At 69.2% G+C, this 57671-nt stretch carries 50 protein-coding genes and 1 tRNA gene (2 of these 51 running past the window's edge); 29 read left to right on the top strand and 22 right to left on the bottom strand.

The window, feature by feature from the left end:
• Positions 1-1149: the 5' portion of an acetate--CoA ligase gene (acs, locus tag AC1C2S_RS02350; protein WP_495350933.1), read on the bottom strand. 804 nt of this gene lie to the left of the window's left edge; only the first 1149 of its 1953 coding nucleotides appear in the window; it begins with the start codon at positions 1147-1149; its stop codon lies beyond the left edge, outside the window.
• Positions 1150-1616: 467 nt separating this feature from the next.
• Between acs and AC1C2S_RS02345 the strand changes: the two genes are divergently transcribed.
• Genes AC1C2S_RS02345 through AC1C2S_RS02325 form a run of 5 tightly spaced genes read left to right on the top strand, consistent with a single transcriptional unit; the run spans position 1617 to position 4847 of the window.
• Complete coding sequence (locus AC1C2S_RS02345) at positions 1617-2759, top strand: TadA family conjugal transfer-associated ATPase (protein ID WP_495350932.1); 1143 nt, start codon at positions 1617-1619, stop codon at positions 2757-2759.
• 8 nt (positions 2760-2767) lie between these two features.
• Positions 2768-3769: a type II secretion system F family protein gene (locus AC1C2S_RS02340; RefSeq protein WP_495350931.1), complete on the top strand. Its 1002-nt coding sequence runs from the start codon at positions 2768-2770 to the stop codon at positions 3767-3769.
• Positions 3770-3827: 58 nt separating this feature from the next.
• A complete protein-coding gene (locus AC1C2S_RS02335) occupies positions 3828-4067 on the top strand; it encodes a DUF4244 domain-containing protein (RefSeq protein WP_495350930.1) in 240 nt (79 codons plus the stop codon).
• A 16-nt stretch (positions 4068-4083) separates the two neighbouring features.
• Entirely contained in the window at positions 4084-4392 is a 309-nt protein-coding gene (locus AC1C2S_RS02330) for a TadE family type IV pilus minor pilin (protein ID WP_495350929.1), read from the top strand.
• A gap of 20 nt (positions 4393-4412) precedes the next feature.
• Positions 4413-4847 carry an Rv3654c family TadE-like protein gene (locus tag AC1C2S_RS02325; protein ID WP_495350928.1) on the top strand — a complete coding sequence of 145 codons (435 nt, stop codon included), beginning with the start codon at positions 4413-4415 and terminating at the stop codon, positions 4845-4847.
• 25 nt (positions 4848-4872) lie between these two features.
• On the opposite strand, the gene AC1C2S_RS02320 is transcribed toward AC1C2S_RS02325, so the two are convergent.
• Positions 4873-5109: a hypothetical protein gene (locus AC1C2S_RS02320; RefSeq protein ID WP_495350927.1), complete on the bottom strand. Its 237-nt coding sequence runs from the start codon at positions 5107-5109 to the stop codon at positions 4873-4875.
• A 208-nt stretch (positions 5110-5317) separates the two neighbouring features.
• Here AC1C2S_RS02320 and topA point away from each other — a divergent pair, with 208 nt between their 5' ends.
• From topA to AC1C2S_RS02270, 10 genes are all read left to right on the top strand, one after another.
• Positions 5318-8122, top strand: a complete 2805-nt coding sequence (topA, locus tag AC1C2S_RS02315) for a type I DNA topoisomerase (protein WP_495350926.1) — start codon at positions 5318-5320, stop codon at positions 8120-8122.
• Positions 8119-8739, top strand: a complete 621-nt coding sequence (gene tmk / locus AC1C2S_RS02310; RefSeq protein WP_495350925.1) for a dTMP kinase — start codon at positions 8119-8121, stop codon at positions 8737-8739. The genes topA and tmk overlap by 4 nt, the downstream gene beginning before the upstream one ends.
• Before the next feature lie 43 nt (positions 8740-8782).
• Positions 8783-10003 carry a DNA polymerase III subunit delta' gene (locus AC1C2S_RS02305; protein ID WP_495350924.1) on the top strand — a complete coding sequence of 407 codons (1221 nt, stop codon included), beginning with the start codon at positions 8783-8785 and terminating at the stop codon, positions 10001-10003.
• Positions 10000-11586 (top strand): alpha/beta hydrolase, encoded by a 1587-nt coding sequence (locus AC1C2S_RS02300; RefSeq protein WP_495350923.1) that lies wholly within the window; start codon positions 10000-10002, stop codon positions 11584-11586. Before AC1C2S_RS02305 ends, AC1C2S_RS02300 begins: the two co-directional genes overlap by 4 nt.
• Before the next feature lie 79 nt (positions 11587-11665).
• A tRNA-Thr gene (locus AC1C2S_RS02295) sits at positions 11666-11738 on the top strand.
• A 256-nt stretch (positions 11739-11994) separates the two neighbouring features.
• Positions 11995-15372, top strand: a complete 3378-nt coding sequence (locus AC1C2S_RS02290) for a DUF5979 domain-containing protein (protein ID WP_495350922.1) — start codon at positions 11995-11997, stop codon at positions 15370-15372.
• A 116-nt stretch (positions 15373-15488) separates the two neighbouring features.
• Positions 15489-16472: a Gfo/Idh/MocA family protein gene (locus AC1C2S_RS02285; RefSeq protein ID WP_495350921.1), complete on the top strand. Its 984-nt coding sequence runs from the start codon at positions 15489-15491 to the stop codon at positions 16470-16472.
• A gap of 67 nt (positions 16473-16539) precedes the next feature.
• Entirely contained in the window at positions 16540-18345 is a 1806-nt protein-coding gene (locus AC1C2S_RS02280) for a D-alanyl-D-alanine carboxypeptidase/D-alanyl-D-alanine-endopeptidase (protein WP_495350920.1), read from the top strand.
• 105 nt (positions 18346-18450) lie between these two features.
• Positions 18451-19053 carry an isochorismatase family protein gene (locus tag AC1C2S_RS02275; RefSeq protein ID WP_495350919.1) on the top strand — a complete coding sequence of 201 codons (603 nt, stop codon included), beginning with the start codon at positions 18451-18453 and terminating at the stop codon, positions 19051-19053.
• A gap of 2 nt (positions 19054-19055) precedes the next feature.
• A complete protein-coding gene (locus AC1C2S_RS02270) occupies positions 19056-19823 on the top strand; it encodes an alpha/beta fold hydrolase (protein WP_495353177.1) in 768 nt (255 codons plus the stop codon).
• Between the two features lie 91 nt (positions 19824-19914).
• On the opposite strand, the gene AC1C2S_RS02265 is transcribed toward AC1C2S_RS02270, so the two are convergent.
• Positions 19915-21120, bottom strand: a complete 1206-nt coding sequence (locus tag AC1C2S_RS02265) for a metallophosphoesterase family protein (protein ID WP_495350918.1) — start codon at positions 21118-21120, stop codon at positions 19915-19917.
• Between the two features lie 305 nt (positions 21121-21425).
• Here AC1C2S_RS02265 and AC1C2S_RS02260 point away from each other — a divergent pair, with 305 nt between their 5' ends.
• Positions 21426-22358 carry an endonuclease domain-containing protein gene (locus tag AC1C2S_RS02260; protein ID WP_495350917.1) on the top strand — a complete coding sequence of 311 codons (933 nt, stop codon included), beginning with the start codon at positions 21426-21428 and terminating at the stop codon, positions 22356-22358.
• Positions 22359-22429: 71 nt separating this feature from the next.
• Here AC1C2S_RS02260 and hpaD read toward each other — a convergent pair whose 3' ends face one another.
• From hpaD to AC1C2S_RS02220, 8 genes are all read right to left on the bottom strand, one after another.
• The gene (hpaD, locus tag AC1C2S_RS02255) at positions 22430-23551 is read right to left on the bottom strand and encodes a 3,4-dihydroxyphenylacetate 2,3-dioxygenase (RefSeq protein ID WP_495350916.1); all 1122 of its coding nucleotides are present in this window, start codon (positions 23549-23551) and stop codon (positions 22430-22432) included.
• Between the two features lie 41 nt (positions 23552-23592).
• Positions 23593-25086: a 5-carboxymethyl-2-hydroxymuconate semialdehyde dehydrogenase gene (hpaE, locus tag AC1C2S_RS02250; RefSeq protein WP_495350915.1), complete on the bottom strand. Its 1494-nt coding sequence runs from the start codon at positions 25084-25086 to the stop codon at positions 23593-23595.
• Between the two features lie 23 nt (positions 25087-25109).
• Entirely contained in the window at positions 25110-25847 is a 738-nt protein-coding gene (locus AC1C2S_RS02245; RefSeq protein ID WP_495350914.1) for a GntR family transcriptional regulator, read from the bottom strand.
• Between the two features lie 13 nt (positions 25848-25860).
• A complete protein-coding gene (locus AC1C2S_RS02240; protein WP_495350913.1) occupies positions 25861-27429 on the bottom strand; it encodes a fumarylacetoacetate hydrolase family protein in 1569 nt (522 codons plus the stop codon).
• A gap of 134 nt (positions 27430-27563) precedes the next feature.
• Entirely contained in the window at positions 27564-28400 is an 837-nt protein-coding gene (locus tag AC1C2S_RS02235) for an HpcH/HpaI aldolase family protein (protein WP_495350912.1), read from the bottom strand.
• Positions 28385-29170, bottom strand: coding sequence for a 2-oxo-hept-4-ene-1,7-dioate hydratase (gene hpaH, locus AC1C2S_RS02230; RefSeq protein ID WP_495350911.1), 786 nt, complete (start codon positions 29168-29170; stop codon positions 28385-28387). Before hpaH ends, AC1C2S_RS02235 begins: the two co-directional genes overlap by 16 nt.
• A gap of 69 nt (positions 29171-29239) precedes the next feature.
• The gene (locus AC1C2S_RS02225; RefSeq protein WP_495350910.1) at positions 29240-30895 is read right to left on the bottom strand and encodes a thiamine pyrophosphate-binding protein; all 1656 of its coding nucleotides are present in this window, start codon (positions 30893-30895) and stop codon (positions 29240-29242) included.
• A 118-nt stretch (positions 30896-31013) separates the two neighbouring features.
• Positions 31014-31367, bottom strand: coding sequence for a biotin transporter BioY (locus AC1C2S_RS02220; RefSeq protein ID WP_495350909.1), 354 nt, complete (start codon positions 31365-31367; stop codon positions 31014-31016).
• Positions 31368-31386: 19 nt separating this feature from the next.
• On the opposite strand from AC1C2S_RS02220, the gene AC1C2S_RS02215 reads away from it, so the two are divergent.
• The gene (locus tag AC1C2S_RS02215; protein ID WP_495350908.1) at positions 31387-31695 is read left to right on the top strand and encodes a hypothetical protein; all 309 of its coding nucleotides are present in this window, start codon (positions 31387-31389) and stop codon (positions 31693-31695) included.
• A 41-nt stretch (positions 31696-31736) separates the two neighbouring features.
• Here AC1C2S_RS02215 and AC1C2S_RS02210 read toward each other — a convergent pair whose 3' ends face one another.
• Positions 31737-33020: an alkaline phosphatase family protein gene (locus tag AC1C2S_RS02210; protein WP_495350907.1), complete on the bottom strand. Its 1284-nt coding sequence runs from the start codon at positions 33018-33020 to the stop codon at positions 31737-31739.
• A gap of 299 nt (positions 33021-33319) precedes the next feature.
• Here AC1C2S_RS02210 and AC1C2S_RS02205 point away from each other — a divergent pair, with 299 nt between their 5' ends.
• On the top strand, positions 33320-35536 hold the full coding sequence (locus AC1C2S_RS02205) for an outer membrane protein assembly factor BamB family protein (RefSeq protein ID WP_495350906.1): 2217 nt from the start codon (positions 33320-33322) through the stop codon (positions 35534-35536).
• Here AC1C2S_RS02205 and AC1C2S_RS02200 read toward each other — a convergent pair.
• The gene (locus AC1C2S_RS02200) at positions 35526-36521 is read right to left on the bottom strand and encodes an Lrp/AsnC family transcriptional regulator (RefSeq protein WP_495350905.1); all 996 of its coding nucleotides are present in this window, start codon (positions 36519-36521) and stop codon (positions 35526-35528) included. The genes AC1C2S_RS02205 and AC1C2S_RS02200 overlap by 11 nt on opposite strands.
• Before the next feature lie 176 nt (positions 36522-36697).
• On the opposite strand from AC1C2S_RS02200, the gene AC1C2S_RS02195 reads away from it, so the two are divergent.
• The 7 genes from AC1C2S_RS02195 (at position 36698) to AC1C2S_RS02165 (ending at position 45664) form a co-directional block, all read left to right on the top strand.
• Positions 36698-38071 carry an ABC transporter substrate-binding protein gene (locus tag AC1C2S_RS02195; protein WP_495350904.1) on the top strand — a complete coding sequence of 458 codons (1374 nt, stop codon included), beginning with the start codon at positions 36698-36700 and terminating at the stop codon, positions 38069-38071.
• Positions 38068-39030: a carbohydrate ABC transporter permease gene (locus AC1C2S_RS02190; protein ID WP_495350903.1), complete on the top strand. Its 963-nt coding sequence runs from the start codon at positions 38068-38070 to the stop codon at positions 39028-39030. The genes AC1C2S_RS02195 and AC1C2S_RS02190 overlap by 4 nt, the downstream gene beginning before the upstream one ends.
• Complete coding sequence (locus AC1C2S_RS02185; protein ID WP_495350902.1) at positions 39027-39896, top strand: carbohydrate ABC transporter permease; 870 nt, start codon at positions 39027-39029, stop codon at positions 39894-39896. Before AC1C2S_RS02190 ends, AC1C2S_RS02185 begins: the two co-directional genes overlap by 4 nt.
• Entirely contained in the window at positions 39893-41269 is a 1377-nt protein-coding gene (locus AC1C2S_RS02180) for a Gfo/Idh/MocA family protein (protein WP_495350901.1), read from the top strand. Before AC1C2S_RS02185 ends, AC1C2S_RS02180 begins: the two co-directional genes overlap by 4 nt.
• Positions 41270-41279: 10 nt before the next feature.
• The gene (locus tag AC1C2S_RS02175; RefSeq protein ID WP_495350900.1) at positions 41280-43499 is read left to right on the top strand and encodes an alpha-N-acetylglucosaminidase; all 2220 of its coding nucleotides are present in this window, start codon (positions 41280-41282) and stop codon (positions 43497-43499) included.
• A gap of 41 nt (positions 43500-43540) precedes the next feature.
• The gene (locus AC1C2S_RS02170) at positions 43541-44716 is read left to right on the top strand and encodes a thiolase family protein (RefSeq protein WP_495350899.1); all 1176 of its coding nucleotides are present in this window, start codon (positions 43541-43543) and stop codon (positions 44714-44716) included.
• Positions 44717-44875: 159 nt separating this feature from the next.
• A complete protein-coding gene (locus AC1C2S_RS02165; protein WP_495350898.1) occupies positions 44876-45664 on the top strand; it encodes an SDR family NAD(P)-dependent oxidoreductase in 789 nt (262 codons plus the stop codon).
• Between the two features lie 210 nt (positions 45665-45874).
• On the opposite strand, the gene AC1C2S_RS02160 is transcribed toward AC1C2S_RS02165, so the two are convergent.
• From AC1C2S_RS02160 to AC1C2S_RS02150, 3 genes are all read right to left on the bottom strand, one after another.
• Positions 45875-46855, bottom strand: coding sequence for a permease prefix domain 1-containing protein (locus tag AC1C2S_RS02160; RefSeq protein ID WP_495350897.1), 981 nt, complete (start codon positions 46853-46855; stop codon positions 45875-45877).
• Complete coding sequence (locus AC1C2S_RS02155; RefSeq protein ID WP_495350896.1) at positions 46852-47193, bottom strand: PadR family transcriptional regulator; 342 nt, start codon at positions 47191-47193, stop codon at positions 46852-46854. The genes AC1C2S_RS02160 and AC1C2S_RS02155 overlap by 4 nt, the downstream gene beginning before the upstream one ends.
• A gap of 280 nt (positions 47194-47473) precedes the next feature.
• Positions 47474-48916: a helix-turn-helix domain-containing protein gene (locus AC1C2S_RS02150; RefSeq protein WP_495350895.1), complete on the bottom strand. Its 1443-nt coding sequence runs from the start codon at positions 48914-48916 to the stop codon at positions 47474-47476.
• 131 nt (positions 48917-49047) lie between these two features.
• Here AC1C2S_RS02150 and AC1C2S_RS02145 point away from each other — a divergent pair, with 131 nt between their 5' ends.
• Both AC1C2S_RS02145 and AC1C2S_RS02140 read left to right on the top strand, forming a co-directional pair.
• Positions 49048-50964: a phosphoenolpyruvate carboxykinase (GTP) gene (locus tag AC1C2S_RS02145; protein WP_495350894.1), complete on the top strand. Its 1917-nt coding sequence runs from the start codon at positions 49048-49050 to the stop codon at positions 50962-50964.
• A gap of 246 nt (positions 50965-51210) precedes the next feature.
• Positions 51211-51594 carry a DUF1622 domain-containing protein gene (locus AC1C2S_RS02140; protein WP_495350893.1) on the top strand — a complete coding sequence of 128 codons (384 nt, stop codon included), beginning with the start codon at positions 51211-51213 and terminating at the stop codon, positions 51592-51594.
• Between the two features lie 59 nt (positions 51595-51653).
• On the opposite strand, the gene AC1C2S_RS02135 is transcribed toward AC1C2S_RS02140, so the two are convergent.
• The 4 genes from AC1C2S_RS02135 to AC1C2S_RS02120 all read right to left on the bottom strand — a co-directional run bounded on the left by AC1C2S_RS02135 (position 51654) and on the right by AC1C2S_RS02120 (position 55223).
• Positions 51654-52523, bottom strand: a complete 870-nt coding sequence (locus AC1C2S_RS02135; protein WP_495350892.1) for a hypothetical protein — start codon at positions 52521-52523, stop codon at positions 51654-51656.
• A 147-nt stretch (positions 52524-52670) separates the two neighbouring features.
• Positions 52671-54548 carry an ABC transporter ATP-binding protein gene (locus AC1C2S_RS02130; protein WP_495350891.1) on the bottom strand — a complete coding sequence of 626 codons (1878 nt, stop codon included), beginning with the start codon at positions 54546-54548 and terminating at the stop codon, positions 52671-52673.
• Positions 54549-54629: 81 nt separating this feature from the next.
• Positions 54630-54857, bottom strand: a complete 228-nt coding sequence (locus AC1C2S_RS02125) for a hypothetical protein (protein WP_495350890.1) — start codon at positions 54855-54857, stop codon at positions 54630-54632.
• A 153-nt stretch (positions 54858-55010) separates the two neighbouring features.
• A complete protein-coding gene (locus AC1C2S_RS02120) occupies positions 55011-55223 on the bottom strand; it encodes a hypothetical protein (RefSeq protein WP_495350889.1) in 213 nt (70 codons plus the stop codon).
• Positions 55224-55388: 165 nt separating this feature from the next.
• Between AC1C2S_RS02120 and AC1C2S_RS02115 the strand changes: the two genes are divergently transcribed.
• The gene (locus tag AC1C2S_RS02115) at positions 55389-56162 is read left to right on the top strand and encodes a sirohydrochlorin chelatase (protein WP_495350888.1); all 774 of its coding nucleotides are present in this window, start codon (positions 55389-55391) and stop codon (positions 56160-56162) included.
• Positions 56163-56333: 171 nt separating this feature from the next.
• A complete protein-coding gene (locus tag AC1C2S_RS02110) occupies positions 56334-56687 on the top strand; it encodes a hypothetical protein (protein ID WP_495350887.1) in 354 nt (117 codons plus the stop codon).
• A gap of 126 nt (positions 56688-56813) precedes the next feature.
• On the opposite strand, the gene AC1C2S_RS02105 is transcribed toward AC1C2S_RS02110, so the two are convergent.
• Positions 56814-57383, bottom strand: a complete 570-nt coding sequence (locus tag AC1C2S_RS02105) for a four-helix bundle copper-binding protein (protein WP_495350886.1) — start codon at positions 57381-57383, stop codon at positions 56814-56816.
• A 176-nt stretch (positions 57384-57559) separates the two neighbouring features.
• Positions 57560-57671 carry the end of an MFS transporter gene (locus AC1C2S_RS02100; protein ID WP_495350885.1) on the bottom strand. It continues 1268 nt past the right edge of the window, so only the last 112 of its 1380 coding nucleotides appear in the window; its start codon lies off the right edge, out of view — the gene reads right to left on this strand; the stop codon is at positions 57560-57562.

Here is a 57671-nt window from a genome sequence, read left to right as displayed (position 1 = left end):
GCGGAGCGAGCGCACGTTGAAGTCGCGCACGACGTCGCGCCCCTGCTTCATGAAGGAGCGAATGGCGGTAGGTGCCGTGTAGAGGATCGAGACCTGGTACTTCTCGACGATCTCCCACCAGCGCCCGGGGTGGGGAGTGTCGGGGGTGCCCTCGTAGAGCACCTGGGTGGCGCCGTTCGCGAGCGGGCCGTAGACGACGTAGGAGTGGCCCGTGATCCAGCCGACGTCGGCGGTGCACCAGAACACGTCGCGTTCGGGGTGCAGGTCGAACACGTTCTTGTGCGTGAATGCGGTCTGCGTGAGGTACCCGCCCGACGTGTGCAGAATGCCCTTCGGGTTGCCGGTGGTTCCCGAGGTGTAGAGGATGAACAGCGGGTGCTCCGCGTTGAAGGGCTGCGCCACGTGTTCGGCGTCGACCGCCGCGAGCTGCTCGCTCCACCACACGTCGCGGCCCTCGGTCCACGCGACGTCGCCGCCCGTGCGGTTGACGACCAGCACCGAGCGCACGGTGGTCTCGGCCGCCTCGATGGCCTCGTCGACGGTCGGCTTCAGCGGGAACGCCTTGCCCTTGCGGTAGCCGCCGTCCGCCGTGATGACGACCTCGGCCTGCGCGTCGTCGATGCGGGACTGCAGGCTCTTCGACGAGAACCCGCCGAAGACGACCGAGTGCACGGCGCCGATGCGTGCGCAGGCGAGCATCGCGACGACGGCCTCGGGGATCATCGGCAGGTAGATCGCGACGCGGTCGCCGTCGTTCACACCGAGCGCGAGCAATGCGTTCGCAGCGCGCTTGACCTCTGCGGTCAGCTCGGCGTAGGTGATGGCGCGGCTGTCGCCGGGTTCGCCCTCGAAGTGGAGGGCGACGCGGTCGCCGAGCCCTGCCTCCACATGGCGGTCGAGGCAGTTGTAGGCGACGTTCAACTCGCCGTCGTGGAACCATTTGGCGAACGGCGGGTTCGACCAGTCGAGGGTCTGGGTGAAGGGCGTGCTCCAGGTGAGGAGATCGCGAGCCTGCTCGGCCCAGAAGCCGAGTCGGTCGGCTGCTGCCTCCTCGTACAGACGCTCGTCGGCGACGGATTGGGCGGCGAACTCAGGGCTCGGGCGGAATCGCCTGATCTCCTCGAGCGCGTGATCGATCTGAATGGTCATGGTTCTTCAGTCGCTCCTTCACGAGTGCTTCTTCGATGGGTCGCCTGCCCCACGGAGCACACTACCCGCCGCTCGGAGCAGGAGCGGAATCGCTTCGTCGCGTAGCGTCGCAGTGGACTTCCACGGCCGATTGGCGCGCCTTCCTGTGGGCAAGCGCAGAGAATTCTGTGTGTCGGCACAAATGAGGACAAAAAATGCTTGCGCATCTTTCTGCAGGCCGTATGCTGATTACCGCCCGGACACTCGTTTCGTGGCCTGCAGCGCTCGTGATTCCCCCCAATCCTTGCGCTGCCGAGGCGGCACCTGTTCCCCCCAATGGGTGCCGCCCCCTTTTCGTTAAAGGGGTATCGCGATTTCGGCGGTGCCTGCGGGTCGAGTCCTCCTCCACAACGGCGTGGGGGAGGCTCTTTCCATACCTGCGGTGCAGCGGATGCCGCTGAGCCACCGCTGCTCCATACGCTCGCGATATGAGTACTCCCTTCGTAGCGACGCCCTCATGGCAGCGCGAGCCGCGAGTGTCGTCTGCGGCGCAACAGGCGTTCGCGCCGCACGACACCGTCACGCCGCCTCGCGCGGTCGAGGCTGGTTCAGCATCGTCGGGTACGGGGCAGACGTTGCGGCCAGTCGGGGGTTCCCTCCGCAGACCCGCTTCCAGTGGGTCCACCGCCAGCACCGCCACCGACCGTACCGCCGACCTCTCGATGCTCGGGCCGCTCGAGAGCTTCGCTTCAGATGGGCCGGTGACCGATCTCTTCGTCAATGGAGAGCGCGGCCTCTGGATCGACCGCGGCGCGGGTGCCGAGCACGAGCCCGATTGGGTCGCCGACGAAGCCGAGGTGCGTGCCCTCGCGATGCGGCTCATCGCCCGCGGCGGCCGGCACATCGACGAAGCGACGCCCGCCGTCGATGTGCGGCTGGGTCGCGGCATCCGAGTCCATGCGGTGCTTCCGCCGGTGTCGGCGACCGGCACGGCGATCTCGGTGCGTGTTCCACGAGCCGGGGGGTTCTCGCTCGCCGCGCTCGCACGAGCCGGCATGGTCGACGCGACGCACGAGACGATGCTGCGAGAAGCAGTCGCCGCCCGCAAGAACCTGCTGGTGACGGGGGCAGGCGGCACGGGCAAAACCACTCTGCTGGCGGCACTGCTCGCTGAGGCTCCCGAACGAGAGCGCCTCGTCATCATCGAAGACGTCGCCGAGCTGCAGGTCGAGCACCCGCACGTCGTCTCGCTCGAGGCGCGGCAGGCGAATCTCGAGGGAGCCGGCAGCGTCGGCCTCGACGCGCTCCTCCGCGAGGCGCTGCGCATGCGCCCCGACCGGCTCATCGTCGGAGAATGCCGTGGCGCGGAGCTGCGGGAGCTCCTCGCCGCGCTCAACACCGGCCACGACGGCGGTGCCGGCACGCTGCATGCGAACTCGCTCGCCGATGTTCCGGCCCGGCTCGAGGCGCTCGGGTCGATCGCGGGCCTCTCGCCTGACGCGCTTGCCCGGCAGACGGTGAGCGCGTTCGACCTGGTGCTGCATCTCGAACGCATCGACGGCAGGCGGCGTCTCGCGCAGATGGGGCGGTTCGAGCTCCGCGGCGACCGACTCGTCGTCGAGGCGATGTGAGCGAGCGGATGCCGCGCGCGACCCGACTGCGTGAACGCATCGCCCGTCTCCGCCGGCGCCCCGATCCCGCGGCAGAGGTCGATGCGATCGCCGCCGTCACCGAGCGACTCGCGGTGCTGCTCGCAGCCGGGGTGCCGGCATCGAGTGCGTGGACCCATATCGGTGCCGATTCCGATGCCGGTTCCGAACCCGATTCCGCCGCTGGTTCCGACGCTCTGGTGCTTGTCGCGGTCGCGGCTGCGGCGCGGAACGGCGAGCCCGTGGCACCGGCCATCGCGTCAGCGCGCAACGCGCATCCCGAGGCATCCGCCGCATGGCCGGTACTGGCTGCCGCCTGGGCGGTCGCAGCCGAATCCGGGGCGCCCCTCGCCGGGAGCCTGCGGGAGCTCGCAGCGGTGCTGCGCGATGAGGCGCAACTGCGTCGCGAGGTGCGCACGGCGCTCGCCGGACCCGAGGCGAGCGCCCGTCTCGTCATGGCGCTGCCGGCGATCGCGGTCGTGTTCGGCGCGACGCTCGGGTTCGACACGCTGGGCGTGCTGTTCGGCAATCCGGTCGGGCTCGTCTGTCTCGGGCTCGGGCTGTCGTGCCTGTGGGGCGGTCACCGCTGGAACGCCGCGCTCGCCACGCGAGCAGGTCGTTCGCGCGTCGACGCCGGTCTCGAACTCGAGCTGCTCGCCATCGCGATGTCGAGCGGGGTCTCGATCGACCTCGCTCGTGGCCTCGCCCGTCGTTCGATCGAGCAGCACGTGCCGCACGCGGGTGACGGCGCCGAAGTCGAAGCGGTGCTCGGTCTCGCGGCCAGAGCCGGGGCGCCGGTCGCCGAGCTCCTGCGGGCCGAGGCGTTTCGACTGCGTCGAGCCTCCCGCTCGGCGGGGGCGGAGCGGGCGGCCGCACTCGGGGTGCGCCTCATGCTTCCGCTCGGGCTCTGCGTGCTGCCGGCCTTCGTGCTGCTCGGCGTCGCGCCGCTCATGATCTCGGTCATCACGGGCACCCTCGGCGGTGCCGTATGACCCGACCCGACTCGTGCCACCCGACTGCCGGCCCGCCGGCACCACTGGAAGGAACACCATGCCCGAACACTCCATCGCCGACCGCGCTCGAGGGCAGGAGAGGCCGAACCTCGCTCGCCGGGTCGCCCGTCTCGTTGCCCGCCGCCTCGCGGGCGAACGCGGCGCGGCGACGGCCGAGTACGCCGTGGCCACCATGGCAGCCGTCGGATTCGCAGGCCTCCTCGTCATCATCCTGCGCGGTGACGAGGTGCGCGGCATCCTCACCGATCTCGTGCGGAATGCGCTCACGGTCGGCTGACGGCGAGCGCGGCGGCGTGACCGCGGAATTCGCGGTCGCGCTGCCCGCCATCGCGCTGGTGCTGGCCGCGTGCCTCGCCTCGGTGCAGCTCGTCGCCCAGCAGGTGCGATTGACGGATGCCGCGGCCGACGCAGCCCGAGCGCTCGGGCGAGGCGAGTCCGATGGGGCGGCGGGCGCCATCGCCGACCGGATCTCGGGCGGCGCAGAGCTCTCGGTCGCAACTGACGGTCAGTTCGTCTGTGCGACGCTTCACACTTCGGGCGCAGGGCTCCTCGCCGCTATCGAGCTGCGCGCAGAGTCTTGCGCCGTGACGGGCGGGCGGTGATGGGCGCGGCGGCGGGGGAGGTGGCGGGCACGGCTGCTCGCGCAGGGCGGCGAGCCGCGCACCGACGTGCCGGCACGGGCGAGGAGTCCGGCACGGGCGAGGAGTCCGGCGCGGCATCCGTGCTCGCCCTCGGAATCATCGGGGCGGTGACCGCACTCACCATCGCGTTCGTCGGAATGCTCGGCATCTTCGTCGTGTCGCAGCGGGCGGTGAATGCCGCGGATGCCGCGGCGCTCGCTGCGGCCGACGCGGTCTCGGGTGCCGTGGCGGGTGTGCCCTGTCAGCTCGCCGCCGCCGTCGCGGCCCGAAACGGCGGCGAACTCGGGGCGTGCGAGAGCGATGGCGCGGTGGCATCCGTCACCGTCACCATCGCAGCGATGCCGGGATTCGAACTCGTCGCCTCGGCCCGCGCCGGTCCCCCGGGATGGCCGGGGCCGCCGGCCTCGCCGGACTGAGTCGGCAACGACTCCGGAGCAGGGATCAGTCGAAGACGGTCTCGATGAAGCGGTACTCGACGGCGCTCGGACGATCGTCGTCAGATGCCGCGAACTCGAGGCCCGCCCCACGCGAGTACACGTAATGCTTGCCCTGGTCGGCGTTCAACTCGAGCCGCGGGCGCGGATCGCCCGAATCGAGGAAGGCGGTGGCCACCGTCTTGCCCTCGAGCGGTCCGTCGATCAGCTTCGCCGTGTACGAGCCCGTCGTTGAGGTGTCCATGAGGCCAATTCTCCTCAACCGCGGACGATCCGCAAGGGGTGGACGCGCCCTCGTCGCGACGGCCCGACGCGCACCGAGTACGCGTCCTCCCGGCTGATATGTGTATGGTGTGGCTGTCGGCGCAGCATTCGCCGGCTGATGGCACACCGCTCGGGGGCGCGGCATTCAATGTGCGTTCTCGTCTCAATCGTAAACAAAGAGGAGTCTGGTGTCAGGCGCGAAAAAGCTGGTCATCGTCGAGTCACCGACCAAGATGAAGTCGATCGCCCAATATCTGGGTGACGGCTATCAGGTGCTCTCATCGGTCGGGCACATCCGCGACCTCATCGAGCCGAAGAACCTGCCCGCCGAGCTGAAGAAGGGCCCGCTCGGCAAGTTCTCGGTCGACGTCGACAACGGCTTCGAGCCGTACTACGTGGTGTCGGATTCGAAGAAGAAGACCGTCGCCGAGTTGAAGCGTGCGTTGAAAGACGCCGATGAGCTCCTGCTCGCAACTGATGAGGACCGCGAGGGTGAAGCCATCGCGTGGCATCTGCTGCAGGAGCTGAAGCCCAAGGTGCCCGTGCGCCGCATGGTCTTCCACGAGATCACGAAAGACGCGATCGAGAAGGCGAAAGACAACACTCGCGAGCTCGACACCGCCCTCGTCGACGCGCAGGAGACCCGGCGCATCCTCGACCGCATCTACGGCTACGAGATCTCGCCGGTGCTCTGGCGCAAGGTCGGGCCGGGACTGTCGGCCGGTCGCGTGCAGTCGGCGGCGACGCGACTCGTCGTCGACCGTGAGCGCGAGCGCCTCGCCTTCGTTGCGGCGGGCTACTGGGACCTCGCCGGGCGCTTCTCGGCCGAGGCATCCGACGGTTCGCCTTCGTTCGAGGCGAAGCTCGTGCGGCTTGGCGGTGAACGTGTCGCGACCGGCCGCGACTTCGACGACACGGGCAAGCTGAAGGGCAAGGCCGTCGTGCTCGACGAGGCGACCGCCGCCGCGCTCGTCACCGCACTCTCGGCCGATGCCGTCTCGCGCACCGTCTCGAAGGTCGAGTCCAAGCCCTACTCCCGCCGCCCGGCCGCGCCGTTCACGACGTCGACGCTGCAGCAGGAATCGGCTCGCAAGCTCCGCCTCTCGGCGCGTGACACGATGCGCGTGGCGCAGTCGCTCTACGAGAACGGCTACATCACTTATATGCGCACCGACTCGTCGTCACTCTCGCAGCAGGCCATCACCGCCGCCCGCGCGCAGGCGACGAAGCTCTACGGCGCCGACTCGATTCCCGACAAGCCCCGCGTCTACGCCAGCAAGTCGAAGAACGCGCAAGAGGCGCACGAGGCGATCCGTCCGTCGGGCGAGGTGTTCCGTACCCCCTCCGAACTGCAGAGCGCGCTCCGCGGCAGCGAGTTCAAGCTCTACGACCTCATCTGGAAGCGAACCGTCGCATCCCAGATGGCCGACGCGAAGGGCCAGACGGCCACCGTCACGATCGAGGTCGGGCCTACGGCAGCGGATGCTGCGGCTCCCGCCGAGGCATCCGTACCGGTCGGCGGAACACTCGCCGAGTTCACCGCGAGCGGCACCGTCATCACCTTCCGCGGCTTCCTCGCCGCATATGAAGAGAGCCGCGACGAAGAGCGCAACGCCGACGAGACGCCGGGCGAAGCCAAGCTGCCGCCGCTGAAGGAGGGCCAGTCGCTCGACATGGCCGACCTCGAGGCCAAGGGCCATGAGACGTCGCCGCCCCCGCGCTACACCGAGGCTAGCCTGGTCAAGCGACTCGAAGAGCTCGGCATCGGGCGCCCCTCGACGTTCGCATCGATCATCTCGACGATCCTCGACCGCGGGTACGTCACCCAGCGCGGTCAGGCACTCGTGCCGAGCTGGATCGCGTTCTCGGTCGTGCGGCTGCTCGAAGAGCACTTCGGCGACCTCGTCGAGTACGACTTCACCGCCGAGATGGAAGACGACCTCGACCACATCGCCGCGGGCGAGGCCGACCGTGTCGACTGGCTCTCGAGCTTCTACTTCGGCTCCGACAAGCACCGGGGCCTGCGCCAGGTCGTCGACAACCTCGGCGAGATCGACGCGCGCGAGATCAACTCCGTCGTCATCGCCCCCGACATCACGCTGCGAATCGGCAAGTACGGCCCCTACCTTGAGACGGTCGACGAGACGGCCGCGCCCGACGCGCCGCCCCGCCGAGTGAACCTGCCCGAGGGTCTCGCCCCCGACGAGCTCACCGAGGCGAAGGCCCGCGAGCTCATCGCTGCGCCGGTACAAGAGGCCCGGGTACTCGGGGTGAACCCCGAGAACGGCAAAGAGATCGTCGTGAAAGACGGGCGGTTCGGGCCGTACGTCACCGAGCTCGAGCCTGCGACCGAGCCCGCAGCAGTTCCCGAGACGGATGCCGCGGGATCCGTGGACCCCGTCACAGGCGAGGTGACCGACGCGCCGAAGCCGAAGGCGAAGCGCGCCGCGAAGAAGCCCGTCGCCGAGAAGCCGCGCACCGCGTCACTGTTCAAGGACATGCAGGTCGGAGAGATCGACCTCGACACCGCGCTGCAGCTCCTGAGCCTGCCGCGCGTCGTGGGCATCGACCCCGAATCCGGTGTCGAGATCACCGCCCAGAACGGTCGCTACGGTCCGTACCTGAAGAAGGGCACCGACACCCGCACGTTGCCGAGCGAAGACGCGATCCTCGAGATCGGCCTCGACGGCGCGCTCGAGCTGTTCGCCCAGCCGAAGTACGGCGCCCGTACGGCGTCGAGTGCCCTCAAGGAGTTCGAGGCAGACCCGGTGAGCGGCAAGCCCATCAAGGTGAAAGACGGACGGTTCGGCCCGTACGTCACCGACGGGACCACGAACGCGACCATCCCGCGTGCGGAGTCGGTGGAAGAGGTCACCTTCGAACGCGCCGTGGAGTTGCTGCAGATCAAGCGCGACAAGGGTCCGGCCGCGCCGCGCGCGAAGAAGGCTCCGGCCAAGCGTGCTCCCGCGAAGAAGGCAGCGGCCAAGAAGTGAGCGATGGGCTCTTCATCACCCTCGAGGGCGGCGACGGGTCTGGCAAGACCACGCAGGCCGAGCGCCTCGGAGTGTGGCTGGCCGATGAGGGCCGCTCCGTCGTGCGCACTCGCGAGCCCGGCGGCACCGACGTCGGTGTGGAGGTGCGCGAGATCGTGCTGCACCACCGCGGCGACATCGCGCCCCGCGCTGAGGCGCTGCTCTACGCTGCGGATCGAGCTCATCACATCGCGACCGTCGTGCGACCGGCGCTCGAGCGAGGCGACGTCGTCATCCAAGATCGGTACATCGACTCGTCGGTCGCATATCAGGGGGCGGGTCGCGTGCTCGACCCTGCAGCCGTGCGCGGGCTGTCCGAGTGGGCCACCGAGGGGCTCCTGCCCGACCTCACGATCCTGCTCGACCTCGACGCCGCCTCGGCTCGTACTCGACTCGACGGGGCGCGCACGCGCTACGACCGGCTCGAGGCCGAGGCATCCGAGTTTCACGACCGGGTTCGCGGGGCGTACCTCGAGCTCGCCGTCGCCGAGCCCGAGCGTTTCCTCGTCGTCGACGCCTCGTTGTCGGCCGACGAGATCGCCGTGGCGATCCGCGCACGCGTGGCCGGCCTCCTCTGAGCCGGCCGAGTCCGCAGTCGGCGGCTGACGGTAGCGTTGAGTCGTGAGTGTGTGGAGTGAACTGACCGGGCAGGATGCCGCGATCGCGCTGTTCCGCGCGGCGGCCGAGTCGGCCAGCGCCCCCACGGTCGCGCTGCCGCTCGAGAGCGACGAAGGCCGGGCGCCGACAGGCACGGCGGCCCAGCAGATGACGCACTCCTGGCTCGTCACCGGGCCGCCCGGCTCCGGTCGCTCGAACCTCGCGTACGCGTTCGCCACCGCGCTCATCTCGGGCGACCCCGACGGCGACGAGCGCACCCAGTCGCAGGTCGATGCGCGCAGCCACCCCGATCTGCACGTGCTCGCGACCGAGGGCGTCATCATCAAGCGCGATGACGTGCGCGACATCGTGCGCCGCTCGCACTATGCACCATCGATCGGGCGGCACCGGGTCATCATCGTCGAAGACGCCGACCGCATGACCGAGCAGACCTCGAACTTCCTGCTCAAAGAACTCGAAGAGCCGCCCGAGCGCACCGTGTGGATCCTGTGCGCCCCGAGCGAGGCCGACCTCATCCCCACGATCCGTTCGCGGGTGCGCTCGGTTCGGCTCCAAGTGCCGAGCGTCGCGGATGTCGCGGCTCTCCTCGAGCGCCGCGACGGCGTCGATCCCGTGCTCGCCGAACGCGCAGCGCGCGAAGCGCAGAGCCACATCGGCATGGCGCACCGGCTCGCGACCAACGACGAGGCGAGGCGTCGCAGGTCCGAGACTCTCGAGTTCGCGCTTGCGGTGCGGTCGACCTCTGGAGCAGTGGCGACGGCGGCACGGTTCATCGAGATCGCCGGCGAAGACGCCAAGGCGATCAGCGAGCTGCGCGATGCCGAAGAGCGGGCACATGCGCTGCACTCGCTCGGCGTTGCTCCCGGGCAGGCGGTGCCCAACGCGCTGCGCCCGCAACTGAAGGCCCTCGAAGACGACCAGAAACGCCGAGCGACCCGGAGCCTCCGTGACGGCATCGATCGCATCCTCGTCGACCTCGCGTCGCTCTACCGCGACATCCTGCTCATCCAGCTCGCCGCCGACGTGCCGCTCGTCAATCGTGAGCTCGAGGCGGGCATGCAGCGGGCCGCGACATCCGCGACGCCTGCGCGCACCCTCGCGACGCTCGACGCCATCCAGCTGGCGCGCACCCGCATCGACGGCAATGTGCAGCCGGCTCTCGCACTCGAGGCGATGCTCGTCTCCGCGATCCGACGACCGAACACTGAACGAGGGGCCGCATGACCGACACGCGTCACAACACCGCCAGACGACGCCGCGGCCCCGAGCCAGTCGAAGGAATGCCTCGTGGCATCCGTGCGCTCGCGATTGTCGGCGCCCTCGCGGCACTGCTCGCGCTGAGCGGCTGCGTGCCCTCGATGCTGAACGCCGAGCAGCCGGTCTCGACGCCGACAGGCGAAGAAGTCGACGCAGAGCTCGAGCCTTTCTACTCGCAGGTGCTGAAGTGGGAGCGCTGCGGCGATGACATGGGCTGCGCCACGGTGAAGGCGCCGCTCGACTGGAGCGATCCGGCGGCCGGCGAGACCGAGCTCGCTCTCGTGCGGCACGTCGCGACGGGTGACAAGATCGGCTCGCTGCTCGTGAATCCGGGCGGGCCCGGCGGCTCGGGCTACGACTTCGTGATGGATTCCCTCGACTACGCCGTCGGCAAACCTCTGCAGGAGCGGTACGACGTCGTCGGTTTCGACCCTCGTGGTGTCGGGCGCTCGGCAGGGGTGGTCTGCTATGACGCCGCCGAGATGGATGAGTACCTCTACGGCATCACGCCCGGCGAGCGGGGCAGCGACGAGTGGATCGCCGCGGCCGCGGCCATCGAGGCCGACTTCGGTCAGGCGTGCAGCGAGCAGACCGGCGAGCTGCTCGGCAACGTCGACACCGAGAGCGCCGCGCGCGACCTCGACCTGCTGCGCGCGGTGCTCGGAGACGAGAAGCTCAACTACCTCGGCTACTCCTATGGCACCTTCCTCGGCGCGACGTACGCCGAGCTCTACCCCGACAAGGTCGGGCGGCTCGTGCTCGACGGGGCGATCGACCCCGCGGCGAGCGAGTCCGAAGTCTCCCAAGCTCAAGCCGTCGGGTTCGAGAACGCCCTGAAAGCCTACCTCGAGTACTGTCTCTCGGGCACTGAATGTCCGTTCGACGGTACGGTCGACGAGGCCGCCGACGAGATCAGCCGGCTCCTGGCATCCGTCGACGAGAGCCCACTGCGCGGCACCGACGGCCGGCTCGTGGGCGCCGACACGCTCGTCACGGCGATCATCTACCCGCTGTACAGCGTCGACTCGTGGCCGTACCTGAACGACATGTTCGAGGCCGTGATGTTCGGCGACGCCGACATGGCACTCTCGTTCGCCGACGGCTACAACGGTCGGAGCGAAGACGGCACGTACCTCGACAATTCGGCCGAAGCGTTCAGCGCGGTCAATTGTCTCGACTACACCTACCAGTCCGACATCACGGTGATGCGCGAGAAGGCGGCCGCCGTGGCCGAGGTCGCGCCGATCATCGGGCCGTACTTCGGGTTCGGCGACCTCGGATGCATCAATTGGCCCTACCAAGGTGACCGCGAGCGGGCCGAGATCCACGCAGAGGGTGCGGCGCCGATCCTCGTCATCGGTACGACGGGCGACCCTGCAACGCCGTACGAGTGGGCCGTCGCCCTCGCCGAGCAGCTCGACAGCGGAGTGCTCGTCACCTACGAAGGCGAGGGGCACACGGCGTACAACAAATCGAACTCGTGCATCAATGACGTGGTCGAATCGTACTTGCTCGACGGCACCGTGCCGGCGAGCGATCCGAAGTGCTGATGGTGGTCATCGACGCCCGCGAAACCCGCTAACATTGATTCTCGTGCCAACCGGTGCGCTTCGAGCGCCCGGCTGCCACGCCGCCTTAGCTCAGTCGGCAGAGCGTCTCACTCGTAATGAGAAGGTCGTGGGTTCGATTCCCACAGGCGGCTCCGAGAGAAAGCCCCGCATTCCCTGGCCACGCGCCAGATGCGGGGCTTTCGTACTTGTTCGAACCTGTTGAGGTCGTCCCCTCCTGAGCCCCTCCCGACACGGCACCTGGAGGGGCTCGCGCCGCACCGCGACGCTGCCTCGATCACCCTGGCGGATATTGCGTATTTACGCGAGGGGGTGGACGCGGGGCGCTGCACTTTGGTGTACTGGGGTTGAACTCGGCCCGCAGAAGCGCCCAGGAAGGGATTTCTCGAAATGCCACGTTCACCCCGGTCGTTCCGTCGCACGGTGGCCGCGGCTGCCACCATCTTCCTGATCGGGTCGGGTGCCGTGGCGCTCGATGCGTCGCTCGCCGCCCCGGCGCACGCTGCGTACCCTGACACGTTCAACCCGTTCTCGATGAACGGCGGGTTCACGGTCTATGCGCGCGAGAACGCGCTGTTGGCGAACCAGGAGACGGAGGGGAGCATCGCCGTCGGCGGCACTGCGACGGTGCAGGGCTCCAGCGGTACGTACACGATCATCCATGTTGCCGCGGGCACCGGCGACTACACACTTCCCTCCGTGGACGGTGACCCCACCCGTTTCCTGGTCGGCAGCTACAGCCCGTCGAGCACCGGCATACTGGCGATCACCAGCGCCGGAACAAGCGACCCCGCACTCCAGGGCGACCTGAAGATGGTCGAGCGCGATGGCCCGTGGCGGCCCTTCGCCCGTGCCGACTGGATCCGGTTGAACACGAACCCGACGAATCCGGATCAGACGCCCCTCATCGACGCGACGCACCAGCAATACCCCGCCGACGCCGCGCCGCCGGCCGGCACGAGCGGCGACAACAGCATCTACACAGTGGACACAGCCTCCACAGCGGTCGCCGACTACGTCGAAGCGAATGCGGAGGCATCCTATGAAGCCGCCTCCGATTGCCTCGACGGTCTCGCTACGGAGGGGTATCCGGTCGGGGTGGCGGAGAACGTAGGCTCGCGGGTGGTGCTGGAACCGCTCAGTCCCGATCGGCCCAACATCGTGGACTACGCCGACATCGCTGGAACCGCGCTCATCCAGTTCTCCCCGGGGCCCACCCCGGGCGCGGCGAACCCGCTCATCATCCGCGTGCCCGCGGGAACGACGGAGGTGATCGGGACCCGCTCCGATCCGCAGGGCGCATACTCGCAGTACATCTTCTGGGATCTCTCCGCCCTCACCGGCGACGTCGCCGTCACGGCGGCCGAAGGAGGGCGGATCGACGGGTCGGTCTACGCGCCGACCGCTGATGTCACGGTGACTGCTGCGCCGCTCGACGGCCAGGTGCTCGGCCGGAATGTGACCGTCGGGGGCGGAGAAGTGCACTCGTTCATTTTCGCCGGCCAGATCAGGTGCCAGGCCGACAGCGGCGGCTTCGAGGTGCGCAAGACCTTGGAGGGGATCGACGAATCTGATCTGCCCGCAGGAACGACGTTCACCGTCAATTACACCGCGACGGACCCCGACGGCACAGTTGTCACGGGATCGATCGAGGTGCCTGCCGATGGAAGCCCGGTTGCCGGACTTTCGGAATTCCCGATCGGCACCGTGGTGCAGTTCGAGGAGATCACGCCCGAGAGCGCGCCCGGCTGGGAGTGGGGCACGCCGATCATCACGCCCAACCCGCTCACGGTCGGTGCGGGCAACGCGGAGATCGTCGTAACAAACGCGGCAACCGCCCAGACGGGCACGTTCAGCGTCTCGAAGGGCATCGAAGACCTGTCAGGCGGCGATGCCGGCGAGCCATCACAGGCGACGGTCCCGGTGAACTGGGTGGCGCTGAATGGCGGCGCGGAGATCGCGAGCGGCACCATGGACGTGCCCTTCGACGGGACGCCTGTCGAAGTCGGTCAGCAATTCCCCGTCGGAACGCGCATCGTCCTCACTGAGGACCTGTCGGGCATCGACCCGCCGCCCGGCTACGAGTGGTCGGGCGTCGGGTGGGAGCCGAGCCGTACCTTCGTGATCGACGAGGACGGCGCCGTGGTTGCCGTGAATCTCACGAACGCAATCTCTCTCTCCGAACGCGACCGCACCATCACCATCGTGAAGTCGGCCGAAGGAGAGGCCACCGATCCCGCGTACGAGTACACCGTCAGCTACAACACGGACCCGCCGGGCACACGCGCCACGCGCTCGCTTCCACACGGTGATCCCGAGCTGCTCGACGACATCGAGACGGGAGCGGACACGCTTCAGCTCGCGGAACTCCTTCCCACGCTCGACGGCATACCCGTGGACCCTGCAGGGTGGGCGCTCCCGGTCATCACGGTGACCATCGACGGGGTGGCGACGACCTACACCCCCGGGAACTTCGAGGGTGCAGGGCCACTTGAGACAGCCATCGTGGAGATCCCGCTTCCCGAGTCCGGCGACATCGCCATCGACGTCGCGAACGCCGTCGAGATGGGCACATTCGAGCTGTCGAAGGAGTTCGAGGACGTCTCGGGCGCCGACCTACCCGACGGCATGGAGTTCACCGTCGGATGGACCGCCACGACCCCATCGGGCGACGTGAGCAGCGGCACCATCCGCCTTCCCGCCGACGGTACGCCGGTGGGGCCGGTCGACGCGAACGGAGCACCGCTCACCTTCCCCTACGGCACAGTCGTTGCGTTCGAGGAACTCGGGCCCCCGCTCATCAACCGGATCCAATGGCAGGCCGCGACCTTCGACCCTGCCGACCTGGTGATCGGGGCCGACGGTGCGAGCACCGTCTCATCCACCCTCACCAACTCCGCTGACCTCGTCACCGGCACTTTCGAGGTCGCCAAGAATATCGAGGGCATCGACCCCTCCCAGCTGCTCGCCGACTCCTTCACCATCGAATACACCGCCTGGGCTCCCGACGAAGAAGTCGTCACAGGAAGCTTCGAGATCCCCGCCGACGGCACGCCGGCGGGTCCGACCAATGAAGCCGGGAGTGCACTGGTGTTCCCGATCGGCACGATCGTCCGCCTCGAGGAGGCGGAGCCGGATGCTGCGGCTCTCCCGCCGGGCTACGAGTGGGCCGAAACGACCTGGAGTCCCGGCAACACGATCATCGTAAGTTCGGGTGAGCCGGCTCTGCTGGAAGTCACGAACACGGTGGAGCAGTTCACCCGGTGGGCCGTGACGAAAACCATCCAAGGGGGCGGAGCGTCATCGATCCCGACCGGAACCGAGTTCCCCTTCGACTGGTGGTGGGACTACGAGCCCCAGACCCCGGTCGCCGTCCAAGAGGGCATCGTGCTCGTGTCACCGTGGTTCTCCGTCGGCTCCATCATCGAGGTGCGCGAGGGCGCCTTGCCCGGCATCCCCGGCGTCGAGTGGGGAACGCCGACCTGGATCGTCAACGGCGAGGCGCTCACACCCGATGCGGATGGGAAAGTCGTCCTCCCGATGTCGGTGACCGGAGAAGATGCCACCGCGGCATTGACGCTCACCAACGTCGCCGAGACGCTGAACTCCGCCGAGACGCGTCCGCTGGCTGCCACCGGGGCCGGGCTTTCGCCACTGGTCACCGGCGCCGCTTTCGCGATGATCGCCGGCGGTCTGGCACTCGCGCTCTCGCGGCGCCGCCCCGCGATCATCACGCCTCCAGGAAGTCGGCAACGCTCGCGGCCGTGAGATGCCGCGGGGGATGTGAACACAAGGACCTCCGAACGTCGGCGTCGGGGACGACCGCAGTTCCCAGAAACACGGTTGGGCAGGTGGCGAGTCGATCGCCGAATAAGCTGTCGCGTATGACGGAACGACTGCGATGGGGAATCCTTGCGACCGGCGGCATCGCCCATGCCTTCACCAATGACCTGAAGCTCAACGGATTCACCGTGCAAGCGGTGGGCTCGCGCTCGCAAGAGGGCGCCGACGCGTTCGCCGCGGAGTTCGGCATCCCGAACGCGCATGGCAGCTACGAAGGGCTCGTGGCAGACCCCCAGGTCGACGTGATCTACGTCTCCACGCCGCATCCGATGCACGCCGCGAATGCGACCCTCGCCCTCGAGGCAGGAAAGCACGTGCTCGTCGAGAAGTCGTTCACCGTCAACGCCGGTGAGGCGCGTGCGATCGCCGAACTCGCCGCCGCGAAGGGCCTGCTCGCGCTCGAAGCGATGTGGACGCGGTATCTGCCGCACATGGCGCGCATCCGCGAGATCATCGCCGAGGGCACCCTCGGTGAGGTGCGCTCGCTCGTCGCCGACCACACGCAGCTGCTCTCCGACGACCCGGCACACCGCATCAACGCGCTCGAACTCGGCGGTGGAGCCCTGCTCGACCTCGGCATCTACCCGATTTCGTTCGCGTGGGACGTCTTCGGCGAGCCCAGCACCATCCAGGCTTCGGCCACCTTCAAGCCGACGGGCGCTGACGCGCACATCGCTGCAGTCTTCGGTTACGAGGGCGGGCGCACGGCGGTCACGTTCTCGGCGAGCGATACGAAGGGCCCCAACACGGCGGTCGTGCTCGGCACCGCCGCCCGCATCGAGATCGACCACGTCTGGTACACGCCGACGACCTTCCGCGTCATCGCAGCCGACGGCACCGTGATCGAGGAGTACCACTCCGAGGTCACCGGGCGCGGCATGCAGTATCAGGCCGAAGCGGTCGAGCGTCTCGTCGCCTCAGGCAACCTGTCGGGTGACCTCCTGCCGATCGATGAGACCGTCGCGATCATGGCCTCGCTCGACGAGATCCGCCGGCAGATCGGGCTCGTCTACCCAGGGGAATGACTCGATCAGCGCGAGATTGCGGCGCACGATCAGGTTCTCTTGAGGAAGGCTCGCGTAGGATTCCCGGGTGATCGACGAGACGGATGCCGCAGGGGAGCCCCCTGACACAGGCGACCCGTCCAACGGCGCCGCCGAGCCTGCCGGCGAGTCTTCGGCGACCGAGTCTTCGCCGACTGATCCCTCGGCTGAGCCCTCGGCGACCGAGCCCTCGGTGACCGAGCCTTCGGCGACCGAGTCTTCGCCGACTGATCCGGCTGAGCGCTCGGCGACCGAAACTGCGGGTACCGAGTTCCTCGAGAGTGAGCTCGCGGCGACCGAGATCCTGCCTACCGAGATCCTCGATACCGAACTCGCGGCGACCGAGCTTCTGGCCGCCGAGCATCCGGATCCCACAACTCCCGTCGCCACGACTCCCACCGCTGAAAGCCGGCCTGCCGGCGCGCTGCCGACGAACGGCGTACTGACCACCATTGCGACGTTCGCACGCACGCACCGCATGCCGCTGATGATCGCGGGCGGCGTGCTCGCGTTCGGCCTGCTCGGGGCAGGCGCGGTCGCAGTCGGAGCGGCGAGCAACGGCGGCGGCGAGGCATCCGTTGCGCTCAGTGAGACGCCCACCCCGACGCCGACGGTCGATCCTGCGCGACCGGTACCGGCCGCGCAGGTCGCGGCGGCCCGGCTCCGCACCTGTTCGGTCGCCGATCGCGCGGCCGACGGGCGGCTCGCGAACTTCCAGGCGCACGTGATGAACGCGTCGACCGGTGAGGTGCTCTACGACCGGGGCGGCACGACCGCCTCGCGCACCGCGAGCGTCATGAAGGTGCTGACCTCGGCCGCCGCGCTATCGGTGCTGGGCCCCGACTACCGTGCCGCGACGACGGTCGTGAAGGGTGCAGAGCCCGGATCCGTCGTACTCGTCGGTGGCGGCGACGTCACCCTCTCCCGCACTCCGAGCGGCACCGAGACCGTGTACCCGGGGGCTGCGCACCTCGACGAGCTCGCGGCACAGGTGAAGGCCGCGTGGGCGGCCGACCCTTCGAACCCGCCGCTGACGAAGCTCATCCTCGACGCGAGCTACTTCGGCGGCGACGAGTGGGAGCCGAGCTGGGCGATCAAGGAGCGCGAAGACGGCTACATGGCGAACGTCGCCGCGCTCATGGTCGACGGCGACCGCGACAACCCCGGTGCGAACACCTCGTGGCGCAGCGCCGACCCGGTGAACCGTGCCGGCGAGGCATTCGCGAGCGAGCTCGGTGGCATCAGCGTCGTCGAACGCGGCACCGCCCCCGGCGGCGCCCAGCAGCTCGGTCAGGTGCAGTCGCCGACCGTCGCGCAGATCGTCGACAAGGCGCTCGTCGTCTCGGACAACACCGCGGCCGAGATGCTCGCCCGGCTCGTCGCGATCGAGACCGGCTCGGGCAACACCTTCGGCGCCATCAACGCCGGTGTGCTCCAGGGCCTTGCGGGCTACGGCGTCGACACGACGGGCATCACGATCGTCGACGGTTCGGGGCTCTCCGACAACAACGCCGTGCCGCCGTCGTATCTCACCCAGCTGTTCGTGAAGATCAACGCGCGCGAGGGCAACCTCGGTGTACTCATGGACGGACTGCCCGTCTCGGGCGGGCGAGGTTCCCTGAGTTACGACGACCGGTTCTCGGGCGACAACTCGGTCGCCGACGGTGCCGTTTCGGCCAAGACCGGGTGGATCGACACCGGCTACACGCTTGCGGGCGTGGTGCGCGCGCAAGACGGCTCCACGCTGACCTTCGCGATCTACGCCCTCGGCGACGTCTCCGACGACGCGAAGCAGGCGATCGACACGCTCACGACCGGGTTCTTCCTCTGCGGCGACAACCTCTCCAATCAGTGATCGCCGGCTTCGCTCAACGCTGAACTTCGGCGGCTCGAGGCCGACACTGGGAGAATGGTCTCGGCGGCCGAATCGAGCCGTGATCGACGTGCGAAGGAGCGAGCCATGACCAGGGCCCTGTTCATCATCGACGTGCAGAACGACTTCACCGAGGGCGGCGCGCTCGGCGTCGACGGCGGGGCTGCGGTCGCCGCCGGCATCACCCGCCTGCTCACACAGCATCAGGGCGATTACGAGCTCGTCGCGGCATCCCGAGACTGGCATTCGGGCGATTCCGACAACGGAGGCCATTTCGCCGTCGACGCCGAACCCGACTTCGTCGACACTTGGCCGGTGCACTGCGTCGCCGACACACCAGGGGCCGAGTATCACCCCGACTTCGACACCTCGGGTGTGCATGTGCACATTCGCAAGGGTCAGGGCGTGCCCGCGTATTCGATCTTCGAAGGCACGGATGACGCGGGGGCGACCGTGAGCGAAGTGCTCGTCGCCCGTGGCGTGACCGAGATCGACATCGTGGGCCTCGCCACCGACTACTGCGTGCGGGCCAGTGCACTCGATGCGGTCGAGCACGGCCAGCGCGTGCGGATCTTCACCGACCTCGTGGCAGGTGTCGCACCCGAGTCGTCGGAGGCCGCGCTCGCCGAACTCGGCTATGCCGGCGCCGTCATCACGGAATCCACGGCGCTCGACGAGGCCGCGCGGTGAGCATGGCCGGCGCCGTACCGTCGCCGACCCTCTACGCCGAGTCTCCCGATGGGGTGCTCATCGGGTATCGCGTGCGCGGCGCGGCCGCCGGGTTGCCACCGGTGCTGCTCGTGCACGGCTTCGCCTCCGACGCCGCAGTCACCTGGGAGGGCACGGGCTGGGTCCGGGCGCTCGAAGATGCCGGACGAGCGACGATCACCCTCGACCTCCGCGGTCACGGCGAGAGCGACAAGCCGGTCGACGCTGATTCGTACGCGCCCGAACGGCTGGGAGCGGACCTGATCGCCGTGCTCGACTCCGCGGGGGTCGACGAGGTCGACGTCATCGGGTACTCCATGGGCAACCGGGTCGTCTCGGCGTTCGCCGCGAGCGCGCCCGAGCGCGTACGCCGAGTCGTCATCGGCGGCGCAGGGCCGAGCGAACTCTTCGCCTCATGGGATCTCGACGAGGTGCGGGCTGTGTTGCTGCGCGACGAGCCTTCGGTGAACCCGCTCATCGAGCAGGTGCTCCGGCCCGCGATCACGGCAGGCGCCGACCGAGAGGCGCTCCTTGCCGTCATCGAGGGTGTGTCGGGTGCGCCGCTGTCGATTCCCGGCGGCATCCCGGTGCTCTTCGTCGCGGGTGAGAACGACCCCGTGCCCGTGGGTGCCCGGGAACTCGCGCTCGACTGGGACGCGGACTTCGTGTCGATCCCCGGCCGCGACCACGTCTCGACGCTCACGGCGCGGGCGTTCAAGAACGCCGCGATCGGCTTCCTCGCCAACGCCTGATGCAGGGCGGGGCCCTCGCTCCGTCACGATGCGAGGCACCTGATGCGGGGCGGGGCCGCCGCCCCGCCCCGCATCGTGACCGGGTCGAAGCTCAGATCGCAGCCTGCTTCGGCGCGAGGGGCGTCGGCTCCATCGGCTGGTCGTCCGCGGTCAGGTCGATGCCGAAGTCGCGTGCGTAGACGACCCGCGTGTCGATCGTGACGTTGGCACCGGCTTGCGTGAGCTCGAAGACGCGGCCGCCGCGCATGCGGTTGCGCTCCGCGCCCGGCAGCCCGTAGGCGCCGAAGCCCGTGCCCGGCGCGTAGCCGAGCAGCACGCCGTAGTAGTTGCCGACATAGTCGTTGACATGGTCGTGACCGACGAACACGCCCTTGACGTCGCCGCGCTCGAGAATCGCGTTGTACATGCCCGAGTTGAAGGGCCCGGGGCACTCGTCTTCGTTGCGCTCGCCGACGATGCCGTGACGGGCGAGGCCGCGCGCGGCATCCACTTCGGTGCGGGTGTCGACGCCGCCCCACCACATGAAGCGGTGCTCCCAGAGCGCGATGTGGATGAACATCAGGCCCGGAACCTTGCGCTTGAACTTCTTCTCGAGCCGCTGAGACTCGTTGCGGTACCACGACACCTGGTCCATGCGCAGCCAGTCCCACGTGGGATAGCCGTCGAAGTTCTGGCCGTCGATATCGCCCGGCGCGTAGCGCCCCGAGTCGAGGAGCCACAGGCTGAAGGCCGTGTCGTCGCGGCGGCCGGCCGTGCGGATCGGCACGATCGTGTTGCCGGTGCCTGTGACACCGGCGATGTTCTCGGCGTTCATGTTGAAGTCATAGCTGCGGTAGAAGTCGAGCATCATCGCTTCGTTCACGCCCGACTGAGGCAGCGAGTCCTCGTCGTGGTTGCCATAGGTGACGGCCCACGGGATGCCGCGGCTCTCCATGGGCCAGACGACGTTGTTGATCGCCTGCTTCACCGCGAGTCGGGTCTCGCAGCCGCCGGTGATGACATCGCCGTTGATGAGCACAAAATCGGGCTGCTCGGCGTCGAGGGTCGTCTCGATGAGCTCGACGGTGCGCCGGTCGGTCAGCTCGTCGTCTTGCGTGTCGTTGAACTGCACGACCTTGAAGGTGCCGTCGTCGTGGAAGCGCAGTTTCGGCGCCTTCGGCCGCGGGCGGCCCGAAGTCGTCCGCAGCTCGTCGTCGTTGGTCTCGGCGTGGGCCACGGTCGGCAGGGCGGCACCGATCACGCCGAGTCCTCCCGCGGTGAGGATCGTTCGGCGGCTGATGGGCAACTTCTCTGGCATCTGTCGATCTCCTGTCGTCGGCGGCGGGCGCTGAGGGCGCGCGCCGCGACCGACGCTAGGGAGCGCGGATGTCCCGTTGGAGACGAGCAGGTGAACGAGAAGACGGTGGAGCCGACCCGAACTCCGGATCGAAGCTGCGACTTGCCGTGTCTCGTGATGCTGACCCCGCGCGTCGCGGTCCTGCTCCGGAGTTGTGCACGGGGGCCTTCCCGCCACTCGGCCTCCACAGGGGCGGATCTGTCAGGGGCCGGCACCGGGGTGCGGCTGGCGGCGGATGCATCGGCGGACGCCGTCATGCTCGGGCCATGGTCGATGCTCGAGATGTCGTGCGTACGTTCGGCGGACTCTGCGCGGCGGCCGATCTGCTCGCGGCCGGACTGAGCCGTCGCGCCATCACCGCCGCGCTCGAACGAGGTGAGATCGAGCGCGCCCGTCGCGGCGCGTTCGTGGAACCGGCCCTGCCCGCACCCGCCAAGCGTGCAGTGCGGGTGGGCGGCCGACTCGCCTGCATCTCTGCCGCACGTCTTCATGGGCTGCGGGTGCTCACTGATGCCTCCGAACTGCACGTTCACGTCGGACCTCATGCGACACGCCTGCGCGATCCCGATGACCGGTCGAGGCCGGTTCGTGTGGCAGAGGCGGGCGGGCGCGTGCGGTTGCACTGGGAGCAGCACCGGCCGGCGAACGGCGTCATCGTGTCGCTCGAGGACTGCCTCGCCGAGATGCTCGCCTGCGTGCCCGAGCTGGATGCGCTGTGCGCGCTCGATTCCGCACGGGAGCTGGTCGACTGGAGGTCGGAGAGACCGCAACTCCTCGACGACCTCGGCTTCGCTCGGCTCCTCGAGCGACTGCCCGGCTCACTGCAACGGATCGCGCGACGTTCGAGTCCGAGCAGTCAGGCCGTTGCTGAGACGGTCGCGCGCGAGAGATTCCGCGTCGCCGGGATCCCGGCGACGCCGCAGGTAGCGTTGCCCGGCGGATTCTGGGCGGACTTCCTCATCGGCGAACGGCTGATCTTCGAGGTCGACGGGGAGGGGCCGCACTCTCAGCCCGGCGCGTTCGACCGCGACCGAAGCCGGTGGGCATGGCTGAAGGCGATCGGCTATACGCACATCTCGTTCAGCCACCGGCAGGTGCTCCACGAGTGGGAGTCGGTCGAGACCGCGATCCGACTGCTGATGGTGCGTGGAGTGCATCTCGCGGCGGGTGCTGTGCGCAACTCCGGATTCGGCGGGTGACACGCCGCATGATGCGCGCGAGGAACCGCGTGTCCTGCGGCCGATCCGGAGTTCTGCACAGCAGCAGGGCGCTACAGGGTGTGACCGAGCTTGAAGCCCTGCGCTTCGTCATCTTTGCGGGTGTACGAGAAGCCGTCGGCGCCGATCGTGACCTCCATCTCGGAGTCGTCGGTGCGGGCGACCACGGGCTTCGGGTTGCCGTCGAGGTCGAGCACCAGCGAGGCATCCGTGTACCAACTCGGCACGACGGGGTTGCCCCACCAGTCGCGTCGCTGGTTGTCGTGCACATCCCAGGTGACGACGGGGTTGTCGGGGTCGCCTGTGTAGTAGTCCTGCGTGTAGATCTCGACGCGGTGGCCGTCGGGGTCGCGCACGTACAGGTAGAACGCGTTCGAGACGCCGTGGCGGCCGGGGCCGCGCTCGATGACGTCGCTCATGCGCAGTGCGCCGAGCTTGTCGCAGATCGCGATGATGTTGTGCTTCTCGTGGGTGGCGAACGCGACGTGGTGCATTCGGGGGCCGTCGCCACCGGTCATGGCGGTGTCGTGCACCGTGGGCTTCCGGCGCATCCAGGCCGCATACGTCGTGCCGTGTTCGTCTTGAATGTCTTCGGTGACGCGGAAGCCAAGGTCTTCCATGTACTTCACCGCCCTGGGCACGTCGGGAGTGACCTGGTTGAAGTGGTCGAGGCGCACGAGGGCGCCCGGCGTGTAGAGGTCGTAGCGCCACGAGAGCCGCTCGACGTGCTCGACGTCGTAGAAGAACTCGTACGGGAAGCCGAGCGGGTCTTCGACGCGCACCGAGTCGCCGATGCCCTTGGTGTAGCCCTCGGGGCGGCGCTCGACGCGGCAGCCGAGCTCTTCGTAGAAGGCGACCGCGTGGTCGAGGTCTTCAGGCGTGCGCACCCGGTAGCTGAATGCGGCGACCGCGGCGACCGGGCCCTTGCGCAGCACGAGGTTGTGGTGGATGAACTCCTCGAAGGAACGCAGGTAGACGGTGTTCTCGTCCTCTTCGGTGACGATGAGGTCGAGCACGTCGACGTAGAAGCGGCGCGAGGCATCGAGGTCGGTGACGACGAGTTCCATGTACGCGCAGCGCACGATGTCGGGCGGGGTCGCCTCTGGGGTCGGGATGCGGTTCACCGGGGCGGGGATCGGGTCGGTGGCCGTCACGATGGGTTCGGGGAGTTGCATGTCAGCGTCCTTGCTCGAGATGTGTGAGGGGCGGGGCGGCCTCAGCCGCGGCCGAAGCGCGGCGAGTGCGCCTGGTTCAGTGTGATGTGCACGGCCTGCTGGTCGGTGTAGAAGTCGATCGAGCGGTAGCCGCCCTCGTGCCCGAGACCCGACGCCTTGACGCCGCCGAACGGGGTGCGCAGGTCTCGCACGTTGTTCGAATTCAGCCACACCATGCCCGCCTCGACCGACTGGGCGAAGTTGTGGGCGCGCTTCAGGTTGTTCGTCCAGATATAGGCGGCGAGGCCGTAGCGGGTGTCGTTCGCGAGCGCGAGCGCCTCTTCATCGGTGTCGAACGGGGTGATCGCGACGACGGGCCCGAAGATCTCCTCCTGGAAGATGCGGGCGTCAGGCGGGACATCCGCGAACACCGTCGGTGCGACATAGTTGCCGGTCGGCAGGCCGGCCGGCCGGCCGCCGCCCGCGACGAGCCGCCCCTCGCCCTTGCCGAGCTCGACGTAACTCATGACCTTGTCGTAGTGCTCGGGGTGCACGAGCGCGCCCACCTCGGTCTTCGGGTCGTGCGGGTCGCCGACCACGATGTTCTTCGCGCGTTCGGCGTACCGAGCGACGAAGTCGTCGTAGATCGGCCGCTCGACGAGCACGCGCGAGCCCGCTGTGCAGCGCTCGCCGTTGAGGGAGAACACCCCGAACACGGTGGCATCGAGCGCGTCGTCGAGATCGGCGTCGGCGAACACGACGGCGGGCGACTTGCCGCCGAGCTCCATCGAGAGCCCCTTCAGGAACGGCGCGGCGTTGCCGAAGATGATCTGGCCGGTGCGGCTCTCACCGGTGAAGGAGATGAGCGGCACATCCGGATGCTTCACGAGCGCGTCGCCCGCCTCCTCGCCGAGCCCGTTGACGAGGTTGAAGACGCCGTCGGGCACGCCGGCCTCGCGGAAGATCTCGGCCCAGAGCGATGCCGACAACGGCGTGAACTCGGCCGGCTTCAGCACGACCGTGTTGCCGGTCGCGAGCGCCGGGGCGAGCTTCCACGACTCGAGCATGAACGGCGTGTTCCACGGGGTGATGAGGCCTGCGACGCCGATCGGCTTGCGGTTCACGTAGTTCACCTGGCGGCCGGGCACCTTGTACGTGTCGTCGCGCTGGGCGACGATCAGGTCGGCGAAGAAGCGGAAGTTCTCGGCGGCGCGCTGCGCCTGGCCGAGCGCCTGCGTGATCGGCAGGCCCGTGTCGAAGGTCTCGAGTTCGGCGAGACGCGCGTCGCTCGCCTCGACGAGGTCGGCGACCTTGTGCAGCACGCGCGAGCGTTGGCGAGGCAGCATCCGCGGCCAGAGCCCCTCGGTGAAGGCGCGTCTCGCGGCGGCGACGGCGAGGTCGATGTCGGCCTGCTGGCCGGCTGCGGCCTGCACGTAGGTCTCGTTCGAGACCGGGTCGAGCACGTCGAACGTCTCGCCGCCGTCGGAGTCGACGAACTCGCCGTCGATGAAGTGGCGGATGCGGTCGGGCAGGCCCTCGGGGATGTGGTGGGTCATGGTGATTCCTTCGTGTTCGAGCCTCAGGCGGTCGCGTCGACCGCGCGGGCTTCGGAGGCGGTGGAGTCGGTTGGGGCAGCGGATGCCGCGGCATCCGTCGAGCCCGCGGCTTTGTGCTTCGACTGGTGGGCGAGCACTGCGTCGAGCGTCGCGGTGCGATGGCTGCGAGCCGCGAGTTCGATCTCGAGCGGGTCGGCTCCCGACTCGATGAGCGCGACAATGCGTTCGTGCTCGTCGACCGACTCGTGGGCTCGGCCCGGCACGAAGCTGAACGAGGAGTCGCGGAGCACCTTCATGCGGTTCCACCCGCGGTACACGAGGTCGAGGATGTGCGGGTTCGTGCACTCCTCGAAGAGCACCGCGTGGAACTCGAGATTGAGCTCGGTGAAGCGGTGCGGGTCGAAGTCGTCGAGCGTGCGCCGCATCCGTTCGTTGATCGCTCGCGCTCGCCGAAGGTGCTCGGCCGTGAGATGCGGCGCCGACAGTGAGGTGGCTGCCCCCTCGACGAGGGCGAGCGTCTGCATGGTGTGCAGGTACTCGGTCTCCTCGATGAGCGCGACCTGCGCGCCGACGTTGCGTTCGAAGGTGACGAGCCCTTCCGCCTCGAGGCGCCGGATCGCTTCGCGCACCGGAACGACGCTCACCTCGAGTTCGGAGGCAATCTGGCCGAGCACGAGCCGGAAGCCGGGCACATAGCGGCCGTCATCGATGCGCTCGAGCAGGAACCGGTAGGCGAGTTGCGATTTGCTCTCGGCGTTCATCGGTCTTCGCCGGTCACTGGGCCGGTGCCCGAGATGGCTGAGCAGCGGCGTCGTACCTGGCGCGCCAGTCGGCGTTCATGGGGAAGAGTCCGTCGACGGATGCCCCGCCGGCGACCTGCTCGGCGACCCACGTCTCCTGCCGCTCCTGCTCGACGGCCTCGGCGACGACCTCCTCGACGAGTTGCGGCGGGATCACGATGACGCCGTCGCCGTCGCCGACGATGATGTCGCCCGGCTGCACGGCGGCGCCGCCGCACGCGATCGTGACGTCGACCTCCCAGGGCACGTGCTTGCGGCCGAGCACGCTCGGGTGCGGGCCCTGCGAGAACACCGGGATCTCGAACCCCGCGACGGCGTCGAAGTCGCGCACGCCGCCGTCGGTGACGATGCCCGCAGCACCACGCACCTGCGCACGGAGTGCGAGCACGTCGCCGACCGTGCCGGTGCCGCGCTCGCCGCGGGCCTCGACGACGAGCACTTCGCCCGGGGCGACGGTGTCGAAGGCGAGCTTCTGCGCGTTGAACCCTCCGCCGTGGCTCGCGAAGAGGTCGGGGCGGAACGGGATGAATCGCAGCGTCTTCGCGCGGCCGACGATGCGGTCGCCGGGATGGTTCGCCGTGACGCCCTCGATGAAGATGTCGTGGTAACCGCGCTTGCGCAGGGCGACCGAGAGGGTGGCGACGGCGACGCCGGCGATCGCGGCCTTCAGCTCGCCAGTCAGCTCGAACCGATCGTGCCCCGAGCCTGTCGTGCTCCCTGAGCCGGTCGAAGGGAGCCGTTCGGCGACGTCCGCTTCCGCCGGCTCTGCGAGCGGAGAACTCGCTCGCCCGGCGGCGACGGCCGCGGCGAGCTCCGCCTCGGAGCCCCAAGCCTCGACCCGCTGAAGATCGTCGACGGCGGGCTGCGCGCCGAAGTCGCCGAACGGTGCGTCGCCCGCAGTCACGGTGGTCACGAGTCGGCCGGTGCTGGGAGCGCCCGCGGCATCCGGCGCATCGACCTCGACCTCGACCACATCGCCCGGCACGACGACGGAAGAGCCTGCGGGCGTTCCGGTGAGGATCACGTCGCCGGTCTCGAGGGTCATGTGCTGCGAGAGGTCGGCGACGAGCCGGCCGAACGGGAAGAGCAGTGCAGCGCTCGTGTCGTCTTGCACGAGTTCGCCGTTGACCCAGGTGCGAACGCGCAGCCCGTTGGGTGACACGGACGCCGCGGGGATCATCCCCGGGCCGAGCGGCGTGAAGCCGTCGCCGCCCTTCGAGCGCACATTCGAACCCTTGTCGGCGGCGCGCAGGTCGTAGAGGCCGAAGTCGTTGGCAGCGGTGACGGATGCGACGTGGCGCCAGCCGTCGTCGGGGGAGACGCGCCGTGCGGGCTCGCCGATGACGAGTGCGATCTCGCCCTCGAAGGCGAGCAGCTCGGTGCCCGCCGGGCGTTCGATCGTGCCTCCGGTCGCCGCGATCGAGGATGCCGGCTTCAGGAAGTAGCTCGGTTGCGCCGGAGTACGACCGCGCTGCTCGGCTCTCGAGCGGTAGTTGAGATGCACGGCGATGATCTTGCCCGGGGTGGTGGATTCGTCGGTCATTGACGCCCTCGTCTCTCAATATCTGAAATCATATACGATCCGTCGAGCGGGGTCGAGCGGGGTCGAGCGGTGTCGAGCGGTGTCGAGCGGTGTCGAGCGGTGTCGAGCGGGCATGAACGCCCTCGTCGCGTGGATCAGTAGCCCGCGCGGGGCGGCTCGGCTGCTGCGGGCGGCGCCGACGCCGCGGCATCCGACTGGATGAACCGATCGGCGAGCGCCTCCGATGCGCGCGCGACGATCGCGACGTCGGCGCCGACGGCCACGAAGGCGGCGCCGGCGTCGAGGTACCGCTCGGCGTCATCGGCCACGAAGGCATTCACGCCGACGGGCTTGCCCGCCGCCGCTCCTGCCCGGATCGATCGCAGTACGCCTTCGACGACGTCGGGGTGCGACTGCTGGCCGAGCAGCCCCATCGAGGCGGCGAGATCGGCCGGTCCGACGAAGAGCGCGTCGACTCCGTCGACCGCCGCGATCTCCTCGACCACGGCCACGGCGGCCCCGGATTCGATCTGCACCGTGAGGCTGATCGTCGACGAAGCATCCGGAAGGTACCGCTCGACGCGGTTCCAGCGCGACGAACGTGCAAGCGAGGCGCCGACACCGCGCACCCCGTCGGTCGGGTAGCGAACCGCCCGAGCGAGCTCGGCGGCCTGCGCGGCGGAGTCGACCATGGGCACGAGCAGGTTCTGCACCCCGAGGTCGAGGTACTGCTTGATCACGACGGCGTCGCCGATCGGCGGACGCACGACGGGAGCGACGGGGTAGGCCGAGACCGCGTAGAGCTGCGCGAGGATCGACTCGAGACCGTTGGGGGAGTGCTCGGCATCGATGAGCACCCAATCAAGGCCGCTGCCGGCTGCGAGCTCGGCCATGATCGGGCTGCCGGAGCATACCCACATGCCCACGAGCGGGCGATCGGATGCCTCGATGCGGGTCGTGAGGGTGTCGGGTAGGGTCACTCGAATCGGCACGTGATGGCTCCAAGCTGTCCGTAGTCGGCGTGCACGGTGTCGCCGCGTTCGACCCACATGGGCCGGGTGAACGACCCCGCCAGGATGATCTCGCCCGTCTCGAGAGACTGACCGTGCTGGGCGAGCTTGTTCGCGAGCCAGGCCACGCCCATCGCGGGGTGACCGAGCACCGCGGCGGCGACCCCCGACTCCTCGATGGTCTGGTTGCGGTAGAGCAGCGCCGAGACCCAGCGGAGGTCGACCTCGTCGACCTTCACCGGTCGGCCGCCGATGACCATCGCGCCCATCGCGGCGTTGTCGCTGATCGTGTCCACGATCGTGCGGCCCGCCATCTCGATGTGCGAGTTCAGGATCTCGAGCGCGGGCACGACGTAGGCGGTGGCGTCGAGCACGTCGAAGATCGTGGCATCCGGGCCCCGCAGAGGCTTCGCGAGCACGAAGGCGAGCTCGACCTCGATGCGCACGTTCGAGAAGCGGTCGAATTCGACGGATGCTCCAGACTCGATGACCATGTCGTCGAAGATGACCCCGTAGTCGGGTTCCGTGATGCCGGTGGCGACCTGCATGACCTTCGAGGTGAGGCCGATCTTGCGACCCACGATGCGGTGGCCATCGGCCACGCGCCGCTTCGCCCAGAGCGCCTGCACCGCATAGGCGTCGTCGACGGTCATTTCAGGATGCCGCGTGGTGAGCAGTGGCACGATCGAGCGGTCGCGGTCGGCGGCGATGAGCTCGTCGGCGATCGCTGCGATCTGCGAGGGGTCGATCACGGAAGCTCCACTTCGTTGTCGAGGACTCTTGCACGAATCGTATACGATGCCGCGGTCCCGCATCCGCGGTCAGGAGTTCACGCGGATGATCTCCTCCTGATACGGCGCGACCACGGTGCTCGAGACGCGGCAGTCGAGCAGCAGGAAGCGACGGGAGTCGACGGGCTCGGCCGTCCAGGCGGCGAGCCGATCGAGGTCGGCGAGTTCACGAACGATGATGCCCTCCGCACCGACGGCGGAGGCGAGGCCCGCGAAATCGGTCTCGGGGATGAGCATGGGCGCCTCGGCGAGGCCCTTCGGACCGTAGAGGTGCACCTCGGCGCCGTACGCGGCGTCGTTCCAGACGACTGCGATGCCGCGCCCGCCAGTGGTGCGCACCGCGCTCTCGAGGTCGGCCATCGCCATCAGGCCACCGCCGTCGCCGGTCGTCAGCACGATCGTCGCATCGGGGCGTGCGACCGCCGCGCCGGGCACGCTCGCCAGCCCGAACCCGATCGACTGGAACGCCGTGCCGACCATCACCATGCGGTCGGGCGACGCGACCGGCCAGTACATGTTCGCCCAGCCGATGAAGTGCCCGCCGTCGGAGACGACCACACGGTTCTCGGGCAGCAGTTCGCCGATGCGAGCTGCGACCCTGCGAGGGTCGAGTCGGCCATCGGATGCCACGGGATCGCCGGCCTCGTAGGTTCGCGCAGCGGCGACGTCGACACTCTCGCGCCATCCCGACGACTCGGCGCCGATGGCCTCGAGCTCGTGCACGAGGGCGCGCGCCACGACGGCGGCGTCGCCGCGAACGAACCCCGAGACGTTCGGGTGGGTGGCCGTGGCGGCGACGTCGACCTGCACCACGCGGGTGCCGGGTGCGAAGAGCTCGCCGAACCGCATCGTGAACTGGCCCAGCGAAGCGCCGAAGACGACCGCGACGTCGGCCTCGCGCACGAGTTCCATCGCACCGGCCGCGCCGAATCCGCCCGTGACGCCGAGATCGAAGCGGGCGTCGGGGAAGACACCGCGACCGAGTGCGCTCGACGCGGTGAGCGCGCCGGTCGCCTCGGCGATCGCGCCGAGGGCCTCGCCTGCATTCGCGAGCCAGGCGCCGCGGCCGGCGAGCAGGAACGGCCGACGTGCGGCGGCGAGCATCCCGGCGAGTTCGGCGATCGCGCGCGTCGCGAACTCGCCCTTCGGAGCGAGCGGAGCCGGCAGGCGCAGTGCAGGGGCCGACGCGTGTTCGTCGACGTCGACCTCGAGGCCGCCGACGTCGTAGGGGATCGCGAGCACGGCAGCAGTGCGGTTGGCCAGGGCATGCTCGATCGCGAGCACGGCGGTGGCCGCGACATCCGTTCGACCGACCGTGAAGGTGCGGGCGCCCACGCCGGCCGCAAGCGCGATCTGGTCGACGTCCCACGGCCGCGGCCCGGTCGTGGGCTCATCGCCGACGACGAGCACCAGCGGGATGCGCGCCTGAACCGCCTCGGCGAGCGGGGTGAGGGTGTTCGTGAACCCGGCCCCGTATGTCGCGGTCGCGGCAGCGAGGCGCCCGGATGCCCGGAAGTGGGCGTCGGCGGCGACCACGGCACCTGCCTCGTGGCGCAGCGCGGTGTAGTTCGCGCTCGTGCGATCGAGTGCGTCGAGGAAGAGCGCGTTGCCGTTGCCCATGACCCCGAAGACGTGATCGATGTGGGTGGCGAGGGTGCGGGCGACGATGGCTGAGACCGACGGCATGGAGGCTCCTGACGAGACAGACGGACGAACGATTCCGTATGTGTCTCGCGAACCCGCTGGCGGATGGCTGCGTGCCCCTTTTTCGAGCACCGGCGATCGTCGCCGGACGACTGCGAGTCTACCGGGGCGGCAGTCGGTCGGCGGCCTTCCACGAGAGGGGGAGGAGTACCGCGGCGAGCACCGACTTGATCACGCCGCCGATGAGGAACGGGGTGAACCCGGCCGTCAGCACCGACGCGAGGTCGTTCGGTGCTCCGACCGAACCCAGGAACGCTGCGAGCCAGGGCAAGCCGATCGCGAACGTCGAGAGCGTGCCGGCCGCGCAGGCTGCGAGCGCCTTCCAGATGGTGCGGTTCCAGGTGCGCTCGGCGAACCAGCCGACGAGGCTTGCCGCGAGGACGAACCCGACGTACCCGCCGGTCGGCCCCGCGAGCACGCCCCATCCGATCGAGGCCTCGCTGAACCGGGCCACCACCCGACAGAATGGTGGGGTGAAGACGATTCAGTTGCGCCGGTACACACTCGTCGACGGAGAATACGACGCCTTCGTCGAGTGGTGGCGGGGGTCCATGCCGATCGTGCGGCCGGGCGCTGGGTTCGCCATCGAGTTCGCCTATGGTCTCCGCGAGTCGAACGAGTTCGTGTGGGCCGTGAGCGCGGTCGGCGACCGCGACGACTTCGCGCGGCTCGAGGAGACGTACCTGGCCTCGCCCGAGCGCGCAGCCGTGTTCGACGGGGTGCCGCAGCGGGTCGCCGTCCACGACATCCGATTCGTCGACGACGAGCCGCTGGCTGGCTGAGGCGAGCCCGGTCTGGCGGTCAGGCTCGTGCCTCGTCGCTGTCATCGAGTGCGGATGGCCTCGGTGAGCACGCGGCCATCGGCGCCGGCAGGTGCGTCGTACCCGAGGAGCGCGGCGATCGTCGGCGCCACGTCGATGTGCCGCGGGTCGGCCGGCGCACCGTTCGGGCGTACGCCGGCGCCCGAGAGCACGAGCGGCACCTCGAGGTTCCGGCTCGTGCCGTGCACCCCGGCGGCATCGGCCGGGGTCGCGCCGAGCGACCAGCCCTCTGCGGGCTCGATGACGAGCTCGCCGTACTTCGGCGACATGTGCATGGCCTGCTGATCGGTCTTGTCGTACACCGCGGAGACGTGCGGAAGCGCCGCGACCGCCTGCTCGATACGGGCAGCGGCCGTGGCGTCACCGGCGGCATCGCCGATCAGGTGCAGCGACCCGACCCCGCCGACGACGATCACGACCTCGGTCGCGGGCTGCGGGGCGCGCCCCGCGGCGAGAATCTCGGCGTCGTAGCCGAGGGCGTCGATCGCTGCGAGCAACGGCGACTGCATGCCCTGGGTGAAGGTGCTCATGCCGTGGTCGCCGGTCACGACGAAGGCCGTGCGTCCATAGATGCCGGCGTCCTTCGTCGCCTGGACGAGACGCCCGATCTGCTCGTCGACCTCGGCGAGCGCTGCAGGCATGCCAGCCGCGGCGGAGCCGTCGGCATGACCGAGCACGTCGAGCGTGTCGCAGTACACCGCGATCAGGTCGGGGATGCCGTTCGCGGTGGTCAGCTGCCCGCCGCTGTCGACGGGTTCGCCGTTCAGTACGGCGATGGCGTCATCGGCCCGGCGGTCGCAGGTGCCGCCGGGTTGTGTGTAGAGCCCGTCGGGATCGCCGTAGGCGACGCCGTGGTTCTGCAGGATGAACCACTGCGATGACATCACCGTGCCGCCCTGATCGCGGATCGCCTCTGCGATGGTCGGCACTGCGAGGTCGCGCTGCTGGCTGCGGGCGGTGCCGGTCTCGGCGTCGAACCAGTACGCCGTGTTCAGATGCGTCTCGGGCCAGGCGCCGGTCGCGATCGACGACCACGACGGGTTCGTGATCGAGGTCATCACCCCGGTCGAGGTCGTGAGACTGCCCCGCTTGGCGAGATGGCGGAGGTTCGGCATCGGGGCGTCGCCGAGGTACCGGGCGTCGAACCCGTCGAGGGCGATGAGTACGACATGCTCGGCCGGGGGCGGCGGTACTGCGCTCGCAGCCGTCGCGGAGGCGCCCGCGATGCCGGCGGCGGTGAGGGCCGTCACGGCGAACGCGACGAGGGAACGGGATCGGGTACGCATCGATCTGACTCCTGAGTGTTCTGGCGAATGGAACCGGGGTCCCGGATGCTTCGACGCTGGCGCGCACGTCGAGGATCGGTCAACCACGGACACGGTGCGTGCAAGGAACCGGGAACCGCGCGGGGGAGGTTGACGGGAATCCGTCACCTCAGCGACATCCGCCCGCTCGGATGCCGGTTTCTTGCGCCGATGCTCGGACGCATGTCGATCCCTCGCAAACCATCGCGGCGCGCTGGCCGTCGGCATGCGGCGGTCGGTTGGGTGCAGGGAGGAGCAGACCGACGACGAAGTGGAGCGCGATGATGGTGGACCGGGCGATCGAGGCAGGCAAGCGACCGAGGGTGAGCCGACGGGGATTCCTCGGCCTGTCGGCGGTCGGAGCCGGGTTGGGCATGGTCGCGAGCGACTGGGGGCCGTGGCCGGGAGCCGCGGTGGGCGCGGCGCGCGCCGCCGGATCCGAGGCCCCGCTGCGCTTCGTCGTGCTCACCGATACCCACGGCAACGACGAGGAGACCGCTCGTCTCGAGAACCTGTCGAGGGTGTTCGCCGCCGTCGAAGCCGAGAACCCGGAGTTCGTGCTGCACTGCGGTGACATCAGCGACTACGGCGACGACTCGGGATTCGAGGCCTACCGCTCGACCATTCCCGCGGCGCTGTGGGAGCGGATCCGCCACGTGCCCGGCAATCATGAGATCAGGTGGGATGTCACGGCGCGAGAGCGGTTCCAGCACTGGTTCGGGCCCACGAGCTACAGCTTCGACGCCGGCGGCGTGCACTTCATCGCGCTCGATCCGACCCAGGCGCTGCAGGAACCCGGACTGTTCGGCGACGACCTCGACACGATCCGCCGCGATCTGGATGCCGCGGGCACGACGCCGAGCGTGATGTTCCTGCACTTCCCCCTCGCGGGACGCAATCACTACGTCAACGACGCCGATGCGCTGCTGCGCACCATCGAGCCGTTCCCCGTGCGGGGGATCTTCGCAGGGCACATCCACCGCAACGAGGTCGATCGGTTCAACGGACTCACGCAGGTCGCGGCCGTCGCCACGCGCAGCGGGCCCTTCTACCTCCGTGTCACCGAACGCGATGACGAGGCAGGGCGGGTGCTCGTGGTCGAACAGGTCACCCTCGGCGCGGCCGACACCGACCCGCCGACGATCGACCTCCTCACGGAGATGCCACTCGATGCGGGGCCGGGTCAAGCGGCCGGTCCGGTTCGGGGCGGCGCACGCATCGACGATGAACGCATCGAAGTCAGCGCCACCGCCGGATCGGCCGCCGCGGGTGTGTCGGCCCAGCTGTACCCGCAAGAGCTGTTCGGCACTGCGGCCGACGGCGTCTGGGTTCCGCTCGACCGTACCGGTGGCACGTGGAGCGGATCTCTCGACGCGGCGGCGCTCCCGCCCGGCGTGCACCGGGTCCGGCTCCAAGCGGTCGACTCGGCCGGTGCACTCTGGCACGAGACGGTCACGGTCGAGCGTCGCGGCAGATCGCTGTCGAAGCCGAAGTGGGAGCAGCAGCTCGGCGGACAGATCCAGGGTGCGCTCGCGGCATTCGGCTCGACCGTCGTGGCGGCCTCGACCTCGGGCCGGGTGACGGCACTGCGCATCACGGGCGCCGCGCGCCACCGTCTCTGGGAGCGCGAACTCAGCGCCGTGCACCGCGGCGCGGCCTTCTCGAGCGACGGCTCGATCGTCATGGTGCCCGGAGCCGATCACACACTCACGGCGCTCGACGCTGCGAGCGGTCGAACCCGTTGGGCCGCGGATCTCGGGCGCCCCGTGATGTCGACGCCGGCGGTCTTCGACGTCGGAGGAGTCGACCGGGTCATCGTTGCAGCGGGCGACCGGCTCTTCTGCCTCGACAGCTCGGGAGCGATCGTGTGGGAATCGGAAGTGCCGCGGCTCTCGGCTGGGCGAGCGGGCTTCGACGGTGAGCGCGTCTACGTCGGCGCGGGCGATGGGCGCGGATACGCGTACGACGTGGCGACCGGCGCGCGCCTGTGGTCGGTGCTAACGAACACCAGACCCGACACGTACCGGCAATTGATCTACGGGCCATGGGACGACTGGGTCGAGATCCTCCCGACGGGCGCCGTGCTCTTCAGCACCGTCGCCAACGCCATCGCTGTGGACCCGCGCACGGGCGCGGAGCTGTGGCGGATCGAAGGAAGCTACATCTTCGCGCCCGGCGTGATGCTCGACGACGGGAGCCTGCTGCTGACGACGGAGTGGGGCATCGTCGACGCGATCGACCCTGCCACGGGGGCGAGACGGTGGAGCATGCAGGCCGTGCCGCGCGTTGTCAACGCCGGCCCGGTGGGCGACGAGCGGAGCGGCACGGTCTGGCTCGTCGGCACGGGCGGACTACTGGTCGCGATCGACCCGGCGAGCGGTGCGGTGACGGTGGATCGTCAGCTCTTCACGGCCAACACCTTCTCCACCCCGGTCGTCGTCGGACGGCAGCTGATCGTCGGCGCGCAGGACGGCGTGCTCAGAGGCCTCACGGTCTGATCGCGAGCTCGGCCGGAACGGGTGGACCGGTGAGGCCGGCGCGCTTGAGCGACTGCAGCGCGACCGCGACGTCGGCGTGCTGCAATCCGGGAAGGCCGCCGATCGTGTCGGAGATGAAGCCGTAGAGCGCAGCGTCGGAGGCGAGTGCGATCTCACCGCACAGGTTCCGGTCGCCCGTCGTCGCCGCGATCATCAGTACCGACGGGTGTTCGGCGAGCAACTCCCCGGCGCGCCCGAGCTGGGTCGGATTCACGTTGAGCGACACGAAGGCGTTCACCGGCAGTCCGATGCGCTCGGGCTCGACGACCGTGCGCATGCGCAGTGCGCCCGACGCCATCATCGCCTCGGTGCGGCGACGAACCGTGACGGGGTTGGCGCCGCACAGCTCGGCGAGCCGCTGCCAGCCGAGCCGGCCGTCGAGTGCGAGCGATGCTGCGATCCGCTCATCGAGCGCGTCGGTCGCCGCAGGCTGACCCGGCAGTGGCTCGTGCCACGGATCCAGTCGCTGGCTGCGCAGCTGCTCGACCAAATCGCCCGCGAGCAGGTCGGGAAGCCAGCTGTGCGGCGTCGCGAAGCGGCGGATCACCTGATTGCTCCACACGGCGAGTACCCCATCGAGGGCGGGAAGCTGCTCGAGCGTGATCGCCAGGAGGTGCTCGTTCGTCGTGTAGCTGATCTCGGCGATGCAGTCGACGCTGCCGGTCAGCAGCTTGACCGACCCGGACTCCGGCCAGGCGGCCAGTCGTTCGGCCGAACGAAGGGCCTCGCCCGGACGGCACCGCAGCCGGACGAACAACGAGCGCGTGCGCCTCGTCGCCTCGCCGTCGAGCACTCCGACGACCCGCACCGTGCCGTCGTGGAGCAGACGCGATGCGCGACGGGAGACGGTCGCCTCGGAGGTGAACACCACTTCGCTGATCTGCGCATTGCTCGCGCGCGGATTGGCCATCAAGGCGCCGACGATGCGACGGTCGAGATCATCCAACAGATGCACCTTCGATTCATGAGTAGGGTCGATGAGGTTGCTTTCTTGCAACCTACTCGCACATGTCGTCGATGACCCTCAATCGCAGAGAGGATCGGCGTACCCGCGCGGTGGCGGCAGGCCCGCCCCGCACGACAGCAACGGCGCTTCGCGCCACGACACGAGGAGTGACGCACATGACCCCCAAGTTCAAGCCGCGCATCGCGGCATCCATCGCGGCCGTGGCCGCACTCGCCCTGCTCGCGGGCTGTTCCGGCGAGAGCGAACCGCCCGCCGACCAGTCCGTGACGTTCTGGACGCCGCAGACCACACCCGAGCGTCTCGCCGCTCAGGAGGCGATCGCCGCCGCGTTCACCGAGGAGACCGGCATCGAGGTCGAAGTCGTGCCCATGGCCGGTGCCGATCAGGATCAAGCGCTCGTCACCGGCGCTGCCTCGGGAGACGTGCCGGACGTGATCCTCCACGCTTCGACGCAGACGGGGGCGTGGACGTCGCAGGGCCTCCTCGACACGGACGCCGCAACAGAGGTCGTCGACACGCTCGGGCAGGAGACGTTCAACGAGCACGCCATCGAGGCGATCACTCTCGACGACCAGATCTCGGCCGTGCCGAGCGACGGCTGGACGCATGTGATCGCCTACCGCACCGACCTGCTCGAGCAGGCAGGGGTCGACGTGCCCACGAGTGTCGAGGAGCTCGCGGACGCAGCGACGACGGTCAAGGACGAGCTCGGCATCACGGGCCTCGCCTTCGGCACCCAGGCCGGCACGGCGTCGGCGACCGAGGGAATCCAGTCGATCTTCCAGAGCGCAGGCTGCGACCTCGTCGTCGACGGTGAGGTCGCGATCGACTCGAAGGAGTGCACAGAGGCCGCCGAACAGTTCCTCACGCTCCGCAACTCCTCAGTTGCGGGCGACTTCGACGTGACGAGCGCACGCGCTGCGTACATGAACGGCGACGCCGCGATGCTGCTCTTCTCGACGCACATCCTCGATGAGCTCGCGGGACTCGACGAGGCCACCCCGGCCACGTGCGCGGAGTGCGCCGAGACCCCGACGTTCCTCGCGGACAACACGCAGTTCATCACGGTGGTCGACGAGGAGCACCCTGCACAGTACGGCGCGATCCTCAGCTACGGCATTCCGACCGGCGCGAACGTCGAGGCTGCGCAGCAGTACATCGAGTACGTGATGAGCACCGGATACGTCGACACGCTCGCAGTCGCGACCGAGGGCCGCATCCCGCTGCGGAACGGCACCGCCGAGGACCCGACCGAGTTCATCTCGGCGTGGGGTGAACTCGGCATCGGCCCCGGACAGGAGAAGACCTCCGTCGACCTCTACGGCGAGGAGTTCGTCGCCGGCATCCAGAGCGGCATCAATGCCGTCTACCAGTGGGGGATGGGCACGGACGACGCGACCCTGGCCGGCCTCGTCGCGAGCCAAGGCGTGCTCGCCGGGCAGATCGACCAGCTCTACACCGGCACCTCCGCGGCCGACGTGACGGCCGCGATGCGGACGGCCGTCGAGGAGGTCCAGGCAGGCCTGTGACCCGCACTGCACCAGCTCGGACCGACCGGGGGCGGCAGCTCAGCCGCCCCCGGCGGGAGAACCGCAACGGCCTGATCCTCACGGCACCGACGCTCGTCGTCGTACTGTTGGCGTCGATCCTTCCCATGATCCTCGTCGTGGTCTTCGCCTTCAGCGAGATCCGCCTCGTCGACATCCCCTTCCTCGGCACCCAGCCGATCGACTGGACGCTCGACAACTTCACCCGCGCCCTGCGCAACCCGTCGTTCTGGAACGCGCTCGGCACGACACTGCTCTACTCGACGCTCACCATGATCGGATCGGTCGGCGTCGGACTCGCGCTCGCCCTCGCGCTGCGCCGGCCGTTCCGCGGACGCGGCATCGTCCGGGCACTGATGCTCGTGCCCTACGTGCTGCCGCTCATCGCGGCCGCGACGATCTGGCAGACCATGCTCAACCCGCAGTACGGGCTCGTCAACTCCTTCGGCCGCGAGTTCCTCGGGTGGGAGACCGCGATCGGGTTCCTCAACACCTCTCGGTACGAGGTCCTCGGCGTCGAGGTCCCGCTGGCGCTGCTCGTGGTCGTCCTCTTCGAGATCTGGACGTCGGCGCCGCTCTCGTTCCTCTTCGTCACCGCCCGCCTGCAGGGCGTCACCCCCGGCATCGAGGAGGCCGCAGCGCTCGACGGTGCGAACGGCTTCCAGATCATCACCCGCATCGTCATGCCGCAACTGAAGGGCGTGATCCTGCTGCTGTGCCTGCTGCGCTTCATCTGGACGTTCCAGAGCTTCAGCGAGATCTACCTGCTCACCGAGGGGGCCGGCGGCACCCAGGTGATGGCACTCAAGGTCTACACCGAACTCGTCACGCGTGCCGACATCGGAAGCGCCGCGGCGTACGGCCTGCTCATGTCTGTGGTGCTGATCGCGCTGCTGGCGGTATACGTCGTGTTCTCACGCCGGAAGGTGGACCTCGAATGAGCCGCAAACGCTCCCCGCTGGCGCCGAGTCCCGCGGCCAACGCGGGCCGGGTCATCCTCATCGTCATCGCGCTCGTGATCTCGATCGGGCCCGTCGTCTACGGGTTCCTGCTCTCGCTCCGGCCGTACTCGGCGATCGTCCAGGCGCCGCTCGACCTTATCCCCGCGTTCAGCGAACTCGACTTCTCCGCCTACTCGACGGCGATGCTCGATCAGTCGCAGGGCGGATTCGGACTCGGCCGGTTCGTGCTGAACTCGCTCATCGTCGCGTGCTTGACCGTCGTGCTCTCGATCATCGTGTCGATCCTCGGGGCGTACGCTGCCGCCCGCCTGCGCTACCGCGGACGCAAGACGGTCAACGCGATCATCCTCGGCATCTACCTGTTCCCGGGCATCGTCCTGTCCGTGCCGCTGTTCGTGCTGCTGGCCAAGGCAGGGCTGACGGGATCACTCGTCGGCCTGTTCTTCGTCTACGTCGCCACGACGGTTCCCGTCTCGATCTACATGATGCGCAACTACTTCCTCGCCCTGCCCGAGAGCATCGAGGAAGCCGCGACCATCGACGGAGCTTCACTGCCCCAGATGCTGCGGAGCGTCGTGCTGCCGATCGCGCTCCCCGGCGTCGTGGCCACGGCGGTCTACGTCTTCATGATCGCCTGGAACGAGTACTTCTACGCGCTGCTGTTCCTCGTGCAGGACCAATCGCTGTGGACGGCGCCGCTCGGCATCTCGCAGCTCGCCGACTTCAACGTGCCCGTTCCGGTGCTGCTGGCGGGATCCATCGCCGTCACCGTGCCCGTCGTGATCCTGTTCTTCGTCGCGCAGCGCTACCTCGTCGACGGCTTGACCTCTGGAGCGGAGAAATGAGTTCGACACCTCAGCGGATCGTCATCATCGGTGCGGGCGGTCGTGGTCGCGATGCGTACGGCCGCTGGGCGATCGAACACCCCGAACTGGCGCGCATCGTCGCGGTCGCCGATATCGACGAGGCTCGGCGCACGACACTGGCGACTGACGCGGGCGGAGCGGCGGAGTACGGCGACTGGCGGGAGGTCGTCGCCGATCTCGGCGCGCTCGCCGCCGACGGCGTCATCATCGCGGTTCCCGACGCGATGCACGTCGACGTCGCGATCGCAGTGGCGGATGCCGGGGTGCCGTTCCTGCTCGAGAAGCCGGCGGCTCCCACCCTCGCCGAGCTGGAACGCCTCGCGATCCACGCGGGCAGGGTCTCGGCGCGACTGGCGATCGGGCACGTGCTGCGGTTCACTCCGTTCTGGCGCACGATCAAGCAGATCGTCGACTCGGGCACCATCGGCAGGCTCATGACGATCGAGGTCCGCGAGAACATCGGGTTCTGGCACTTCGCGCATTCGTACGTGCGCGGCAACTGGCGCAACACCGCCACGTCGAGCGCGATGGTGCTCGCCAAGACTTCCCACGATCTCGACCTCATCCGATGGATCGCGGGCAATGCCCCAGAGACGCTGTACAGCATCGGGGGGCTCTCGTGGTTCCGCCCGGAGAACGCACCGGCCGGTGCGCCCGCGTTCTGCGTCGACGGATGCCCGGTCGCCGAGACGTGCCCGTTCTTCGCGCCGAGGTACTACGTCGAGGCGCTCGCCGATGTGGACGGCCATCCGGTCCATCTCCTCGGCGACGACACGTCGATCGCCGGGCGGCTCGAGGCGTTGCGCTCCGGTGACTACGGCCGATGCGTGTTCCACAGCGACAACGACGTGGCCGATCATCAGCAGACGACCATGCAGTTCCCCGAGGGATTGACGGCGACGTTGACGGCGTCGGCATTCACGGCCGAGAACACGCGAGTCGTCGCGATCACCGGGTCGGGCGGCCAGTTGACGGGTCACATGGAACGCGGCGAACTCGTCGTCGACCTGTTCTCACCCGGCGCCGCGCTGCCCGACGGGCTGCCGATCGCCCGGCACGAGGTGACCCCGATGAAGCCGATGGGGCACTCGCGACACACGGTGACCGTCACGATGCCGAACGCCGATCTCGGCGACCACGCCGGCCACGCCGGCGGCGATGCCGGGCTGATGGCAGAGTTCGTCGCCGCTCTCGGGCGGGGGACGGTGGGTTCCGGTGAGCTCTCGTTCAGCACGGCGCTCGACAGCCATCTGATGGCGTTCGCGGCGGAGGAGTCGCGGCTGAGCGGGTCGCGCATCGAGTTCGCGGAATGGGTGAGCGAGCTCGGCATCGCGCCCGACGAGGCAGCGTGAGGTGGGTGCGATGACCGGTTCCGACGGGTTCTCCGAGTCCGTGCGCGGCATCGTCGCCCGCATCGGGGGTGACGCGGATCGCGTGAGGATCGAGCGGATCGTCGACACATCGGACGACGCGGCGGTCGGCGAGCACGCCGCCGTCGGCGAGTATGCCGCGGAGGGCGGCGTACTCACCCTGCGGGGGACCGATCCGGTGGCGGCGCTGAGTGCGCTGTCTCGGTACCTGCAGCGCAACGGCCGCCGCATCACCTGGGAGACGCCGCGACTCGACCCGGCGTTCGAGGCTTGGCCGGATTCCCCGCCGACGTCGATCCGCACACCGTTCGCCATTCGCTCCCACTTGAACATGGTCACCCACGCCTACTCGACGCCCTTCTGGGACTGGGACCGATGGGAGCGCGAACTCGACTGGATGGCGCTGCACGGGGTCACGCATCCGTTCGTGCTCACCGCGTACGAGGTCGTGCTCGAGGAGACCCTGACGAGATCCGGAGTCCCGCGCACAGAAGCGCGGTCGTGGGTGGGCAGCGCCGCGCACACCCCCTGGATGTCGGTGGGCGGGATGCACGACTTCGGCGGGCCGCTGCCTGAACGCTGGTCGGAGCGTCGTGTCGAGCTCGCGCGCCGGATCCTCGGTCGCGCTCGCGAACTCGGCATGACGCCCGTACTGCCGGTGACGGGCGGTCATGTGCCACGTTGCCTCGCCGGTGACGGCGCGGCGGAGATCGAGTGGCAGGGCTGGCGCACGCCGATGCTCGAGCCGTCGTCAGCCGAGTACGCGGATCTCGTGCGCACCTTCCTCGAGGTGCAACGCGAACTCCTCGGAGATCCCGGCCCGCGGCCCGTCATCGCAGTCGACCCGTACATCGAGTCCCTGCCGCCGTCGGGCGACGAGGCCGCGCTCGCGGCAGCGGGCCGAGGCATCCATTGGGCCGTCGCTGGTTTCTACCCCGATGCGACCTGGCTCCTGCAGGGCTGGCCGTTCCACTACCACCGAGATTTCTGGACGCCCGAGCGCGTTGCAGCGTATCTCTCCGAGGTGCCGCACGAGCGGCTCCTGATCATCGACCTCTGGGGCGAGCACGCGCCGATGTGGCGCGACGGCATGCACGGACGGCGGTGGATCTGGTCCGCGATCCACAACTTCGGGGGGCGGTTCGCCCTGTTCGGCGACCTCGCCGGACTCGCTCGAGACATCACGGAGCTCGAACGAGAGCGGCCGGAGCGACTCGAGGGCATCGGGCTCGCGCCCGAGGCGATCGAGAACAACACCGTGTTCTACGAGTTGGCCGGCGACCTCGTGTGGGGCCCGGTCGTCGTCGAGCACTGGCTCGATGCCTTCGCGGTGCAGCGCTACGGCGTCGACGACGAGCGCGCCCGGCAGGCTTGGCGCCTGCTGGCCGAGACCCTGTACGCGCCGGGGCGTACACGTTCGATCCCGTCGCCGGTGTTCGCGCGTCCCTGGAGTGCGACCGCGCCGTTCGCCACGCAGCGGCTGGCGGGAGAGGCGCTGCCGACGGGGGCCGCACGCATGTCGGCCAACATCGACGCCGAGAACGACCCGGCCGTGCTCGGCGACCTGCCGCGCATCGCTCGCGCGGCTCGGCTCCTCATCGAGCTGGCGGATGTCTCGCCGTCGCCCGATGCGCTCGAGCACGATCTCGTCGAACTGACCGGCCACGTGCTCGCCCAGCGCACGCGCGAGCACATCCGCGGCATCCTCGCCGCCTTCGAGCACCGCGACGCCGCCGGCATCCGTGTCTGCGCGGCGAACCTCGCCGAAGACCTGCGTGACCTCGACGCACTGGCGGCCACCCGACCCGAATCGCGGGCATCGACCTGGATCGACGCGGCCCGCGGGTGGGCCGACACTCCAGGCGAGGCAGCGGTGATGGAACGGGACGCGCGCAGCCTGGTGTCGGTCTGGGGACATCAGTCGAGCGGCCTGCACGACTACTCGGGCCGGCACTGGTCCGGGTTGATCCGCGATCTCTACCTGCCTCGCTGGGAGGCGTGGGCCGAGTGGCTCGCCGAGGCCGCCGAGGCCGCCGACGATGCGGGGGCCACCGACGCCGCCGAGGACGGAGCCGAACCCGATGTCGCGGTGCTCCGCGCTCGCATCGTCGGAATCGAGGAGGCATGGCGCACCGCGATCGGCAGCGACGATGGGTCGAACTCATCTCCCGTCGTGGTGGCGTCCGCGGTGCTCGACCGGCTCGGCTGCTGAAAGGCTTCGTGTCGGGATCGCAGCCGATCTAGGCTGTCAGCATGAGCAGAGAAGCCGTCATCGTCGACGTTGTCCGCACACCCGTCGGGCGCGGCAAGCCCGGAGGCATCCTGTCGGGCATCCATCCCGTCGACCTGCTCGCGGGGGTGCTCGACACTCTCGTGAACCGCAACGACCTCGACCCTGCGCTCATCGACGATGTGATCGGCGGGTGCGTCAGCCAGATCGGCGAGCAGAGCTACAACATCACTCGCAACGCCGTGCTCGCCGCCGGCTTCCCCGAGACCGTCCCCGGCACGACGATCGATCGTCAATGCGGATCGAGCCAGCAGGCGGCGACGTTCGCCGCGCAGGCCGTGCTTTCGGGCCACGCCGACATCGTCATCGCGTGCGGCGTCGAGTCGATGAGTCGTGTACCGCTCGGATCGAGCGCAGCGGGCGCCGATCCGTACGGCAGCCGCATCCGCGCCCGCTATCCCGACGGGCTCGTGAACCAGGGCGTCTCGGCTGAGCTCATCGCCGCGAAGTGGGGCTTCTCGCGCGCCGAGCTCGATGAGTTCGCGGCCCGTTCGCACGCGCTCGCGGCAGAGGCTGGGGAGTCGGGCGCGTTCGCGACCGAGGTCGTGCCGGTGCCCGGCATCGACGCGCTGACCGACGAGACCGTGCGCCCCGCGACATCCGTCGAATCGCTCGCTGGGCTCAACCCGGCGTTCCGCACCGACGAGCTCGCCGAACGCTTTCCCGAGCTCGACTGGCGCATCACGCCCGGCAACTCCTCGCCGCTCACCGACGGCGCCTCCGCCGCCCTCATCATGAGCGCCGAGCGCGCCGAACAGCTCGGCCTCACACCGCGGGCCAGGTTCCGCTCGTTCTCGGTCGTGGGCAGCGACCCGCTCTACATGCTGACGGGTGTGATCCCCGCGACCGCGAAGGTGCTCGAGCGTGCCGGGCTCGGCCATGACGACATCGACGCCTACGAGGTCAACGAGGCGTTCGCGTCGGTGCCGCTCGCGTGGCTTCATGACACGGGGGCGGATGCCGCGAAGCTGAACCCCCGCGGCGGCGCCATCGCTCTCGGCCACGCGCTCGGCTCATCGGGCACGCGGTTGCTGACGACCCTCGTGAACCAACTCGAGGCGACGGGCGGCCGCTACGGACTGCAGACGATGTGCGAGGGCGGCGGCATGGCCAACGCCACCATCATCGAACGCGTCTGACTCCCACCCGCCCCTGACGCCGCGCCGTCCTTCGCTCACTCACCCGCTCACCCGCACGCACATCGAAAGTGCAGCTCCCGTCGGAATACCCGACTCAGAGCGACGACAACGGCACTCTCGATGAAACGAACGAACGAACGAACGACGAAGGGACACCACATGGAACTCGACGGAGCATCGGCGATCGTCACCGGCGGGGCCTCGGGCCTCGGACGCGCGACGGCACGCGCACTCGTCGACGGCGGGGCATCCGTCGTGCTCGTCGACCTGCCGGGCCCACGCGGCGAAGAAGCCGCTGCCGAGCTCGGCGACCGGGCGCGCTTCGTCGCGGCGGATGTCGCGAACGAGGCCGAGGTGCAGGCCGCCATCGACGCGGCATCCGCTCTCGCACCGCTACGTGTCGCGGTCAACTGCGCCGGCATCGTGACCGCGAACCGCACGGTCGGCCGCGACGGCCCGGCGCCGCTCGACGCGTTCGAACGCACGATCCGGGTGAATCTCATCGGCACGTTCAACGTGACCCGGCTCGCAGCCGCGGCGATGGCGGCTACCGAGCCGGCTTCCGGCAGCGTGCCAGGCGGTCCGGCGACTGCCGAGCGCGGGGTCATCGTCAACACGGCGTCGGTCGCCGCCTTCGACGGGCAGATCGGCCAGGCCGCCTACGCGGCGTCGAAAGCCGCAGTGGCCGGTATGACTCTGCCGATCGCGCGCGACCTCTCGAAGCTTCTGATCCGTGTCGTCACGATCGCGCCCGGCATCTTCGAGACGCCGATGATGGCCGGAATGCCAGACGACGTGCGCGCGTCGCTCGAGGCCCAGGTGCCGCACCCGTCACGGCTCGGACATCCGACCGAGTACGCCACGCTCGTGCGGTCGATCATCGCCAACCCGATGCTGAACGGTGAGACGATCCGCCTCGACGGCGCGATTCGCATGCAGCCGAAGTAGGGCGTCGGCCGGCCTGCACGAACGCCGAGCGGCGAATGCCGAGCACGCGGAACGAACGACCGTTGCCGAGTTGCACGACGATTCGCACGGCGCGCCGTGTGCTCACGGCGTGTCACCCGCGCGCCGTCGTGCAACTCGGCACTCGATGCAGGTGGGATGTCGTGCGGCGGGCGCTCAGCTCGAGCGCCCGCCCCGCGGCATCCGTGCGGCTCAGTCTGCTCGAGCGTTGCGCCCCGCCGAGCGGGCGCGGACAGCCTTGATGACGCCGTCGATGACGTCCCACGTCGCGGCCCCGATCGTGACCACGACGATGAGTGCCACGATGATCGGCCCGGACTCGCCCCACGGCCACCGCATCGCGTCGAGTGCGGGCTCGTTGATCAGCTGGCCGGTGAGGAACAACCACAACGCCGGCACCGTGAAGGCGACGTTCAGCACGAGGTTCGCCGCGGCGAGCCACCAGTTCCATCCCCACGCGTAGATGGCAACGGCGAACAGCACCTCGAGCGCGATGAGCGCGAGGAAGTACGGCAGCCAGAACGACCACAGCGCTGGGTCGAGGATCGGCACCGATGCGAGCTCGGGAACCCAGGGGATTCCGAACTGCTGCGCGACGAGTACGGCAGCGAAGACGACGAGGAACACCACCGACGCGATGAGCTCGGCAAGGCGCGACGCCCTGCCCGGCTCGGGCAGGGCCGGCAGCATGTCGAGCGTCCATGGCAGGTCGATTCCGCGCCGGCCGGCCGGGGCCGGTGAGCGTTCCAGGATCGCGAACACGAGCGTCGTCCAGAATCCGATGTGCACCGCTACCGAGATCGTGATGCCGATGACGGCGCCGATGATGCCGCCGACGGATGTGCCGGCGACGGCCTGCGCGATCACTACGCCGAGGACGGCGAACGGCAGCACCACGGCGAACAGCAGCTTCAACATGCGCCACCAGGTCAGGAAATAGCGCGGCCCGATGAGCTGCAGCGGCCGGTCGACGTAATGCGCGGCGAGTACTGCCGGGTCGCCGAGCTCGGTGAGGGCGGCGCGCTCGGCGTCGTCGGGGCGCTGGCCGGCTTCGACCAGTGCGTCGCTCGCGTCGCCGATGCGCTCGCGCAGTTCGCGATCGAACTCGGGGCGCTGCGTTTCGGGCAGGGTGCGGGCGGCGGCCCACACGTAGCGGTCGGTCAGGGTGGTCATCGTTCGTCTCCAGTCGTGAGTCCGGCGAGCGCGTCGTCGATGCGCTGCCATTCGGTCATGAGGGCGCCGGCGAGTACCTCGCCGGTCGGGCTCGTGCGGTAGAACTTTCGGGGCCGCGCCTCGTCGGTGTTCCACTCGCTCGTGAGGAGGGCCTGCTTCTCGAGCCGCCGCAGCAGCGGGTAGAGGGTGTTCGCATCGACGAGGATGCCGAGCCCGTTCAGCGACTCGAGCAGTGCGTAGCCGTAGTCGGGTGTGCGCAGGCGGATGAGACAGGCGAGCACGACGGTGCCGCGTCTCAGTTCCTGCAGGTGCCCCGCGGTGGTCTCATCTGTGCTCATGCCTCACACGTTACTGTGCGACACACACTATTGCAACCCACACTTCATAGCGCGACGGATGCCTCGTCGCCCGCAGCACTGTCTCCCGCCAGCCGGCGCAGCAATTCAGGAGGGGAGGCGTGTCGCGACCATCTTGGGCGGCGTGTCGTCCGGACACGCCGACTCCTGTCCTGAATTGCTGCAGGGGCGAGGGGCGAGGGGCGAGGGGCGAGGGGCGAGGGGCGAGGGGCGACGGGCGTGGGCGTGGGGCGAGGGGCGAGGGGTGAGGGGCGGCTGCCGGTTACTGCTCGGCGTGCGCCTCGAGGAACTCGTAGACCGAGGAGTCGTCGACCCCGGGGAACGTGCCCGACGGCAGCGGTGAAAGCACATGTGCGTGCAACCTGGCGCTCGGCCACGCCCGCCCGGCCCAACGTGCGGCGAGGTCCGACGGCGCGCGCCGGCAGCAGGACTCATCGGGGCAGGTCGACACGGCGCGCTGCGTCGTCTCGCGCCCGCGGAACCACTTGGCCTGGTTGAACGGCACCCCGACCGAGATCGAGAACTCCGCGGCATCCGTGCGCCCCGTCTGCGTCGCGCACCAGAAGGTGCCGGCGGGGGTGTCGGTGTACTGGTAGTTCTCGGTCGTGCGGTTCGTGTGCCGGAACGCGCTGCGCGCGCTCCACTTCTTGCACACCCACTGCCCCTCGATCGAGCCGGTGACGTCGGACGGCAGCGGCAGGCCGTCGTTCTCGTAGCCCTTCAGCAGTGCACCGTCGCCGGCGACGCGGAGGAAGTGCAGCGTCATGTCGAGGTGAGTGGTCGCGAGGTTCGTGAACCGCAGCGCCGCCGCCTCGTGCGTCACGCCGAACGCATCGCGGAAGTCTTCGATGGCGAGCCGCTTCTCTTTCTTGGCGGCCTGCAAGAAGGTGATGGATGCCTCGCGCGGCATGAGGCACGCAGCCGCGAAGTAGTTGATCTCGAGCCGCTGCCAGAGGAACTCCGCGTAGCTCGCCGGCCGCTCATGCCCGAGCAGCCGGTGCGCCATCGCCTGGAGCGCCATCGACCGCAGTCCGTGTCCGCCGGGGATCGATGCCGGCGGCAGGTAGATGCGGCCGTTCGCGATGTCGGTGATCGACCGGGTCGAGTCGGGCAGATCGTCGACGTAGATGAGCTGGAAGCCGAGGCGCTCGGCCATGACGCCCACTTCGCGGTGGGTGACGGCGCCCGAGCGGTGGCCGGATGACCGCACCTGGTCTTCGGCGAGCTGCTCGATCTCGGCGAGATGGTTGTCGCGTTCGCGCATGAGTTCGCGCAGCTCGGTGTTGGCCCGTCGCGCCTCTTCAGGGGTGGCGATGGCTTCGCTCGCCCGGCGCTGCAACTCGTGGTGGAGGCCCACGATCGCTTCGAGCGATTCGTCGGTGATGCCGCGGCCCGGCCTGATGGCCGGCAGTCCGAGGCTCGCGTAGAGCGGACTTGCTTGCGCACGGCCGAGCTCGAGCTCGAGCGCGGCCCTTCGACTCGGTGCCTCGCGCGCGAGGAGGTCGGCGAGTTCGACGCCGAGTGTCGCAGCGAGGGCGTCGAGGGTCGACAGCTTCGGCTCCCGTTTGCCGTTCTCGATGAGCGAGAGCTGACTGCCCGCCAGGCTGACCGCATCGCCGAGTTGGTCGAGGGTGAGGCCGCGCTCGCCGCGGAAGTGGCGGATGCGCTGGCCGAGGGTCGCGAGGTCGGGGGAGCCTGCCTTCATGCCTTAAGAATAGCGAAAGAAGCACAGTTCTTAACGGGTGATTTGACCGAACGGATGCCGCATCCGCGCGCATTCTTGAAGTACGAACCGTTTCCGGCCACTGGTCGGCACACACTCTGGAAGGGACGACGATGACCATCTCCGAGTTCGCATCGGGCACGGCCTCGATCGGCACCGCGGCATCCGAGGCGTCCGCAGCCTCCGCCCCCGCAACCGCCCCCGACGCCGTCGCCGGCGCCCGACGCGGCACCACCGACCCCGCGCTGCGCGCCTGGGTCGACGAGATCGCCGGCCTCACAAAGCCAGACGAGATCGTCTGGTGCGACGGTTCCCAGCACGAAGCCGATCTGCTGACGAAGCAGCTCGTCGCCGAGGGCAAGCTCATCAAGCTGAACCCGGAGTGGCGACCCAACAGCTACCTCGCGCGCACCGATCCGGGCGATGTCGCCCGAGTCGAGGACCGCACGTTCATCTGCTCGACCTACGAAGAAGATGCGGGCCCCACGAACAACTGGCGCGACCCTCGCGAGATGCGCGAAGAACTCACCGATGTCTTCGACGGCTCCATGAAGGGGCGCACGATGTACGTCGTGCCGTTCTCGATGGGCCCCCTCGGCGGCCCGATCTCGCAGCTCGGCGTGGAGATCACCGACTCGCCCTACGTCGTGCTCTCGATGGGCATCATGACCCGCATGGGCGACGCCGTGTACCGCCTGATCGAGGCGGGCGAGCCGTGGGTGCGCACCGTGCACTCGGTCGGCTACCCGCTCGTCGACGGCATCGGGCACCGCCGGGCAGAGACCGACTGGCCGTGCAACGAGACGAAGTACATCGTGCAGTTCCCCGACTCGCGGGAGGTGTGGTCGTACGGCTCGGGCTACGGGGGTAACGCCCTGCTCGCGAAGAAGTGCTTCGCCCTGCGCATAGCGAGCGTCATGGCACGCGACGAGGGCTGGCTCGCCGAGCACATGCTGCTCATCAAGATCACCTCGCCCGAGGGCCGGTCGTACCATGTCGCGGCGGCGTTTCCGTCGGCGTGCGGCAAGACGAACCTCGCGATGCTGCGCCCCACGATCCCCGGCTGGAAGGTCGAGACGATCGGCGACGACATCGCCTGGATGCGACCCGGCGACGACGGGCGCCTCTACGCGATCAATCCCGAGGCCGGCTTCTTCGGTGTCGCACCCGGCACAGGGGAGACCACGAACCCCACCGCTGTGCAGACGCTCTGGGGCAACACCATCTTCACGAACGTCGCGCTCCGGCCAGACGGCGACGTCTGGTGGGAGGGCCTCACCGACACGCCGCCCGCCGAACTCACCGACTGGGAGGGCAAGCCGTGGACCCCGGCCACCGGTCGCCCTGCCGCGCACCCCAACTCCCGGTTCACGGTCGCCGCAGTGCAGTGCCCGCAGATCTCCGACGACTGGGATGCGCACGACGGCGTGCCGATCGACGCGATCCTCTTCGGCGGGCGCCGCGCCACGAACGTGCCGCTCGTCGCCGAGGCCCGCAGCTGGAAACACGGCGTGTTCATGGGTGCGACGATCTCGTCCGAGCAGACCGCGGCCGCAGAGGGAACCGTCGGCGAGCTGCGCCGCGATCCCTTCGCGATGCTCCCGTTCTGCGGCTACAACATGGCCGACTATTGGGGCCACTGGGTCAAGATGGGCCGGGTGCTCGGTGCGAACGCACCGAAGATCTTCCAGGTCAACTGGTTCCGCAAGGGGGCCGACGGCTCGTTCCTCTGGCCGGGCTTCGGCGAGAACTCGCGTGTGCTCGAGTGGATCGTCGGGCGCATCGAGGGTTCGAGCGACGCCGTCGAGACGCCGATCGGCCTCGTCCCGGCATCCGATTCGCTCGACCTCGACGGCCTCGAGATCACGGATGCCGCGCTCGAGCACCTCTTCGACGTCGATCGTGACTCGTGGCTCGCCGAGTGCGACCTCACCGACGAGTACTTCGCGCAGTTCGGTGATCGCGTGCCCGCGGCGCTCAAGGCCGAACTCGCGAGCCTGCGCTACCACCTGCAGCACCAGGGCGCGTAGCGCGGTCGGCGGTGCGCGGTGCGCCTCGCGAGCCTGCGAGGCGCACCGCCGTGCGGGTCACGGATGCCGCGGACGCGCGCGCTCGGGAAGGCGCGTCGTCGCCCGCGGCATCCGTCGTACGCATCCCCTGACGCATCCCTGCGGCATGCCCTGCGGCATGCCCTGCGGCATCCGTCGCGGACATCCTCGGCACGTCGCGTGGTCGCACGGGCTGTGCGGCGCTAGCGTGTGCCGCGAGGGGGCCCCATGGAATTCGGCAGCGTCATCGAAGCAGTTGGCGAGGTCATCGACGTGCTCGGCGTCGCGGCGATCGTCATCGGCGTGCTCTACGCGATCGTCGATGCCGCGCTGCGCGGCTTGCGGCGGGTGAGCCCCGTCTACACACGGTTCCGCCGCGTGCTCGGCCGGGCCATCCTGCTCGGTCTCGAGCTCCTGGTGGCCGCCGACATCATCAAGACCGTCGCCGTCACGCCGACGCTCGACTCGGTCGCGGTGCTCGCGGTCATCGTGCTCATCCGCACATTCCTCAGCTGGTCGCTCGAGCTCGAGATCTCGGGGCGTTGGCCATGGCAGAAGCGCGGGACGCCCGTCGATGGGGAACCCGCGATCGCGTCGACCGAAACCGGCTGATCAGTGTCACGCGCTGAGGCGCGCGAGCTTTCCGTCGATGACGGATGCGGCTTCGTCGATCACCTCGTCGCTCGCCCGGCGCGCTGGTCACTCGGTGCGGCGCGGTGCGGTTCGTCGAGACGGCCGAGCAGCCGGAGGATCGCGGCAGGCGCGTAGCGGAACTCGATCGTGCCGCTCGCGCCGGGCTCCGACGGGCCGACCCAGGTGCTCGAGCCCTCATGCATCCGCACCCAGCCGTTCTCGAAGAGCAGGTCGGTGCCGACCACGAACGCCATCGCCGGGGTGTCGCCCTGGCGCACGGCGATCGACCCTTCGAACACCTGCGATGCCGAGGCATCCTGGTCTTCGCGGCACTGCACGCCGACGAGCGGGCGAGCGATCGGGGTGGCGAAGCCGGGCGTCTGGAACGGACTCGCCTTGGAGGCATCGGCGACGACGCCGAAGTTCACGCTCGTCGAGACGAGGCTGAGCGATGCTCGACCATCGAGCACGAGGCGGCTCGAGACGCGGAAGCGGTAGAACAGCCGGCCGGATTCCCGAGCCGGTGGGAGCACGGCGAGGCTCGCCCAGTTGCGCGACCATGCGAGGGGTTCTCCGTCGCGGTTCGGCGGGTCGTAGAGGCTCGCGGTCAGTCGCACGGCACCGTCGGGCCCGGTCGTGGCTGCACGGAGGGAGCTGCGGCCGTGATCGCCGTCGGGCATCACGTCGCGTACGGCGGTGAAGGCCGGCAGCTGTTGCGGTTCCCAGTGGCGGAGCCACCCCTGGATGCCGGCCTGGACCCGGTCGAACGAGCGGCCGAGGCCGAGGCCGCTGCGGGTTGCGTCGGCGTCCGCGTCATCCGCTGAATTCGGCAGTTCGTCGATGAGGTCGACGGGCAGCTCGTCGAGTCGGCCGAGGTCGCGCGCGCTCGACACGGTTGCGATGGTCATGGTGGTCCTCCGTGGGGCAGGGGCTCGAGGCATCCGAAGATCGGATGCGGGAGCCCACGCTACGAAGTGCCCGCTGCCGCGCCATCCGAGCGGGCACTGAGCTTCACTCGGGTACGCCCTGAGGTCGTCATGGAGTTCGCCGAGCCCTCAGACCAGCAGCTGGTGCTCCGCGAGCTGCCGGTAGAGCGGCACGGCGGCCACGAGTTCGGAGTGCGTGCCCTCGCCGATGACGCGGCCCTCGTCGAGCACGACGATGCGATCGGAGTCGATGACCGTCGACAGACGGTGCGCGATGACGATGAGCGTGCGACCGGCCGACACGGCGTCGATCGCCTCGCGCATCATGCGTTCGTTCACGCCGTCGAGCGACGACGTCGACTCGTCGAGCAACAGGATCGGGGGAGCAGCGAGCAGCGCGCGCGCGATCGCGAGGCGCTGGCGTTCGCCGCCCGAGAGCATGATGCCGTCTTCGCCGACGGCGGCGCCGAGCCCGTCGGGGTTGCGGTCGAGCACACCGCCGAGGTTCACGGCGCGGAGCACGTGCTCGCACTCCTCATCGGTCGCATCGGGGCTGCCGAGCTTCAAGTTGTCGCGAAGGCTGCCGGCCAGCACCGGCGCGTCCTGCTCGACGTAGCCGATCTGGGCGCGCAGCTCGGCGCGATCGAGCGAGCGCACGTCGAGGCCGCCCATGCGGACGACGCCGATCGAGGGGTCGTAGAACCGCTCGATCAGGGCGAGGATGGTCGACTTGCCGGCACCCGATGGGCCGACGAGCGCGATGCGCCGGCCGCGCGGCACCTGGAACGAGACGCCGCGGAGCACGGGCTGACGATCGGTGACATCGGGCTCGGGCAAGTGTTCGTCGGCACTTTCGTTCGCCGGATCGGCGGGGTCCGAGCGAGTGGCGGCGTAGGCGAAGTGCACGCCGTCGAACTCGATCGCGGCGGCATCCGGGAGTACGGCCTCGTTGGCGTCGCCGACCATGAGCGCGAGGGGTGCGAGTTCGCGGTCGTGCGTGTCTTCATCGGGCAGGTCGAGGATCTCCTGGATGCGGCCGAGGGCGCCGAGCGCCTGGTTCACCGAGGTGATCGCGCCGAACGCCTGGCCGAGCGGCAGGATCATCATGAACAGGAAGAGGATGAATGCGACGAGGTTCGCGACGGTCAGTGCGCCGGTCGCGACGCGGAACCCGCCGACGCCGAGAACGACGAGGAACGACACCTGCATCGCGATGCCCGCGATCGGCACGATGAGGGCGGAGATCTTCGCGACCTTGACGCCCATCTCCCATGCCCCCTCGGCATCGCCGTCGACGGCACGGATCTCGCGGTCGGTGGCGCCCGCGGCGCGGATGGTGCGCACGGCGCTGATCGCGCGCTCGACGGATGCTGCGACGTCGCCGACCTTCTCCTGAGCCTGGTGGGATGCTTCGCGCACCCGCCGGGAGAGGAGGGTCACGGTCGTGATCGCGATCGCGACGACGAGCACGGTGAGGCCGAGCAGCACGGGGTCGATGATGAGCATCGCGATGAGCGCACCGACGAAGGTGACGGTGCCGCCGATCGCCTCGACGAGTCCCTGAGTGAGCACCGCGCGGAGCATCGTCGTGTCGCTGCCGACGCGCGAAACGAGGTCTCCCGTGCGGCGGGTGTCGAACTCGGCGATCGGCAGGCGCAGAATCTTGGCGACGAGTCGCTTGCGGGCGGAGAGCACGACGCCCTCGCCCGTGCGCTGCAGGAGGTAGTGCTGGTAGCCAGAGATGACCCCGCTCACGATGACGAGCACGACGAGCGCCCAGACGAGCCAGCCGAGCGTATCGCCTTCTTGCACGATCGAGATGACCTGGCTCACGAGGAGCGGTTGCGCGAGGCTCGTGAGCGCCCCGATGACGCTGAGGATCGCGACGACGACGAGCACCGGTCGGTGCTCGAAGATGAACGGCAGCAGCTGCCGGAAGGTCGCCCGCGGCCCCGTGGGGGTCGCGCGTCGGCCGAAGGGGGAACGTCGGGTTTCAGTGTCGCTCATGTTCGCTTCCTGGCCGACGCGGCGAGCGGATGCCGCATCCGCTCGGGTTCCGCGTCGTCGCCGCATTGCAGCTTACGTGGCTCAGCTGCGCCCGTACTTCTTGTGCACCGCTTGCTTGGAGACCTCGAGTGCGAGGGCGATGAGCTGCCAGCTCGACCCGGTGGCTCGTGCGCGGCGCACGGCGATGGCCTCGGCGCGGTCGAGTTCGCGGGTGAGTTCGATGCGCGCGTGGTGGAGGTCGCGGAGTGCGCGGTACGGGTCGTCTCCGTCGGCCGCTGCGATCGCGGTGCGGAGGGTGTGATCATCCATGGCGTCAACGGTAGTTGACGCCGCAGCACCTGTCAACGTGGATTGACTTGCCGGTGAGTGCGTCGACATGTTCGAGGCGCATCGCGCTGGTGTGCTTCGAGCAGCTGCTGCTCGTCGAGCGCAGGCTGCCGATCAGCGGGCGCTCGCCGCCGATCACCTCCGATGCCGGCCGGCGCACGTCGGTCGATCCGCGATGTCGCGCAGATCGACGTCGAGATCTTGATCGTCGAAGCCGAGGAGGTACTCGACGTCGCCGTCGACCACCACGAAGGGACCCGCGCCGAGACGGTTCTGCTGTTCGAAGCCCGGGAGTCGGTCGTCGAAGACCTCGATCTCTCCGCTCACCGGATCGAAACGCTCGTTCACCCAATCGCCGTACCGGCCTCGCCGGTCACTGCTCGCATCGGTTCCTCCTCGATCGCGGTGATGAACGGGCGTCAGCCAAGGTGAGCAGTCGGCGGGGTTCTCGAGGTTCTCCACAGCCTCGGCCGCGCTGCTCACCGGAGGCGTGTGACACGGCACGATGGGGGAATGGACTTCAACCGCGCCGCACTCGTCGGCATCTCTCACGGCACCGCGTCTGCCGACGGCCAGGCGGCGGTGCGCGGGCTCATCGACGCCGTCGCGGCTGCGGCCGACGAGGTTGGGCCAGGCACGCTCGCGCCGGTAACGGTGCGCCTCGGTCACGTCGATGTGCAGCAACCGGATGTCGCGGCGACGCTCGCTGCGCTTCCGCCCGCACTGCCGGCCGTGGTCGTGCCGCTGCTACTCTCGGCCGGGTATCACGTGCACGTGGACCTCCGGCGGGAGATCGACGCGATCTCGGACCGGCCATTGCACCTCGGCGCCGCGCTCGGGCCCGATGATCGGCTCGTCGAGGTGCTGCTTCGTCGCCTCGGCGAGGTCGGCGCGACATCCGACGATGTGATCGTGCTCGGGGTTGCGGGATCGAGTGACGCACGAGCCGTCGATGACTGCCACGACATGGGGGAGCGGCTCGGCGCCGCCTGGGGCGCGCAAGTCGCGGTCGGGTTCCTCTCGGCTGCCGAGCCGCCGCTCGGCGACGCCGTCGCTGCGGCGCGCGCGGCCGGCGATGAGCGCCGGGTGATCGTGGCGAGCTATCTGCTGGCGCCCGGTTACTTCCAGGATCTGGTCTCCGCCGCAGGCGCGGACATCATCACGGAGCCGCTGCTCACCGCGCACGACACCCCCGTCGAGCTCGTCGAGATCGTGCTCGACCGCTTCGCTGCAGCGGGAGCAGCCGCCGGGTCATCGGCCGACGCCGCCGAGGAGCCAGGAGTATAGCGTTCTTCACCACGAAGCGACTGCGGGCGCTCTTCCTCGATCGACGGCGAGTGCCGGTGGCCGGCGGTGGGTGTCGCGTGCCCGCCGCGAGTGTTGCGGCGGGTTACACCGGTCCGCGACATCCGTTCGCCGCGCGCGTATCGTGGCCGCATCGAACACCGAGGAGCCCGCATGTCGCACCGCGAACCGCACGCTGCCGCCGAGCCGCACGTCGGCACGGTCATGGGCATGCGCGGGTGCGAGAGCGCGACGGACTGCCGGAGCGACCGGCCGGGCCACCGACTGCACGCGATGCAGGCGCGCCTCGCGACGACGACGGCGAGCAAGTGGCTCGACGCGATCGTGATCGGGGTCGGCGTCGACGGATTCGTGACCGTCGCCGACGTCGCTGACGACTCGCTGCGCCGGGTCTGGCATCACGATGGCTTCGAAGGCACGCTCGTCATCGGCGACCCGGTCGCCGTGCACGGCATCTACGGCGTGCTCGCCCGGGGCGGGCAGCGGTACAGCGTCGCATTCGCCTGACGGGTACCTCGGTGGCCGGGGTGTCGGCGGGCGCGTCTCGATACGTTCGCTCCGTTCGCTCCGCTCGCGACTCGACCGACGGGCTCAGCTCGCGAGTCGACCGACGGGGACTCGTGCGGCACAGGGTCACGCCATCGGCATCGCCTCGCTCATCGAGCCCATCATCTTCTCCATCGCCATGACCGCCTGATCGCACGCCAACGCGCACATACGGCAGTGCTCGCTCATCTCGGCGTGCATCATGCACTCGGCAGAGCAGGCGCGGGCCATCATCGTCGTCGATTGCATCATCGACATCATCACCGGCATGTCCCAGCCGTGCATGCGCAGCAACATTCGCATCATCGTGTCGCACACGTCGGCGCAGTTCGCGCAGAGGCTCGCGCAGCGGCCCATGCCCTCGCTCGCGTCGGCATCGGCGCACATCACGCACGCCTGCATGCACGCGGAGAGGGCCTCGATACACTCCTGCATGACCGCCGGATCCATGCCGTCCATCGGCATCTCCGACGACGACATGGCGCCCTTCATCATGTCCATCGTCATGTTCATCTGCACGATCCGCCGTCCTGGGCGGCCGAGCGTCGACGGTGCCGGCGGATGACTCGGCGCCCCTGTTGCACGCCATGCTACGCCGGGCGTCGCGGGCCGAGAAGGGTCGCGTGTGACGATCTCGTGAACGGATGCGTCGCCCATCGAGATCGCGCTTCGTGTCGCTCTCGACGCCCGATGACGACACGAAGCGCCCTCTCGATGAGCCGGCCCGACGGGCGAGGAGTCGAGCGGCGGGAGCCAGGGAAGGCGCGGAACGAGGGCGCGAACGACCGAGGGGCGGATGCCGCAGCATCCGCCCCTCGGTCGCCGTCGCGCTCTCAGGCGTCGATGTCGACGTCTTTCGTCTCTTTCGAGACGATGAGCGCGATGAGCGTGAGCACGGCCATCACGGAGAGGTAGATGCCGACCCAGAACGGGCTGCCGCCGCCG

Source organism: Agromyces sp. Y782 (assembly GCF_059445405.1).
Note: the sequence above shows the minus strand (reverse complement) of the source record. Positions and strands in the feature narration are given on the sequence as shown.

What these genes read in the sequence shown, in the direction of transcription:
- AC1C2S_RS02345 (WP_495350932.1), top strand. Translation starts at nt 1,617, where the DNA reads ATGAGTACTCCCTTCGTAGCGACGCCCTCATGGCAGCGCGAGCCGCGA.
- AC1C2S_RS02340 (WP_495350931.1), top strand. Translation starts at nt 2,768, where the DNA reads ATGCCGCGCGCGACCCGACTGCGTGAACGCATCGCCCGTCTCCGCCGG.
- AC1C2S_RS02335 (WP_495350930.1), top strand. Translation starts at nt 3,828, where the DNA reads ATGCCCGAACACTCCATCGCCGACCGCGCTCGAGGGCAGGAGAGGCCG.
- AC1C2S_RS02320 (WP_495350927.1), bottom strand. Translation starts at nt 5,109, where the DNA reads ATGGACACCTCAACGACGGGCTCGTACACGGCGAAGCTGATCGACGGA.
- AC1C2S_RS02300 (WP_495350923.1), top strand. Translation starts at nt 10,000, where the DNA reads ATGACCGACACGCGTCACAACACCGCCAGACGACGCCGCGGCCCCGAG.
- AC1C2S_RS02290 (WP_495350922.1), top strand. Translation starts at nt 11,995, where the DNA reads ATGCCACGTTCACCCCGGTCGTTCCGTCGCACGGTGGCCGCGGCTGCC.
- AC1C2S_RS02285 (WP_495350921.1), top strand. Translation starts at nt 15,489, where the DNA reads ATGACGGAACGACTGCGATGGGGAATCCTTGCGACCGGCGGCATCGCC.
- AC1C2S_RS02275 (WP_495350919.1), top strand. Translation starts at nt 18,451, where the DNA reads ATGACCAGGGCCCTGTTCATCATCGACGTGCAGAACGACTTCACCGAG.
- AC1C2S_RS02270 (WP_495353177.1), top strand. Translation starts at nt 19,056, where the DNA reads ATGGCCGGCGCCGTACCGTCGCCGACCCTCTACGCCGAGTCTCCCGAT.
- AC1C2S_RS02265 (WP_495350918.1), bottom strand. Translation starts at nt 21,120, where the DNA reads ATGCCAGAGAAGTTGCCCATCAGCCGCCGAACGATCCTCACCGCGGGA.
- AC1C2S_RS02260 (WP_495350917.1), top strand. Translation starts at nt 21,426, where the DNA reads ATGGTCGATGCTCGAGATGTCGTGCGTACGTTCGGCGGACTCTGCGCG.
- hpaD (WP_495350916.1), bottom strand. Translation starts at nt 23,551, where the DNA reads ATGCAACTCCCCGAACCCATCGTGACGGCCACCGACCCGATCCCCGCC.
- hpaE (WP_495350915.1), bottom strand. Translation starts at nt 25,086, where the DNA reads ATGACCCACCACATCCCCGAGGGCCTGCCCGACCGCATCCGCCACTTC.
- AC1C2S_RS02245 (WP_495350914.1), bottom strand. Translation starts at nt 25,847, where the DNA reads ATGAACGCCGAGAGCAAATCGCAACTCGCCTACCGGTTCCTGCTCGAG.
- AC1C2S_RS02240 (WP_495350913.1), bottom strand. Translation starts at nt 27,429, where the DNA reads ATGACCGACGAATCCACCACCCCGGGCAAGATCATCGCCGTGCATCTC.
- AC1C2S_RS02225 (WP_495350910.1), bottom strand. Translation starts at nt 30,895, where the DNA reads ATGCCGTCGGTCTCAGCCATCGTCGCCCGCACCCTCGCCACCCACATC.
- AC1C2S_RS02210 (WP_495350907.1), bottom strand. Translation starts at nt 33,020, where the DNA reads ATGCGTACCCGATCCCGTTCCCTCGTCGCGTTCGCCGTGACGGCCCTC.
- AC1C2S_RS02205 (WP_495350906.1), top strand. Translation starts at nt 33,320, where the DNA reads ATGATGGTGGACCGGGCGATCGAGGCAGGCAAGCGACCGAGGGTGAGC.
- AC1C2S_RS02195 (WP_495350904.1), top strand. Translation starts at nt 36,698, where the DNA reads ATGACCCCCAAGTTCAAGCCGCGCATCGCGGCATCCATCGCGGCCGTG.
- AC1C2S_RS02185 (WP_495350902.1), top strand. Translation starts at nt 39,027, where the DNA reads ATGAGCCGCAAACGCTCCCCGCTGGCGCCGAGTCCCGCGGCCAACGCG.
- AC1C2S_RS02180 (WP_495350901.1), top strand. Translation starts at nt 39,893, where the DNA reads ATGAGTTCGACACCTCAGCGGATCGTCATCATCGGTGCGGGCGGTCGT.
- AC1C2S_RS02175 (WP_495350900.1), top strand. Translation starts at nt 41,280, where the DNA reads ATGACCGGTTCCGACGGGTTCTCCGAGTCCGTGCGCGGCATCGTCGCC.
- AC1C2S_RS02170 (WP_495350899.1), top strand. Translation starts at nt 43,541, where the DNA reads ATGAGCAGAGAAGCCGTCATCGTCGACGTTGTCCGCACACCCGTCGGG.
- AC1C2S_RS02165 (WP_495350898.1), top strand. Translation starts at nt 44,876, where the DNA reads ATGGAACTCGACGGAGCATCGGCGATCGTCACCGGCGGGGCCTCGGGC.
- AC1C2S_RS02160 (WP_495350897.1), bottom strand. Translation starts at nt 46,855, where the DNA reads ATGACCACCCTGACCGACCGCTACGTGTGGGCCGCCGCCCGCACCCTG.
- AC1C2S_RS02155 (WP_495350896.1), bottom strand. Translation starts at nt 47,193, where the DNA reads ATGAGCACAGATGAGACCACCGCGGGGCACCTGCAGGAACTGAGACGC.
- AC1C2S_RS02150 (WP_495350895.1), bottom strand. Translation starts at nt 48,916, where the DNA reads ATGAAGGCAGGCTCCCCCGACCTCGCGACCCTCGGCCAGCGCATCCGC.
- AC1C2S_RS02145 (WP_495350894.1), top strand. Translation starts at nt 49,048, where the DNA reads ATGACCATCTCCGAGTTCGCATCGGGCACGGCCTCGATCGGCACCGCG.
- AC1C2S_RS02140 (WP_495350893.1), top strand. Translation starts at nt 51,211, where the DNA reads ATGGAATTCGGCAGCGTCATCGAAGCAGTTGGCGAGGTCATCGACGTG.
- AC1C2S_RS02135 (WP_495350892.1), bottom strand. Translation starts at nt 52,523, where the DNA reads ATGACCATCGCAACCGTGTCGAGCGCGCGCGACCTCGGCCGACTCGAC.
- AC1C2S_RS02130 (WP_495350891.1), bottom strand. Translation starts at nt 54,548, where the DNA reads ATGAGCGACACTGAAACCCGACGTTCCCCCTTCGGCCGACGCGCGACC.
- AC1C2S_RS02125 (WP_495350890.1), bottom strand. Translation starts at nt 54,857, where the DNA reads ATGGATGATCACACCCTCCGCACCGCGATCGCAGCGGCCGACGGAGAC.
- AC1C2S_RS02115 (WP_495350888.1), top strand. Translation starts at nt 55,389, where the DNA reads ATGGACTTCAACCGCGCCGCACTCGTCGGCATCTCTCACGGCACCGCG.
- AC1C2S_RS02110 (WP_495350887.1), top strand. Translation starts at nt 56,334, where the DNA reads ATGTCGCACCGCGAACCGCACGCTGCCGCCGAGCCGCACGTCGGCACG.
- AC1C2S_RS02105 (WP_495350886.1), bottom strand. Translation starts at nt 57,383, where the DNA reads ATGGGCGACGCATCCGTTCACGAGATCGTCACACGCGACCCTTCTCGG.